The organism is Kitasatospora sp. DSM 101779 (genome assembly GCF_025655475.1).
Lineage (GTDB): Bacteria > Actinomycetota > Actinomycetes > Streptomycetales > Streptomycetaceae > Kitasatospora.
The window spans coordinates 7,825,583-7,878,920 of sequence record NZ_JAHTIK010000001.1 but is presented as its reverse complement, the minus strand read 5'-3'; the positions used below and the strand labels follow the sequence as shown (position 1 = coordinate 7,878,920).

The 53,338-nt window shown below is 72.7% G+C and carries 53 protein-coding genes and 1 pseudogene (1 of these 54 only partly in view); 21 read left to right on the top strand and 33 right to left on the bottom strand.

The features are described 5' to 3' along the window. From KSNIM_RS36070 to KSNIM_RS36060, 3 genes are all read right to left on the bottom strand, one after another. On the bottom strand, nt 1–1,472 hold a 1,472-nt coding region (locus tag KSNIM_RS36070; protein ID WP_263107400.1), incomplete at its 3' end, for a hypothetical protein. A 119-nt stretch (nt 1,473–1,591) separates the two neighbouring features. Next, nucleotides 1,592–1,759, bottom strand: a complete 168-nt coding sequence (locus KSNIM_RS36065) for a thiomuracin/GE37468 family thiazolyl RiPP peptide (protein WP_263107399.1) — start codon at nt 1,757–1,759, stop codon at nt 1,592–1,594. Between the two features lie 38 nt (nt 1,760–1,797). Beyond that, nucleotides 1,798–2,862 carry an LLM class flavin-dependent oxidoreductase gene (locus tag KSNIM_RS36060; RefSeq protein ID WP_263107398.1) on the bottom strand — a complete coding sequence of 355 codons (1,065 nt, stop codon included), beginning with the start codon at nt 2,860–2,862 and terminating at the stop codon, nt 1,798–1,800. 321 nt (nt 2,863–3,183) lie between these two features. On the opposite strand from KSNIM_RS36060, the gene KSNIM_RS36055 reads away from it, so the two are divergent. Beyond that, the gene (locus KSNIM_RS36055; RefSeq protein ID WP_263107397.1) at nt 3,184–5,205 is read left to right on the top strand and encodes a radical SAM protein; all 2,022 of its coding nucleotides are present in this window, start codon (nt 3,184–3,186) and stop codon (nt 5,203–5,205) included. Nucleotides 5,206–5,248: 43 nt separating this feature from the next. Here KSNIM_RS36055 and KSNIM_RS36050 read toward each other — a convergent pair whose 3' ends face one another. From KSNIM_RS36050 to KSNIM_RS36030, 5 genes are all read right to left on the bottom strand, one after another. Then, a complete protein-coding gene (locus KSNIM_RS36050; protein WP_263107396.1) occupies nt 5,249–5,851 on the bottom strand; it encodes a response regulator transcription factor in 603 nt (200 codons plus the stop codon). Further along, complete coding sequence (locus tag KSNIM_RS36045; protein ID WP_263107395.1) at nt 5,848–6,966, bottom strand: sensor histidine kinase; 1,119 nt, start codon at nt 6,964–6,966, stop codon at nt 5,848–5,850. The genes KSNIM_RS36050 and KSNIM_RS36045 overlap by 4 nt, the downstream gene beginning before the upstream one ends. After that, nucleotides 6,963–7,700, bottom strand: a complete 738-nt coding sequence (locus KSNIM_RS36040; RefSeq protein ID WP_263108241.1) for an ABC transporter permease — start codon at nt 7,698–7,700, stop codon at nt 6,963–6,965. The genes KSNIM_RS36045 and KSNIM_RS36040 overlap by 4 nt, the downstream gene beginning before the upstream one ends. A 5-nt stretch (nt 7,701–7,705) precedes the next feature. Continuing rightward, on the bottom strand, nt 7,706–8,590 hold the full coding sequence (locus KSNIM_RS36035; RefSeq protein ID WP_263107394.1) for an ABC transporter ATP-binding protein: 885 nt from the start codon (nt 8,588–8,590) through the stop codon (nt 7,706–7,708). 166 nt (nt 8,591–8,756) lie between these two features. Continuing rightward, the gene (locus KSNIM_RS36030; RefSeq protein WP_263107393.1) at nt 8,757–9,257 is read right to left on the bottom strand and encodes an FBP domain-containing protein; all 501 of its coding nucleotides are present in this window, start codon (nt 9,255–9,257) and stop codon (nt 8,757–8,759) included. A gap of 123 nt (nt 9,258–9,380) precedes the next feature. On the opposite strand from KSNIM_RS36030, the gene KSNIM_RS36025 reads away from it, so the two are divergent. Then, a complete protein-coding gene (locus KSNIM_RS36025; RefSeq protein WP_263107392.1) occupies nt 9,381–10,319 on the top strand; it encodes an aminoglycoside phosphotransferase family protein in 939 nt (312 codons plus the stop codon). Here the strand turns inward: KSNIM_RS36025 and KSNIM_RS36020 are convergent. From KSNIM_RS36020 to KSNIM_RS36010, 3 genes are all read right to left on the bottom strand, one after another. Continuing rightward, a complete protein-coding gene (locus KSNIM_RS36020; protein ID WP_263107391.1) occupies nt 10,309–10,680 on the bottom strand; it encodes a VOC family protein in 372 nt (123 codons plus the stop codon). The genes KSNIM_RS36025 and KSNIM_RS36020 overlap by 11 nt on opposite strands. Nucleotides 10,681–10,764: 84 nt before the next feature. Then, nucleotides 10,765–12,039 (bottom strand): MFS transporter, encoded by a 1,275-nt coding sequence (locus KSNIM_RS36015; RefSeq protein ID WP_263107390.1) that lies wholly within the window; start codon nt 12,037–12,039, stop codon nt 10,765–10,767. 31 nt (nt 12,040–12,070) lie between these two features. Beyond that, complete coding sequence (locus KSNIM_RS36010; protein WP_263107389.1) at nt 12,071–12,655, bottom strand: winged helix-turn-helix domain-containing protein; 585 nt, start codon at nt 12,653–12,655, stop codon at nt 12,071–12,073. Nucleotides 12,656–12,876: 221 nt separating this feature from the next. Here KSNIM_RS36010 and KSNIM_RS36005 point away from each other — a divergent pair, with 221 nt between their 5' ends. From KSNIM_RS36005 to KSNIM_RS35995, 3 genes are all read left to right on the top strand, one after another. Next, nucleotides 12,877–14,409, top strand: coding sequence for a protein kinase domain-containing protein (locus KSNIM_RS36005; RefSeq protein WP_263107388.1), 1,533 nt, complete (start codon nt 12,877–12,879; stop codon nt 14,407–14,409). Nucleotides 14,410–14,812: 403 nt separating this feature from the next. Continuing rightward, entirely contained in the window at nt 14,813–15,157 is a 345-nt protein-coding gene (locus tag KSNIM_RS36000; protein WP_263107387.1) for a hypothetical protein, read from the top strand. A gap of 145 nt (nt 15,158–15,302) precedes the next feature. Beyond that, complete coding sequence (locus KSNIM_RS35995) at nt 15,303–15,740, top strand: DUF6234 family protein (protein WP_263107386.1); 438 nt, start codon at nt 15,303–15,305, stop codon at nt 15,738–15,740. Nucleotides 15,741–15,798: 58 nt separating this feature from the next. Here the strand turns inward: KSNIM_RS35995 and KSNIM_RS35990 are convergent, their stop codons facing one another. Beyond that, a complete protein-coding gene (locus KSNIM_RS35990) occupies nt 15,799–16,326 on the bottom strand; it encodes a hypothetical protein (protein ID WP_263107385.1) in 528 nt (175 codons plus the stop codon). A gap of 212 nt (nt 16,327–16,538) precedes the next feature. On the opposite strand from KSNIM_RS35990, the gene KSNIM_RS35985 reads away from it, so the two are divergent. Beyond that, nucleotides 16,539–17,567 carry a hypothetical protein gene (locus KSNIM_RS35985; RefSeq protein WP_263107384.1) on the top strand — a complete coding sequence of 343 codons (1,029 nt, stop codon included), beginning with the start codon at nt 16,539–16,541 and terminating at the stop codon, nt 17,565–17,567. A gap of 77 nt (nt 17,568–17,644) precedes the next feature. Here KSNIM_RS35985 and KSNIM_RS35980 read toward each other — a convergent pair whose 3' ends face one another. From KSNIM_RS35980 to KSNIM_RS35960, 5 genes and pseudogenes are all read right to left on the bottom strand, one after another. Continuing rightward, entirely contained in the window at nt 17,645–18,721 is a 1,077-nt protein-coding gene (locus KSNIM_RS35980) for a DUF4232 domain-containing protein (RefSeq protein ID WP_317634094.1), read from the bottom strand. Between the two features lie 399 nt (nt 18,722–19,120). Continuing rightward, on the bottom strand, nt 19,121–19,786 hold the full coding sequence (locus KSNIM_RS35975; RefSeq protein WP_263108239.1) for a glyoxalase: 666 nt from the start codon (nt 19,784–19,786) through the stop codon (nt 19,121–19,123). Between the two features lie 27 nt (nt 19,787–19,813). Beyond that, a pseudogene (locus tag KSNIM_RS35970) lies at nt 19,814–20,817 on the bottom strand (IS5 family transposase). Between the two features lie 73 nt (nt 20,818–20,890). Further along, nucleotides 20,891–21,553, bottom strand: coding sequence for an RNA 2',3'-cyclic phosphodiesterase (thpR, locus tag KSNIM_RS35965; RefSeq protein WP_263107383.1), 663 nt, complete (start codon nt 21,551–21,553; stop codon nt 20,891–20,893). A 127-nt stretch (nt 21,554–21,680) separates the two neighbouring features. Then, entirely contained in the window at nt 21,681–22,406 is a 726-nt protein-coding gene (locus KSNIM_RS35960) for an SDR family NAD(P)-dependent oxidoreductase (protein WP_263107382.1), read from the bottom strand. A gap of 833 nt (nt 22,407–23,239) precedes the next feature. On the opposite strand from KSNIM_RS35960, the gene KSNIM_RS35955 reads away from it, so the two are divergent. From KSNIM_RS35955 to KSNIM_RS35935, 5 genes are all read left to right on the top strand, one after another. Beyond that, the gene (locus KSNIM_RS35955) at nt 23,240–23,689 is read left to right on the top strand and encodes a hypothetical protein (RefSeq protein WP_263107381.1); all 450 of its coding nucleotides are present in this window, start codon (nt 23,240–23,242) and stop codon (nt 23,687–23,689) included. A gap of 308 nt (nt 23,690–23,997) precedes the next feature. Next, nucleotides 23,998–24,513, top strand: a complete 516-nt coding sequence (locus KSNIM_RS35950; protein WP_263107380.1) for a hypothetical protein — start codon at nt 23,998–24,000, stop codon at nt 24,511–24,513. A gap of 50 nt (nt 24,514–24,563) precedes the next feature. Next, nucleotides 24,564–25,739 carry a hypothetical protein gene (locus tag KSNIM_RS35945; RefSeq protein WP_263107379.1) on the top strand — a complete coding sequence of 392 codons (1,176 nt, stop codon included), beginning with the start codon at nt 24,564–24,566 and terminating at the stop codon, nt 25,737–25,739. A gap of 185 nt (nt 25,740–25,924) precedes the next feature. Further along, a complete protein-coding gene (locus KSNIM_RS35940; RefSeq protein WP_263107378.1) occupies nt 25,925–29,158 on the top strand; it encodes an ATP-binding protein in 3,234 nt (1,077 codons plus the stop codon). 136 nt (nt 29,159–29,294) lie between these two features. Further along, nucleotides 29,295–30,434, top strand: a complete 1,140-nt coding sequence (locus KSNIM_RS35935) for an alpha/beta hydrolase (RefSeq protein WP_263107377.1) — start codon at nt 29,295–29,297, stop codon at nt 30,432–30,434. Nucleotides 30,435–30,580: 146 nt separating this feature from the next. Here KSNIM_RS35935 and KSNIM_RS35930 read toward each other — a convergent pair whose 3' ends face one another. Together KSNIM_RS35930 and KSNIM_RS35925 are read right to left on the bottom strand one after the other, a co-directional pair. After that, a complete protein-coding gene (locus KSNIM_RS35930) occupies nt 30,581–30,988 on the bottom strand; it encodes an NUDIX hydrolase (RefSeq protein ID WP_263107376.1) in 408 nt (135 codons plus the stop codon). A gap of 143 nt (nt 30,989–31,131) precedes the next feature. Further along, entirely contained in the window at nt 31,132–31,899 is a 768-nt protein-coding gene (locus KSNIM_RS35925) for a glycoside hydrolase domain-containing protein (RefSeq protein WP_263107375.1), read from the bottom strand. A 318-nt stretch (nt 31,900–32,217) separates the two neighbouring features. On the opposite strand from KSNIM_RS35925, the gene KSNIM_RS35920 reads away from it, so the two are divergent. Beyond that, nucleotides 32,218–32,565, top strand: a complete 348-nt coding sequence (locus tag KSNIM_RS35920; RefSeq protein ID WP_263107374.1) for a hypothetical protein — start codon at nt 32,218–32,220, stop codon at nt 32,563–32,565. An 86-nt stretch (nt 32,566–32,651) separates the two neighbouring features. On the opposite strand, the gene KSNIM_RS35915 is transcribed toward KSNIM_RS35920, so the two are convergent. The 5 genes from KSNIM_RS35915 to KSNIM_RS35895 all read right to left on the bottom strand — a co-directional run bounded on the left by KSNIM_RS35915 (nt 32,652) and on the right by KSNIM_RS35895 (nt 37,234). Continuing rightward, nucleotides 32,652–33,392 carry an SDR family oxidoreductase gene (locus KSNIM_RS35915; protein WP_263107373.1) on the bottom strand — a complete coding sequence of 247 codons (741 nt, stop codon included), beginning with the start codon at nt 33,390–33,392 and terminating at the stop codon, nt 32,652–32,654. A 24-nt stretch (nt 33,393–33,416) separates the two neighbouring features. Continuing rightward, nucleotides 33,417–33,854 carry a VOC family protein gene (locus KSNIM_RS35910; protein WP_263107372.1) on the bottom strand — a complete coding sequence of 146 codons (438 nt, stop codon included), beginning with the start codon at nt 33,852–33,854 and terminating at the stop codon, nt 33,417–33,419. Nucleotides 33,855–34,745: 891 nt separating this feature from the next. Continuing rightward, nucleotides 34,746–35,498: a dienelactone hydrolase family protein gene (locus KSNIM_RS35905; RefSeq protein ID WP_263107371.1), complete on the bottom strand. Its 753-nt coding sequence runs from the start codon at nt 35,496–35,498 to the stop codon at nt 34,746–34,748. Nucleotides 35,499–35,820: 322 nt separating this feature from the next. Next, nucleotides 35,821–36,159 carry a DUF1801 domain-containing protein gene (locus tag KSNIM_RS35900; RefSeq protein WP_263107370.1) on the bottom strand — a complete coding sequence of 113 codons (339 nt, stop codon included), beginning with the start codon at nt 36,157–36,159 and terminating at the stop codon, nt 35,821–35,823. Between the two features lie 151 nt (nt 36,160–36,310). Beyond that, a complete protein-coding gene (locus KSNIM_RS35895; RefSeq protein ID WP_263107369.1) occupies nt 36,311–37,234 on the bottom strand; it encodes an NADP-dependent oxidoreductase in 924 nt (307 codons plus the stop codon). Between the two features lie 181 nt (nt 37,235–37,415). Between KSNIM_RS35895 and KSNIM_RS35890 the strand changes: the two genes are divergently transcribed. From KSNIM_RS35890 to KSNIM_RS35875, 4 genes are all read left to right on the top strand, one after another. Further along, nucleotides 37,416–38,465: a GlxA family transcriptional regulator gene (locus KSNIM_RS35890; RefSeq protein ID WP_263108238.1), complete on the top strand. Its 1,050-nt coding sequence runs from the start codon at nt 37,416–37,418 to the stop codon at nt 38,463–38,465. A gap of 756 nt (nt 38,466–39,221) precedes the next feature. Continuing rightward, nucleotides 39,222–39,389, top strand: coding sequence for a hypothetical protein (locus KSNIM_RS35885; protein WP_263107368.1), 168 nt, complete (start codon nt 39,222–39,224; stop codon nt 39,387–39,389). 198 nt (nt 39,390–39,587) lie between these two features. Beyond that, nucleotides 39,588–39,944: a PRC-barrel domain-containing protein gene (locus KSNIM_RS35880; protein ID WP_263107367.1), complete on the top strand. Its 357-nt coding sequence runs from the start codon at nt 39,588–39,590 to the stop codon at nt 39,942–39,944. Between the two features lie 179 nt (nt 39,945–40,123). Continuing rightward, nucleotides 40,124–41,197: a protein kinase family protein gene (locus tag KSNIM_RS35875; protein ID WP_263107366.1), complete on the top strand. Its 1,074-nt coding sequence runs from the start codon at nt 40,124–40,126 to the stop codon at nt 41,195–41,197. Nucleotides 41,198–41,276: 79 nt separating this feature from the next. Here the strand turns inward: KSNIM_RS35875 and KSNIM_RS35870 are convergent, their stop codons facing one another. Beyond that, entirely contained in the window at nt 41,277–42,155 is an 879-nt protein-coding gene (locus tag KSNIM_RS35870) for an SDR family oxidoreductase (protein WP_263107365.1), read from the bottom strand. Nucleotides 42,156–42,240: 85 nt separating this feature from the next. On the opposite strand from KSNIM_RS35870, the gene KSNIM_RS35865 reads away from it, so the two are divergent. After that, entirely contained in the window at nt 42,241–42,816 is a 576-nt protein-coding gene (locus tag KSNIM_RS35865; RefSeq protein WP_263107364.1) for a TetR/AcrR family transcriptional regulator, read from the top strand. A 290-nt stretch (nt 42,817–43,106) separates the two neighbouring features. On the opposite strand, the gene KSNIM_RS35860 is transcribed toward KSNIM_RS35865, so the two are convergent. After that, nucleotides 43,107–43,640 (bottom strand): hypothetical protein, encoded by a 534-nt coding sequence (locus tag KSNIM_RS35860; RefSeq protein ID WP_263107363.1) that lies wholly within the window; start codon nt 43,638–43,640, stop codon nt 43,107–43,109. Nucleotides 43,641–43,795: 155 nt separating this feature from the next. Here KSNIM_RS35860 and KSNIM_RS35855 point away from each other — a divergent pair, with 155 nt between their 5' ends. Further along, nucleotides 43,796–44,587 (top strand): hypothetical protein, encoded by a 792-nt coding sequence (locus KSNIM_RS35855; RefSeq protein ID WP_263107362.1) that lies wholly within the window; start codon nt 43,796–43,798, stop codon nt 44,585–44,587. An 8-nt stretch (nt 44,588–44,595) separates the two neighbouring features. Here the strand turns inward: KSNIM_RS35855 and KSNIM_RS35850 are convergent, their stop codons facing one another. The 5 genes from KSNIM_RS35850 to KSNIM_RS35830 all read right to left on the bottom strand — a co-directional run bounded on the left by KSNIM_RS35850 (nt 44,596) and on the right by KSNIM_RS35830 (nt 48,956). Next, on the bottom strand, nt 44,596–44,865 hold the full coding sequence (locus KSNIM_RS35850) for a hypothetical protein (RefSeq protein WP_263107361.1): 270 nt from the start codon (nt 44,863–44,865) through the stop codon (nt 44,596–44,598). A 136-nt stretch (nt 44,866–45,001) separates the two neighbouring features. Then, nucleotides 45,002–46,045: a zinc-binding alcohol dehydrogenase family protein gene (locus KSNIM_RS35845; RefSeq protein ID WP_263107360.1), complete on the bottom strand. Its 1,044-nt coding sequence runs from the start codon at nt 46,043–46,045 to the stop codon at nt 45,002–45,004. 311 nt (nt 46,046–46,356) lie between these two features. Then, the gene (locus KSNIM_RS35840) at nt 46,357–47,514 is read right to left on the bottom strand and encodes a hypothetical protein (protein ID WP_263107359.1); all 1,158 of its coding nucleotides are present in this window, start codon (nt 47,512–47,514) and stop codon (nt 46,357–46,359) included. A gap of 329 nt (nt 47,515–47,843) precedes the next feature. Further along, the gene (locus KSNIM_RS39235) at nt 47,844–48,383 is read right to left on the bottom strand and encodes a helix-turn-helix domain-containing protein (protein ID WP_317634093.1); all 540 of its coding nucleotides are present in this window, start codon (nt 48,381–48,383) and stop codon (nt 47,844–47,846) included. Nucleotides 48,384–48,692: 309 nt separating this feature from the next. Further along, nucleotides 48,693–48,956 (bottom strand): hypothetical protein, encoded by a 264-nt coding sequence (locus tag KSNIM_RS35830; protein WP_263107358.1) that lies wholly within the window; start codon nt 48,954–48,956, stop codon nt 48,693–48,695. Nucleotides 48,957–49,080: 124 nt separating this feature from the next. Here KSNIM_RS35830 and KSNIM_RS35825 point away from each other — a divergent pair, with 124 nt between their 5' ends. Together KSNIM_RS35825 and KSNIM_RS35820 are read left to right on the top strand one after the other, a co-directional pair. Then, entirely contained in the window at nt 49,081–49,545 is a 465-nt protein-coding gene (locus KSNIM_RS35825) for an SRPBCC family protein (RefSeq protein WP_263107357.1), read from the top strand. A 540-nt stretch (nt 49,546–50,085) separates the two neighbouring features. Beyond that, nucleotides 50,086–50,694 carry a GNAT family N-acetyltransferase gene (locus tag KSNIM_RS35820; protein ID WP_263107356.1) on the top strand — a complete coding sequence of 203 codons (609 nt, stop codon included), beginning with the start codon at nt 50,086–50,088 and terminating at the stop codon, nt 50,692–50,694. A 231-nt stretch (nt 50,695–50,925) separates the two neighbouring features. Here the strand turns inward: KSNIM_RS35820 and KSNIM_RS35815 are convergent, their stop codons facing one another. Then, complete coding sequence (locus KSNIM_RS35815; RefSeq protein WP_263107355.1) at nt 50,926–51,327, bottom strand: hypothetical protein; 402 nt, start codon at nt 51,325–51,327, stop codon at nt 50,926–50,928. Between the two features lie 565 nt (nt 51,328–51,892). Between KSNIM_RS35815 and KSNIM_RS35810 the strand changes: the two genes are divergently transcribed. Beyond that, nucleotides 51,893–52,450: a hypothetical protein gene (locus KSNIM_RS35810; protein ID WP_263107354.1), complete on the top strand. Its 558-nt coding sequence runs from the start codon at nt 51,893–51,895 to the stop codon at nt 52,448–52,450. Between the two features lie 96 nt (nt 52,451–52,546). Here KSNIM_RS35810 and KSNIM_RS35805 read toward each other — a convergent pair whose 3' ends face one another. Next, on the bottom strand, nt 52,547–53,338 hold the 3' portion of the coding sequence (locus KSNIM_RS35805) for a LysR family transcriptional regulator (RefSeq protein ID WP_263107353.1). It continues 60 nt past the right edge of the window; 792 of the gene's 852 nt are visible here — the last part of the coding sequence; its start codon lies off the right edge, out of view — the gene reads right to left on this strand; its stop codon occupies nt 52,547–52,549.

Genomic DNA, 53,338 nt, shown 5'->3' with positions numbered 1-53,338 from the left:
GCTCCGGCCGCCGCGACCACCGCGGCGCGCACCGCCCCGGACCAGTCGGGCCCGGACGCCGCGGTCCGCGCCGGGAAGACCGCCGCGGCCTCGACCTCGACCGGCTCACCGGTCAGCACGTCCACGCCCTGCAGCCGGTCGCCCCTGCGGGGGTCGGACATCACGGCCGCGTAGCGCTCGAACGCGCGCCGCACGGCCCGTTGGCGGGATTCGACGACGCTCTCGCCGTAGCCGTGCACCGGGAAGGGGCCGCCGGCCAGGCCGACCGGGTCGGAGACCACCACCTCGCTGACGAACAGCGGCAGCTGTTCGTAGTCGCGCTCGGTGATCTCCGCGAACACACCGGTCCGGGCGTCGACGCACTCCACGGCGCGCCGGCCGAGCTCCTCGTCGTCGACGGGCGGTGCGGCGGACAGGACGGCCGGTCGGGCCGGGTCGTCGGGGACGGCGGGGAGCGCCAGCGGGTGCGGCAGGAAGGCGTGGGTCGCTGTCTCCAGGGTCTCCAGGTCGAACCGGACGAGCCGGTCGGCCGCCCCGCCCCGGTCGATGCCGGTCAGGTGGCGGAACGCCGCGAAGCAGAGCTGGTTGGCGACCAGGGCCACGGTCGGGCCGCGCAGGAACTCGCTCGGTGCGAGCTCCAGATGGTCGCGCAGGTCCGCGCCGGCGAGGTCCGGTGCGAGCGCGCACAGCCGCCGCCAGGCCGACTCCCAGGCCGTGGCGTCGCCGTCCTTGCCGATCACCGGGCCGATCCACGCCTCGTCACCGACCGCGACCGCCTGCGCGAACGAGGCGTCGGCGGCGCGGGCGGCCCTCGGCAGTCGCAGGGCGCGCCCGATCATCGGCCGGTCGGCGACGTGCAGCACCAGGTCCGCGCCGGCCACCAGCCGGTCGTCGTCGGCGGCCTCCAGGTAGGCCACGTGCTGGTCCGGGTCGAGCGCCCGGGCGGCGGTCAGGTGCTCGGCGACGCGGCCGCGGTCGAACGGGGACTCGGCGAACGGTGCGACGGACGCGGTGCGCAGGCCGGAGCGCAGCTGCGAGTTGGTCAGTGCCTGCAGCAGCGGGCCCGCACCCGACAGCACGACGGCGGCCTCGCGGTAGCGTTCGAAGCGCAGTTCCGGTGAGTCGACGAAGTACTCGACGAAGGCGATGTTGGCGGCGTAGGTCCTGGCCAGGTCGGCGGTGAGGGTGTGCGGGCGGTCGTCGAGGACGTCCTTGACGTAGCCCTTGCCCAGCAGCAGCAGGGTCAGTTTGGCGAGCGCGGCGCGGCTCTGCTCGGGCACGGTCGCGCACAGCTCACCGAGGGTCCTGGTGCCGTCCAGCAGCGGTGCGATCCGCTGGATCCACTCGTAGGTGGACGCGCCCTTGAGCATCGATCCGCCGAGGTTGCTGCGGATGTACGCGCCCTCGGGCACCCGCATGACGTACACGTCCCCGCGCAGCCGCGGCCGGATCCGCGCCACATGTGCTTCCATGACCACCGCTTCTTCTGGCCGAACTGATGACAGGTCAGGGGGAGGACCGAGAGCCACCCGGTCCCCGTTCACGAACGCGCACCGGCTAGAGCACGAGTGCCGGAAGGGTCAGCACCCGGTCAGGTGCAGGAACAGCACGGGCAGCAGCAGCAACAGCTGCTGGCGCCGCCGGAAGCCGACAGCTCGGTCAGGCCGTAGCCGGCCGTCACGGACGCGGGCACCACCTCGCCCAGGTCGACGAGTTCGAAGGCGCTGTCGTCCAGCACCAGGTCCTCGAATCCCTCCATGTCTTCACACCCCCCCTCGTGGTCCGGGTGACGGGTCGTCACAGTGATTTCACTTCGGGCAGCACCTCGGTGCAGAAGAGCTCCAAGGTCTGCCCAGCCTCGGCGAGCGGCATCGCACCGAAGTCGATCTGCCACAGGATCTGGTCGACGCCGCCGATGTGGTCGTTGAAGGCGCGGATCCGGTCGACGACCGTGGACGGAGAACCGACGATCGCGCCGCCCTCGGTGAAGAGCTGGGCGGGCTTCAGGCCGCGCAGCATCCAGCCGAACCCGGAGTAGCCGCGGTACGCGGTGGACTCCCTGCGGTCCCAGGCGTTCACGGCCAGTGCCCACACGTCCAGGTAGCGCCGCAGGTGGGTCTCGGCGATCCGCTCCGCGTGCGCGTCGGTGTCGGCGACGACCAGCGGCAGGCTGGCCGCGACCCGGGGGCGGAGCCCGGTGCCGCCGTGCGCGGCGTGGAACGCGTCGCGGTAGAGGGTCAGCTGGTCGCGGAACTCGTGCGGCGAGATGAGCGGGGTGATCAGCAGCCCCAGCCCTTCGGTGCCCAGCCAGGTGAAGCTCTCCGGCGTGCGCACCGCCGCGCCCCAGGCCGGCGGGTGCGGCTGCTGGGTGGGCCGGGGCAGACCGGTCACGTCGCGGTAGGAGAAGAACGGGGTGTCCTCGCTGACCTTCTCCTCGGTCCACAGGCGCAGCACGGCCCGTACGGTCTCGCGGAACCGGTCGGTGCTCTCCTCCATGGCCAGGCCCAGCGCGTCGAACTCGTCGGGCAGGTAGGCCCGGGCGAATCCGACGTCCAGCCGGCCGCCGCTGATGGCGTCCACCTGCGCGGCCTCCGCGGCCAGTTGGATCGGGTGGTGGAAGACCGGCAGGACGCAGCCGGTCATCAGCCTGACCGAACTCGTCCGGGCGGCCACCGCGGAGAGGAATCCGAGCGGGCTCGGGCAGTAACCGCCGTAGTAGTGGAGATAGTGCTCGGTCATCTTGATGGAATCCAGGCCACCGAGCTCCGCTCGGACCGACAATTCCAGCGCGTCGCTGAAATAGGTCTGCGGAGATTTCGTCTCGGGCGTGCAGTCAGGGAGGAAGGAAAGCCCGAAGCGCACCGGTACCACTCCTTGAACCGGATATCCGGGGGTGTCCCGGGATATCCGCGAGATCGACGTCTGCGGTGGTCATCCACCCGGGCCGGGGCCAGTTGGTCTGCAGCCGTGGCCAGTTGGCATGGGGCCGGGGGATCCGGGCCGACGCTACATCGACCCACGGAAGTCGTCAATATCCAACATCCGACCCGGCCGCGCAGGAAAGGATTTCAGCCCGGGGCCGGTATCCTCCGGGATACTTACGATACAAAGCGCGGGTTATTGACGATGTCACCTTGCGCTGCGACGGTGTGCATCAGTTGCCGACTGCACGGATTGGGAGCCATGACCTCCACCTCGCCGGCCGGGGCGGCCGCGAAGAAGAAGACCGTCCAGCTCGTCGAGTTCACCGCGATGCACGGCGTCCGGTACAGCGTCACCCTCGGCTATCTGAAGGCCACCTCGGTCGCCGACCCGGTGCTCGACGAGGCCTGCGAGTTCCGGATCAACGTGCGCGAGCAGAGCGGCGGCGAGCGGGCCGTGACCGAGCTGCTGGACTCCTGGGACGAGCCGTTCGCCGTCGCGTTGACCGTGTTCTTCTGGAACCGCGCCCAGTCCCTGGAACTGGCCCGCCGGGTGAAGGAGCGCTGGCCGGACTGCCGCGTCGTCCTCGGCGGGAACGACGTCAGCCACCAGCAGGACCCGCTGTTCGCCGAGGCGCCGTGGGTGGACGTGCTGGTCCACGGCGAGGGCGAGCTGCGGTTCCGCGACCTGGTCCGCTGCTTCCTGGCCGGGGGCGACCTGGCCGGCGTCCCCGGCATCAGCTACTGGTCCGACGGTGCGGTCGTCACCACCGCGGACGCGGACCGGATCACCGATCTCGAGCAGGTCGTCTCGCCGATCCTGACCCCGGTCTACTCCGACGAGGAGATCGCCGGCTCGTCGATGATCGTCTACGAGACCAACCGCGGCTGCCCCTACAAGTGCGCCTTCTGCTACTGGGGCGGCGCCACGAACTCCAAGGTACGCCAGTTCGACCTGGACCGGATCTTCGGCGAACTGGACCGGCTCGTCCGGCTGATGCCGACGGACGCCACCCTGTTCATCGCGGACGCCAACTTCGGCATCGTCGCCCGGGACCGGCAGATCGCCGAACGCCTCGTGGAGCTCACCCGACGCTACGACAAGCGGCTGATCATCAGCACCAACTGGGCCAAGAACGGCAACGACCGCATCGTGGAGATCGCCGGCATGCTCCACGCGGCCGAACTCACCGGCGCGATCACGCTGTCCGCGCAGTCCTTCGACCCGGACGTGCTGAAGATCGCCAACCGCGCCAACATCCGCACCGACCACTACCGCCGGCTGCTGTCCCGGTTCCGCGCGCTGGACGTGCCCACCTACACCGACCTGATCTGGGGCCTGCCCGGTGAGACCTACGACTCCTACCTCGCCGGGGTCGAGGAGGTGCTGACCGCGGGCGGCTCGCCGGTGATCTATCCGCTGCTGCTGCTCAACAACACCGAGTACTCGCGGGAGTCGTTCCAGGACGAGCACAAACTGACGGCGCGACGGATGCCGGCCGACGTCACCAACCCCGAACTCGTGGCCGAGGTCGTCGTCGCCCACGGCGACATGACCGCCGAGGAGTGGGTGCGCGGCATGGCGTTCCGCGTCTCCATGACGCTGTTCCAGAAGATCCTGCTGCGCTGCGCGCTGCGCGTCCTGCACGCCACGACCGGCGTGCGCATGGTCGAGCTGTGCGAGCAGCTGTGGTCGTTCCTGCTGGAGGACTGCGCCGACCCGTTCCTGCGCGCCGTCGCCCGCAACGTCGCCGCCGCCCACCGGGAGCCGGCCGACCTCGACGCGGCGCTGCTGCGCACGGTGATCGGCGACCGGGTCGTGGTGCCCGAGGAGGTGCACTTCCAGGCCCTGCTGTGCCGCGCCGTCGGCACCGAACGCACCACGAGGGACCTGCTGACGGCGGCGGTCGGTTGGCTGTGCGACCGGCTGGCCGCTTCCGGGCACGAGATCGACCGCGTCCTGGTCGACGGTGCGCTGACCCTGGACATCGCGGCGACGACGATCCTGCGCGCCAGCCTGCGGGCCGAGCTGGACGAGGCGGAGTTCGCGGTGCCGCGCAGGGCCTGGGAGCTGCTGGTGGAGGCCGGCGACGTACCCTCCGGCCTGGACGCCGGCGGCCGGGGCGCCACCGTGCGGGGCACCGTGTGGGCGCCGCCGCGCTGGGTCCACTACCCGATCAGCGTCTACGCGCTCTCCATCTGGCACGGCACCGGCCGACCCCTGCACGACCTCCTGTTCGCCCTGTCCACCGGACCGGCCCGGAAGCCGCTCCTCCCCGCCTGAGCCCCCGGGGAGTCGGGGTGCGGGGGCGGGGCGCCCTCCTCCGCTACAGCCAGCCGCGCGACCTCGCCGTCCTGGCCGCCTCCGTGCGGTTGCGCGCGCCCAGCTTGGCCATCGCGGTGGACAGGTAGTTGCGCACGGTGCCCTCGGCCAGGAACAGCCGGGCCGCGATCTCCACGTTGCTCGCCCCGTCCGCGACCGCGCGCAGCAGTTCACGCTCCCGGTCGGTCAGCGGATCGGCCGCGTCCCACGCTGCCACCGCGAGTTCCGGCGCGACCACGCGCTCCCCCGCGTGGACGCGGCGCAGCGCCGCCGCGAGTTCGCCGATCGGCGCGTCCTTGAGCACGTAGCCGGCCACCCCGGCGTCGACCGCGCGACGCAGGTAGCCGCTGCGGGCGAAGGTGGTCACGATCAGCACCCGGGTCGGGTCGCCCGTCCGGTTCAGCTCCGCGGCCAGGTCGAGGCCGGTGCGGCCGGGCATCTCGATGTCGGTCACCAGTACGTCGGGGCGGTGCTCCCGTACGGCGGCCAGTGCGTCGTCGCCGTCGGTCGCCGTCGCCACCACGGCGATGTCGGGCTGCAGGTCCAGCAGGGCGGCGAAGGCGCCCAGCACCATGCCCTGGTCCTCGGCCAGCACCACCCGGATCACCGGGCCGCCGCCCCGAGCGGGACGGTGATGGTCAGCGTCGTACCGGCCGAGCCGCTGCGCTGAACCGCACCGCCGACCTTCGCGATCCGCTCCCGCAGCCCGGTCAGCCCGGTGCCCTCCGGCGCCGAGCCGCCGATCCCGTCGTCCGCGATCACCAGCCGTACCCTCCTCTCGTCCGCGTCCAGTCCGATCCGGCAGTGCGAGGCCCGCGCGTGGCGGGCCACGTTGGTCACCGCCTCGCGCAGCGCCAGCCCGAGTTCGTGCTCGACCGCCGCGACCAGCAGCAGCCCGTCGTCACAGTCCACGCCGAGGCTCACCCCCGTCCCCGCCAGCGCCCGTCGCGCCGCCTCCAGTTCGCTGCGTACGGTGGTCCGCCGCCAGCCGGTGACCGTGCTGCGCACCGCGGCCAGCGCCTCGCGGGCATTGCGTTCGATCTCCTCGGCCTCGGCGCGCGCCCGGTCCGGATCGACGGGCACCAGCTCTTTGGTCAGCTGAGCGCGCATCACCACGGCGGTCAGCGAGTGCCCGAGCAGGTCGTGCAGGTCACGTGCGATCCGCTCACGCTCCGCGAGGGTCGCCAGCAGCTCGACCTGCGAGCTGCGCAGCCGCTGGTTCTCCCACTCCTGCCACCGGTCGCGCTGCCTCAGTTCGAGCAGACCGATCACCCAGATCAGCACGGACGCCGACACGAAGCCCCACAGCCGGTAGGGCATCGGCACCCGCGAGACCGCGGCGGCGGCGCCGTTCAGGACGGTCAGGGCCGCGAACCACGGCCGCGCCCCGCGCCAGGACAGGGTGTCGCCCACGACGGCCGCCGCGTAGACGAACAGCACGCTCGCGTTGGTGTTGAACGGGGTGGCCAGTGCGCCGATCGCCGCCAGCGGCACGATCGCCGTCCGGACGTGGCCCGCGGCCGGACCGCGCAGCAGCTTCAGCGCGTACAGCGCGGCCGTGGCGGCGCACACCGCGATCGCCAGCGGCCACTCCCACCACGCCGGGCGGGGCGAGAAGTACGGCTGCGCGGGCACGAACAGCAGATAGCCGAGGTGGACCCAGTCCCAGGTCCGCAGCCTTGCGGTGGCCGACCCGGAGGCGGCCGCCCGTGGGACGGTCACGTCCGGGCGTGGCGGTGGGCCAGCATCGCCAGTCCGAGCGTCGCCGCCGTCGTCACCAGCAGGGCGAGGATGTGGATCAGCATGCTGCCCCGGCCCAGTTGGGCGAGCCCGAGCTGGGCGAGGTGGTAGGTCGGCAGGAACCTGGCGATCTGACGCACCGTCTGCGGCAGGAACTGGATCGGGATCCACAGCCCCGACAGTACCGCCAGCGGGAAGAGCAGCGCATTGAGCAGTGCGATCGTCGCGTTGGTGCGGAACCGCAGCCCGACCGCCACGCTGGCCAGCGTGAACGGCACGGTACCCAGCAGCAGGACCAGCGCCACCCGTACCAGCTGCCCGGCCGAGGCGTGCAGGGTGCCGAAGGCCTCGGCGGCCGCCCCCATCAGCGCAAGCACCCCCACCCCGTACAGCAGCGCGGCCGTGGCCTTCGCGGCGAGACTGATCCCGATCGGCACGGCGGAGACCCGCTTCATCCGCAGCCAGCCGAGGTCGCGGTCCTGCGCGACGCCGATCCCCGGCTGCAGCGCCGCCACCGTGATCACCCCGTAGGTGCCGAAGGTGGCCACCATCGCCGTGCCGGCCGGGACGCCCCCGGTGACCTTGTGGCCGTAGAGCAGGTTGAACAGCACGAAGAACCCGACCGGCATGAGGATGCTGAAGAACAGCGAGGTGGGCTCGCGCACGATCGCCCGCAGCTCGTCCCGCAGCTCCACTCCGAAGACCCGTGCCGTCATCGCGCTCACCGTGCCGCCTCCGCCCTGTCCGTCAGCGCGAGCACGGCTTCCTCCAGGCCCGCGTCCTGCACCCGCAACTCCGACAGCCGCTCGTCGCGGTCCAGCAGCGCCCGCAGCAGCTCCTCGGGAGCGCGGGTCTGGATCCGCACCAGGTCGTGGTCCGCGGCGACCGAGAGCACTCCCGGCAGTAGCTCGAGTTCGCGTCGGTCGAGGCGGGTGCGGACGGTGACGGTGCGGTCCGGCAGCCGGGCCACCAGCTCCTCCGGCGGCGCGTCGGCCAGGATCCCGCCCCGGTCGAGCACCACCACGCGGTCCGCGACCGCGGCCGACTCCTCGATCAGGTGCGTGGTCACCAGTACCGCGGTGCCCCGCGCCCGGCGCCGCGCCAGGATCTGCCAGAAGTGCCGCCTGGCCGAGGTGTCGAGGCCCACGGTCGGCTCGTCGAGCACCAGCAGGGCCGGGTCGGTGACCAGGGCCATCGCCAGCTGTACCCGCTGCTTCTGACCGCCCGACAGCTTGGGGACGCGCCTGCGCCGCAGCTCGGCCAGGCCGAGCTCCGCGAGCACCGGCCCGGCCGCCGAGGCCCGCAGCCCGCCACGGACGGCGGCGCCGGTCACCAGCTCGTCGACGGTCAGCGTGTTCGGGAAGCCGAGCGTCTGCTGCGCCACCCCGAGCCGCCGCCGGGTCGCCGCGCGACGCGGATCACCGCCGAGCACCCGCACCGACCCCTGCTGCGGGGCGAGCAGCCCGACCGTGAGGGCCACCAGCGTCGACTTCCCGGCGCCGTTCGGCCCGAGCAGCGCGACGCACTCCCCCGGGTCGACCCGCAGGTCCACACCGTCCAGCGCGAGGCTCTCGCCGTACCGGTGGCGCAGCCCTTCGGCAGTCATCACCGCCCGTGTCGTCCGCTGTGTCGTCCCCATGGCCGCCAGCCTCGCGCCGGACGACCCGCGCCCGGTAGTGATGCCGTGTCACCGGCCCCGAATGACAAATGTCAACGGGGAAGCGCGGAGCCGGACGGCTCCGCACCGCCCACGGCCGACGGCGCCTGCGGGATCAGTGGGCCAGCACCTTCGCCAGGAAGTCGTCCAGGCGCTCCGTCAGCCGGGCGATCTGATCCTCCAGCGGCAGCGACTCGTCCGGCCGGGTCACCAGAGCGGACTTCCTCAGCCCGCGCACGTACAGCGGGCAGGCCAGGTCGGCGCAGACGTAGGTGCCGACCGTGTTGCCCTCCCGGCCCGCCTCGCCGGCCCGGCGGGCGGCCAGCAGCGCCACGCCGGAGCCGGCGTGCGAAGTGATGCACAGCGAGCACACGTTGGTGCGCGTCAGGCTGCGGCGCGGGCCCGTCGGCACCCGCAGGGTGATGCCGACGGGCCCGTCCGCCCGGTCGGCGACCAGGTAGGCGCGGTCCGGTGCGCCGCCGTCCCGCCACCCCAGGAAGTCCAGGTCCGGCCAGGGCAGGCCGGCCAGCCCGCGGGGCAGCGGCAGTCGACGGGCCTCGCCCCTGGAGCAGTTGACGAAGGATCCGCGGACCTCGGAGTCGCTCAGCGCACGCATGGGCCGCACGCTAACAACCCGCCGGCGGGGGCGTCGCCCCAATTCCCGGCCGCGACGGCCGGCGACGGGCCTGTCGGGAAATGCGATTGACGCTCGGGGCGTCCGGCGGTCGGATGACGTGCCATGAGCACAGGGCACATGCATCCCGCCATGCACCCCGTCGACGAGGACCTCGTGCGGCGACTGATCGCCGGGCAGTTCCCCCGGTGGGCGGGGCTGGCGGTGGAGCGGTTCCCGTCCGGCGGCACGGTCAACGCCATGTACCGGCTGGGCGACGACATGGTGGTACGGCTTCCGCTGGTGGCGGGCGGGGCCGACGCCGTGTCACATGAGCGGAGGTGGCTGCCCTCACTCGCGCCCCTCCTGCCCACACCCGTCCCCGAGGTACTCGGAGCTGGGCGGCCCGCCGAGGGATATCCGTGGCCGTGGGCGGTGTACCGGTGGCTCCCGGGAGTGAATCCCGAGGTGGGGGCGCTCGGCCAACCCGTCCTGCTGGCCGGGGACCTGGCCGGGTTCGTGGCCGCGATGCGGAGCGTCACCCTGCCGGGCGCCCCGCAGGCCCACCGCGGCGGACCGGTCGCCTCCCTCGACGCGGCGACCCGGGCGGCGATCGAGGAACTGCGCGGGATCCCGCAGGAGGGCGTCGACTGCGATGCCGCGACCGCGGTCTGGGAGGAGACGCTGCGGGCCCCGGGCTGGGACGGCCCGCCGGTGTGGCTGCATGCCGATCTCATGCCGGGGAACCTGCTGGTGGACGGTGGCAGGCTGGTCTCGGTCATAGACTTCGGATGCCTGGGGGTGGGCGATCCGGCGTGCGATCTGTTCCCGGCCTGGAATCTGCTGCCGGCCGACGCACGGGAGGTCTTCCGCGCGGCGCTGGGTGTGGACGACGCGACCTGGATCCGGGGCCGGGGGCGGACGCTCTCGCAGGCGCTGATCGCATTGCCCTACTACCGGACGACGAACCCGGCGATGGCGCACAACGCCCGGCACGTGATCCGGACGGTGCTCGGGGAGGCCGAGGCTGGATGCCGTCGATCACCGACGCCCGCTAGCCGATGAGGGTCTGTTTGGGGCGGACCACGCAGAACTCGTTGCCCTCGGGATCGGCCAGCACGGTCCATGACTCGTTGCCGCTCTGCCCGACGTCCACCCTGCGGGCGCCGAGCGCGAGGATGCGCTCGATCTCGGCCTCCCGGTCCGCCGCGGTGGACGTCAGATCCAGGTGAAGGCGGTTCTTGACGACCTTGCGGTCGGTCACCGGCATGAAGCAGATGCCCACGGGCCCGCTCTCGGCCGGTCCGACGACGACCTCACCCGCCCGTTCGGACAGGATCCGCCACCCCAGCACCTCGGCCCAGAACCGGGCCAGGGTGGGCAGGTCGTGGGCGTCGACGACGATGTGGTGCAGCGACAAGGGCATGCCGTCCAGTGTGCCCCGTGACCGTCGGCCCCGACGGCGTGTCCGTGCACCGGCCCGTCCGGCTCCCGCGCCGCGGTGCCGACGTCACGCCTCGCCCGTGCTGTCCATCCGGCGCCAGGAGGGGAAGGCCAGCGGACAGAGCGTGATCAGCAGGTACACCCCGCCGAGGGCCACGAGGGCCGCCGTCAGACCGACCCGGTCCACCAGGTAGCCGCAGGCGAGGCCGCCGAGCGGGGTCGCCAGCAGCACTCCCGCCGCCAGGACGCCCGTCACCCGGCTGCGCAGGGTGCCGGGCACGCGCTCGTACAGCACGGTCGAGACGATCGTGTTGAGGATCCCGGAGGCGACACCGGCGACCGCCAGCGTGATGCCCAGGGACAGCAGCCCGGGGGCGAACGCGGCGACCAGCATGCGCGGGCCTCCGCTGACGAGGAGACAGCCGGCGTACAGCGGCCAGCGGGGAAGCCGGGTCCCCAGCGCCCCGTGCAGCAGCGAGCCGGCGAGCGCGCCGGCCGCGAAGAGGCCGGCGAGCAGGCCGAGGTCGACGGATCCACCGAGGTCGCGCTCGGCGTGCACGGGCAGCAGGACCGACCGCCAGCCCTGGTCCAGACCGTTGGTGACCATGAGCACCAAGGTGATGCCGAGCAGCAGCCGCTGACGGAGCAGGAAGGCGAGGCCCTCGCGCAGTTCCGCGCGGTACCCGCGCAGGCTCGCCGGCGCCCCGTCCCGCCGGGGGGCGGCGGCGGGGACGTGCCGGACGCCGAGGGCGACCAGGAGCGCCGAGACGCCGAAGGTCGCCGTGTCCAGGAGCAGGACCGGCCCGGCTCCGAACAGTGCGATCAGTATGCCGGCGGCCGAGGCTCCCAGTAGCCGGGCTCCTCTGGACGCACTGGTGTAGAGGCTCATGGCGCGGGCGAGCGGGACGCCGGCGTGGTCGGCGAGATCGGGCGTGAGCACTTGGCGCGCGGTCTCTCCCGGCGCCTGGAACAGCCCGTTGACCGCCATGAGCACGCACAGCTGCCAGAACCGCAGGCTTCCGGCCCATTGCAGGAGCGGGATCAGCCCGATGGCCGTGCCGCACACCAGGTCCGACAGCACCGACGCGCGCAGGCGTCCGATCCGGTCGATCACCGGTCCGCCGGCGAGCGCCGACACCGCCAGCGGCAGCATCTGGCAGAAGGCCACCAGGCCTGCCCGGGAGGCGCTGCCGGTGGTCTGCAGGACGAACCACGGCACCCCGATGCCGGCGAGGGCGTTGCCGGTGATCGAGATGAGGTTCGCGCCCAGCAGCGCGCCCAGTGGCCGCCGGTCCGGGACGGCTCGGGCCTCGTCGGCCCGCGAGGGGACGGCGACGGTCATGGGCTCTCCTCCTCGGGTGATCGTCGGGGCGTCAGCTCTTCGGCAGCGGGAAGGCGTGCAGGTGGATGCGGACCGGGACGGCCCCGTCCTCGTCGGCAGCGACCCGGTCGCGGAAACTCTGCACGAGTTCGTGGGCCCGGCCGGCGAGTTCCCGCGCGAGTTCCGGCGTCAGGCGCAGGTTGAAGTCGCTCATGTCCCAGCTGCGACGCCACTCCTCGGGCCAGTCCCCGCTACTGGCGAGCCAGCCGCCCAGCTCCCGCGCGTGGACGGCGGCCACCTCCTTCAGGAACACGTCCATGGCGCCGCGCACATCGGGGTCGGGGTTCTCCAGGAAGTCCTCCAGCCTGTCGAACCGGTGGCCGCGGTGCTCGGCCCGCCACCAGCGTTCACGGGCGGTGCCCCGGTCCGGGTCCTCCGTGATGAAGCCGTGCACGCCGAGCTGCCGCAGGTGGTAGCTGACCGAGGCGGACGACTCGCCGAGCCGGGCGGCGAGCTTCGTCGCCGTCGCCGGGCCGCCCTCGCGCAGCGCGGCGAGCAGGCGCATCCGCAGCGGGTGCGCCAGACCGCGCAGGGAGCGGGCATCGAGGCTGCGCACGGCGGGCTGATGTTCCGTCATGGTCGGCAGCCTAACGATTGCCACCATTTCTTTGCAACGAAGTCTTTGCATTGCCTGTGGACCGTCCGGCACCACCCTGCGCGGCACGACCGAGCGCCACCGGGCACCGCGACCGAGCGCCACCGGACGACGCGGCGGAGCGCGGTGGGACGACGCCCCGCACGGGCCCTCCACCGCAACGATCGCCTCCGCCCGCGCAACGGGGCCGAGGCTTGCGGGAGATGGCTGTGCGGGCGACCCCGGCGTGCTTACGTGGACCCATGACGCACCCGAGAACGGTCGAGGAAGTCGGGAGCCGGTACCGGCTGGAAGAAGAGCTGGGCGCAGGTGGCCAGGGAGAGGCCTGGCTGGCGTACGACGCGAGACTGCGCCGCCGCGTCGTACTCAAACGGCTCGTGGTTCCGGCGGGATCGCCGGCCGAGCGGAGCGGGATCCACCTCGCGCGGGCCGAACGGGAGGCGCGGGCAGCCGGCAGTCTGAACCATCCCAACATCGTCACCGTGTTCGATCAGTTCGCCGACCACAACGGCCTGCCGTGGATGGTGATGGAGTACGTGGAGGGGGGTTCCCTTCAGGACGCCATCGAGTCGGGTCCGCTCCCCGTCGTGGAAGCGGCGCGGATCGGTGCCCAGGTCGCCGCCGCCCTGGCCGCCGCACATGCGGCCGGCGTGGTCCACCGGGACATCAAGCCGGCCAACATCCTCCTGGCGGCCGACCGGGTGGTGGTCGCGGACTTCGGGATCGCCTCGGTGCCGAACGAGGCCACGCTCACGGCCACCGGGACGGCGCCCGGGACACCGCACTTCATGGCCCCGGAGCAGGTCCACGACGGATCGTCCTCACCGGCGTCGGACATGTGGTCGCTCGGGGTCACGCTGTACCGCGCCGTGGAGGGGAGGCTCCCGTTCCAGGGAGACTCCCTCCTGCAGGTGATCCTGGCGGTCAGCCGCGGCGCGCCGGAACCGATGCGCCGGGCCGGCGCCCTGACCGCGGTGATCGGTCAGCTCCTGCGGCTGGAACCGGGCGAGCGTCCCGCGGCAGCCGTCGCAGCCGCCTCCTTGCGAGACGTCCTGAAGGAGCTGGAGGCGACCGGTTCGGGGGCGGCCGACATCGACGAGTTGCTCCGTCGGGCCACCCGCGAACGCGACGGCGGCGACGTGCACCGCGCCGAGGACACCTACTGGTCGGCCCTCGACCTGGCGATCCGGCAGCATGCCCGGCAGCAGGAGGGCTGGGCCTGGGACGGCCTCGGCTCCTGCCGCTCGCGCGCCGACGATCCGGACATGGCCATGCGGTTCTTCACCCGGGCCGCCCGCATCGCCGACGAGACCGACGACACGCTCCTGCGGGCCTGGAGCCTGCACAACTTCGGCGCCCATCGGCGCAGGAAGGGTGAGCCGGCCGCGGCCAAGGACTACTTCGAGCGGGCCCTGGCGATGGCTGAGACCCCTCGCTGCGCGGCAGCCGCGGGCTGGACCCACCATCAGCTGGCCGAGCTGGCGGCCGAGGACGGGGACCGCCGCCGGGAGAAGGAGCACTACGCGGCCGCCGCGCGCGTCGCCCTGGATTCCGACGAGGACGAACTGGCCGGTTGGAGCCTGTACAACCTGGCACGGTGCGAGGAGCACGCGGCCGAAGTCCCGCAAGCACGGGAGCACTACCGGCACGCCCTGGAGATCGGCACCCGAATCTCGAACCGGTGGATGGTCGAGCACTCCGAGAACGCTCTCGGGCGCACGGCCGGTCCGGACTGAGGCGCACCGCCGCCACGTACGGGCGGTGCCACGCGGCGGGTCGGCGAAGGGACGGGCTGCGCCGCGCTGCGGTGGACCGCCCGCGCCCGGACACCACACGGCCCGGCCGTCAGGGGGGAGGACGGCCGGGCCGGGCACCAGGGGACGGGACGGACACCGCCTCGCCAGAACGACCATACGGCCGACTGCCTCCCGCGGCGGGAAGGCGCGCCCATGTTCCCGACGGATGCCTCCGTTGCATGGTGGACAGCACCGCCACACCCCCCTACCGGCGGGTAGGACGTCGGTCCGACGGCGGGGTCAGACTCGTCCCGGAGTACGAGGAGACGCCGACCGGACAGTTGCCAGGCTTGTCCATGTGCATACGCACTCCGACCGTTTCCCCTTCTTCTCGAGGACTTTGATGAACCGTCCGCACAGGATCACCCGCCTCACCGCCTCCTTCATCGGCGTGGTGGCCGCCGGCACCACCCTCATGGCCGTCCCCGCGGCCGAGGCCGCCCCCGGCGGCCCGACCGGCTGCACCGCCTACGTCAGCCACGAGAACGAGCACAACGCCGTCGGCATGTGTACCCGTGGCAACGGCACCTGGTACGTCAAGGCCAAGTGCGCCGGACCGGGCCGCGTCAACGGCCCCTACCTCGGTTCGGAGGGCAAGCGCTCGCGGGGCATGGAGCAGGCCTCCGTGCTGAGCTGCGGCAGCAACGGCTGGCCGATCGAAATGACCGTCACCAGGATCAACCCCTGACGGCGGAGACCGCTGGCGCGCCGCCGGCCGGGCGGCCGTGACGTCACAGGAGCCGCCAGCCGACCCGGGAGGTGAGCGTACCGACGCGTGCACCTGAGTACGGGTACTCAGGTGCACGCGTCGGCACGTGGTGTGGGCTACCGCCATGACGACAACTCCATCCGTGCCGACGGCGCCGCAGCGACTGCCCTGGGCGGGCGATCTCCTTGCCGCACTCGCCGGCCTGGTGCTGACAGCCGTGGTCCTCGGGTGGGCGCTGCTGGCCGCGGGCATGGAGGGGTGGGCCGCGCAGTACGACGGCGAGACCGCGAGCACCGGCGCCGAGGCCGTCGTCGTCGGGGTGACCGCGTTCGTCGCCGGCACGGTGGCCTACGGTCTGCGCCGGAAGGCGCCGATCACGGCCGTCACGCAGGGGCTCGTCGCACTGCTCGCGGCCCTGCTCACGGCGGCCCTCGTCTCCCCCACCACGCCCGACCGGCAGCCCGCACCCCGTCCCACCCCGACCGAACAGGTCCAACCGTACGGACACGGCCCCTGCCGCAGCGGCGGCACCGACGACGAGTGCAAATATTCCGGCGGCTGACCACCCCGCCGCCGGACGGACACGGGCGATCACCGCATCGGAACGCTCACGGGAAGGCTCACGGAAAGTACAGCGCCGCCTTCTCCAGGACGTGCCCCGTGAACATCCCGCCCCACACGACCCCGCCCCGGTACATGGCGACCCGGGCGGTCCCAGGTGCCGCCGTCTCCACCGTGACCGGTCGGCCGATCAGGGAGGTCCCGAGGAGCCGGGCGTCCGCGGCGGCCCACTGTGCCGCGGACGGGTGGACGGTGCTGCTGACCAGCGCCGGCAGGACCATCGCCGCGTTGCGGGCGCCGGGCAGCCCGCTGCGGATGTTCTTGGCACGGTCCATCGCCCATTCCGTGAACTCGGCCAGCGAGGCGCTGTCGATCTCGGGGACGGCGGCGGCGAGGACGAACAGCTCGGTCTTGGTGCCGAACCATCGCACCTTGCGGTCCGACCGGCCGCCGACCACGACACCGTGGTCACGCCAGGTGGCCGCGGTCACCTGGCAGCCGTCGGCCCTCAGCCGCTCACCGAGCCCCTCCAGGTACGTGCTGGCTGCGTCGACCGGCGACGCTCCGTTCGCCTGTTGCTGCGTCATGACGCCGATCCTCCACCACCGGTACGACAGGCGGAAGACCGAAGGCGTATCAGGCCGCCGCGAAGGAACCACCGCGACGACGCGTTCCACCGTACTCATGTGATGGAGCATCACCACGCCGGACATCGAAGGGCAATTCCCTCCCGGGTAGGAGACACCCTCCTCCCCTCGACCGACGACCGGTCCCGGCGGGGCGGCCTAGCGTGGACGGTATGGCAGATCAGCCGCGTCAGACCGGTTCGCCGGCGCCGGCGCCGGCCCGGGCGAGCGGTGCCGACGTACGGAACGCTCCCCGCTGGACGGTCCGCACGGCGCCGGCCGCGCTTGCCGCAGCCACCTGCTACGGCCTTCTGCAGGCTTGGTGGGCGCTCGGCCACGCCCCGTCCTTCGGCCGATTCGGGACCGACCTGCTGGTCTTCCCGGCCTGGGGCGCCGCGGTGCTGTGCACCGCCGCAGCGGTGCTCTCCGGAGCGCTGCACACGGCGGGCCGGCCCCGGCCGCTGCTGCTCGCGGCCACCGCCACGGTGGCCGGCGCGCTGCTGCTCGGCTGCCCGTTCCTGCTGCTGGACGTGGTCGGCGTCCTGCTGCCGGGCCTGCACATCCCCTTCTCGCTCACCGGATTCCTCAGCCGGGGCGGCTGCCTGGCCGTGTCGCTGCTGCTGGCCGCCGCCGCTCTGGGCCACCGTCGCCGGTGGTGGGGCGACTGCCCGCGTTGCAGCCGCACCGGCGGTCCCGTCCACCCCGATCCGCCGGCCCGGGCGCCGCGCTGGGCCTGGTGGGCCGCGTACGGCGCGGTCGCGTCCTGCTGGCTGCGGATTCTCGCCCAGTACGCCCTCGGGTTCGCCGGCCCGGGTCGGCTGAGCTCCCCGCAGGCCGCGTCCCTCGCGCTGTTCGAGGTGGGCTTCGTCCTGGCCGGCACCGTGCTGCCGTTGTCGTTGGTGCACCGGTGGGGACGGGTGTTCCCCCGCTGGATGCCGCTGTTGGGCCGGCGGAGCGTCCCACGCCCGTTGCTGCTCGGGCCGGCGTGCGCGATCTCGGTCGGACTGCTGGTGTACTTCGGCGTCGGCATCGGCCAGTTGGTGGGCGAGACGATCCACCCGGTGGCCCACGACGGCGCGCTGCCGCTGCCCTTCCTCTGGGTGGCGATGCCCGCCTACTGGCTGTGGGGCCTCGGCCTGGGCGTGGCCGCGCTGTCCTACCACCGCCGCACCCGCCGGCCGTGCCGCGTCTGCGGCCGCTGACCCGGCCGCCCCACCACGGCGTGCTCGGGCGGGCGCGGCCGGACGGGGACCGCGTCGGCACCGGCACCTGCAGCGGGTCAGGGCCGAGTGCCCCGGATGGTCGGCACGCCCGGGATGCCTGTGGCAGCCGTGCCCCGGGTCCCGTCCTTCGTCCAGGCACCGACGGCCAGCCGGCCCGTGGTGCCGAGGTCGAGTTCCGGGATCACCATGACCGGATCGGCACCTGCTGTCGCCCGGACCCGCAGATACGGCGCGTTCACCGTATCGGCCGTTCCGGCCTCCACGGTGTTGCGCCAGACCAACCCGGCGTAGGCGCGTTCGCCCGGCCCCAGCGTGATCGGCCGGGGCGGTTCGTCGGTGCCGGTGCCGGTGGAGATGGCGCTGCCGCCGTGCAGGAGCCGCACATTGCCGACGGGCCGGTGTTCCTCGTCGATGACCTGGAGTTCCGGATAGCCGTTCAGTTCGACGGTTCCCGAGCCGCAGTTCTCCAGGTGGAGGCCGAGCGCGCGCAGTCCCATGGCGGCATCGCCCTCGTCGGCGTACACCCGCGTCCCGGACGACGGACAGGCCCCGGTCTCGGCCGAGGCCTCCTTGCTCGGAACACTGCGCACCTTGGTGATCCGCACCCGCCCGGCGCCCACGGAGGCGGACGCACCCGTTCCAGTGGGAACGGCGCCGACCATGTGCTGTTCGGTCAGGAGGGGCGAGGGTTCATCCGCCGCGACGGTGCCCGCCACGGTCCGACCGGGCGCAACGTCGGGCACCGTCCGCCTGCTGACGGACATCACCTGCCCCGACGGTGAGAGGTGGGTGAAGGTGACCGTGTACGTGAAGGGTTCGCTTCCCCGGTTGGTGACCTCGAATTCGGTGCAGAGGGGGCCGGAACCCGTGATCCTGACGCCGTCCAGCTCTCGCTCGGCCGGACCGCCGACCGACGCCGAAGCCGAAGAAGAAGCAGAGGCCGAACTGCCCGTCGGCACACCGCAGGCGGACGTGGCACCCGGCCCGGAGGCCCGAGGTCCGGTGGCGGCCTGAGAGCCGCACGCGGCGAGCAGCAGGACCGCGGCGGCAAGGAGGACCGGAGAGGTGATTCGGGAACGATGCACCCACCGAGCTGACCATGACCGGGCGTCAAGGACCGTGACGGCACTCACACTTCCGGCAACGGCCCTGTCACAGAGGATCGATGTCCTGGATCCAGGACCGGATGAGGGCAGTCGGGCGTCTCGATGATCCGGCCGACGCCCGTGCAGTGGACGGTGACGTCGGGGTGGACGCCTCGGATCACCACGCTGAAGTGCCCCCCTTCCTCGCAGACGACCGGCCGGCTCGGGGTGACGACCTGGAAGTGACGCACGGCCGGGCCCGCGGGCGGTCCGGCCGGCGCCCGGGCCGGAGGGCTGCACGGCGCCGGCCTCCCCGCCGGGTTCCGCGGAGGCGGGACCGGCGGGCGGCAGGAAGCCAGAGCGGGGAAGTGCCTGCGACGGCCCAGGGGCAGGTACGCCCCGGGGCCGGGCCGGGATGAGCCGGGATGGGCCGGTGGGGGCCGGGAGTCAGGACGCCGTCGGGACGTGCGGCGCGGCGGCCTCCCAGGCGAACCCGTCCGGGTCGGTGAAGGTGTCGGCGGCGCCGCCGAGGACGATGCGGTGCGAGCCGGTGCCGTCGACCGGGACGCCGAGGTCCTTGGCAAGGGCACGGCGCTTGTACAACGCCAGTTTGACGGGGCTGGACTGACCGGGGGCGAACTCGGTGTACTTGCCACCGAAGCTCTTGGCCACGGAGAGGCCCCGGCCGACGTAGAACTGCTTGGTGGCCTTCACGTCCTCGACACCGAGCAGAAGGACGACCTCGTCGATCTCGCGGGTGGCGGGGCCGCTGTCCTTCTTCGCCGAGGTCGCGATCTTCCAGATCGTCCCGTCCGGGGCCTGGACGACGCCGCCATAGCCCCACAGCGACTTCGCGGCGGGCTTCAGTACCGTGGCGCCGGCATTCACGGCGGCGCCGACGAAGCCGTCGACAGTGGCCGGCCCGGACACCGTGAGCGCCAGGGTGAAGCCCCGGAACCCGGTCGACTGCGCCTCGGACGCCCGCAGGTGGATGAACGTGTCCACGCCGAACTCACGGTAGAAGCGGCGGGCGGTCTCGAGGTCGGCCACCTCGACGGTGACGGATTCGAGGGCGGTGTCGGCTGCGGTGGAAGTAGTGGTTGCCATGACCATCACGCTAGGGAGCGTATTTGGTCGTGATCAAGGGGCGGTCTTGGTGAGGCTCTTGATCCAGATCATCGATGCACGGAGGTGGAGGCCGGCGAGGTAGCTCTCGGGTGTCTTGTCGAACCGGGTGGCGATGCCCCGCCAGGCCTTCAGCCTGTTGATCAGGCGCTCGACGGTGTTCCGCTCCTTGTAGAGCTCGGCGTCGTGGGCAACGGGCCGGCCGCCCCTGCTGCCCTTCTTCTTTCGATGGGCGGCCTGGTCCCGCTTCTCCGGGATGACGGCCTTGATGTGCCGTTCGCGCAGGTGAACACGGTTGCCGCGGGACGAGTACGCCTTGTCGCCGGCGACCGCGTCGGGCCGGGTACGGGGGCGGCCGACGGGCCCGCGAACCCGGACCTTCGCCAGCACGGGGATGAACTGCGGACTGTCGGCGGCCTGCCCCTCGCTCAGGACGAATGCCAGCGGGCGACACTTGCGCTCGCCGGCGATGTGGACTTTGCTGGTCTGCCCGCCTCTGGACCGTCCGAGCAGGGCTGCCTTCAGGCGGATCTTGCGTCTGCGTCGGACACGTCGCCGCTCGTCCCGTCCCGGGTCGTCTGCGGTGTCCTGCCCGTCTTGTTCCTTCGGGCCGCCCCCTTTTGCCGGGCCTTCTCCGCCTCCTCGGCCGCCTTCTCCAGGTCGGCGAGCGTGTCGGGGTCGAGGTGCATCCCGGCGGCGTCGTGGTGGGCCCGGACGGTGGTGGAATCCACGCTGACCAGCGACAAGTCCACCTCACCCCGCTTGGCGGCCTCCGCGATCGCGCCCTCCAGCAGGGCCTCGAAGACCCCGGCGTCCCTCCACTGCCGGAAGCGGTTGTGGACCGTCGACCAGGCCCCGAACTCGCTCGGCATCTCCCGCCACTGGCCGCCCGTCCGAAACCGCCAGATCACGCCCTCGAACTGCCGGCGCAGCCGCTCGGGGTACGGGCCGTACTCACCGATCGGCAGGTACGGCCCGATGAACTCCCATTCGGCGTCAGTCAGTTGCACTCGCGTCACACAGCATGATCTATCGGATCGGGCGCGACCACGAGGGCGAAACCCGCATATTGATCACAACCCGATACGGGCCCTAGGTGGTGCGCGGCCGCCGAGGCTTCTCCAATCCTGACCGTTCTTGCGGCTCTGCGGGATCGCCGTTGCCCCCGGCCCGGACGGCGGCGCCGAATCGCCATGCCTCGATGTCGCGGTAACGGATCGGCCCGAGCCCACGGCCGATGGTGCCGCCGACCAGGTGGAGACGCTCGGCCCGCCACGGCCGGCCCACGAACCCGGCGAGCCCGGCCGCGGCCCGCGGCACGCTGGTGGGATCGTCGCGACGGGACCGCGCCAGTGTCAGATGGGGGTGCAGCGGGCGCTCCCTGAAATCGATGCCGCAGGATCGGACCAGCTCCCGGACGTCGGAGGCGAGCAGGTGCAGTCCCTCCAGGTCGCCGTCGATCCCGCTCCACAGCAGCCGTTCGTCGAAGTGGCCGCCCCCGCGCAGGCCCAGCTGCAGCGCGGGGTGCGACGCCGCCCGGCCGGCCAGCGCCGACCGCAGCAACGGCACTGTCGTGGCTGGCAGTTCACCGAGGAAGGCCAGGGTGATGTGCCAGTCCTCGATCCGGTTCCACCGCAGCCGCGGATACAGGGCGTAGGCGGGCTGCAGGGCCCGGGCCAGCTCCTCCTTGGCCTCGTCGGGCGGAGCCAGCGCGACGAAGACGCGCAGGGTCGAGGGCTCAGGGGGAACGTCCACCAGGGATTTCTAGCACCTCACCGACTTTCCCGGCAGGCGGGCAGACCGCCGCCCGCCCGGCAGCCCGGCCGCCGGGGTTGGTGCGGCATCCGCCTCGACCCCGGTGTCACCGCTCGCACACCGCCGTTCACAGAGCGGTGCCGGTCTCCTCGGCCAGTGCCGCGAGCAGACGGTCCTGGAACGCCTCGTCGTGGACGGCGGGGTGCGGCGGCCTGAGCTCGCGGTGGTACCAGTACCCGCCGGTGGTCAGGGCCTCGGGTTCGTCGCTGGTGGCCAGCCATTCCTGGGTCAGGTGCCCGAGTTCGAGATCGTCCGGGGCTCCCGGGCCGCCCATCCTGGTCGGCACCCATCCCGGGTCGACGGCGTTGCTCCGCACGCCGGGGCGCAGCCGGGCCACCGCGGCGGCGAGCGCGGTGACGAACGGCTTGCTGTCCGCGTAGGAGCCCGCGCTCCCGCCGAGCCAGTCGACTCCCTGCACCGTCGGTTGCCCGCCGAAGTGCGAGCCGCTGCTCAGGTACACCAGTCGGCGCGGTGCCGGCAGCAGGGCCGTGAGCAGGTACGGGGCGATGATGTTGACCGGCATGACGGCCGGGCCGCGCCATACGCCTGCGTTGTGGATGACCGCGTCGAGCGGGTCGGCGTCGTTCAGCTCGGCGGCGATCCGCCGTACGGCGTCACGGTCCGTGAGGTCGCCGGTGACGGCGTCCGCTCCGCGGTCGAGCAACGGCCGCAGGGCAGTTGCCCGCCCGGGGCTGCGGGCATGCACGACGACCCGGTGGCCGGCCGACTGCAGTGCCTCCGCGGCGGCCCGGCCCAGGCCCTCCGTGGACCCGGTCACCAGAATGCGGCTCACCAGGACACCTCCCTGTGCTCGCGCTCTGCTGCCTCCTGCACCGTTCGTCCCCATTCTGCGCGGGTGCGGATCAATCGGCGGGGCACCGGGCCGTACGGCCTGCCTGCCTGCCCCGGTTCGAGACCGGCGCGGCGCGGCGCCGAACGAACCGTTGGTGCGCCTGGCCCCGCCCGCTTTCGCGCGAGCTGATCGCCCTGATGCCGGGCCGTCCGGGCAAGCGACCAAAGCCGACCATCCGGCGTCTGCGGGTGGCGACCATCCGGCCGCCATGACCCGTTGTCACCGGCACCCATCGACGGGGCGCTCCGCTGAGTGATCGGCTCCGCCGCCGGGCCGCGCTGTGTTCCGTGTCGGGCCGGGGGCTCGCGGATCGCGGCGGCCGGGGCCGGGCGTGGCCGTGACCCATCGTCATCGCCCGCCACGGCGGCCCGGATCCGCAGCGTCACCGCACGAGCCAACAGACGCCACCAGCTCCGAACGTGCCGGTACCGCGGACCTCCGGAGCGGGCCCGGAGCCGAGATGCCGCACCGGAAGGAGCGCGGGACGATCGAAGGGACGGGGCCTGAACGCGAGCCGCACCCCGGCGGGCGGCACCGCGCGGTCCTCCTGGACCGCCGTCCGACGCCCCGCACCGAGACCCCACCCGCCCGACACCCCACCCGCCGACCTCCCGACCCGACCGGAGGCCCTCCACCGGACGCCGTCCACCGCGTCCGGCCAACGGCAGGCGGCCGGGCCGGTGCGGCGGAACCGCGTCGTCTCCGCCGTACGCACACCGGACCCGATCCACCGGACCTCCGCACGAGCCCTCCCACGAAAGGGCGGGAACGCCATGAACGCCTTCGAGAGCCACATCGCGGGCGCAGACCGCGCGGCCGCCGCACGTCTCACCGGCACCACCTCCCCCTACACGGCGGACGATGACCGACCGCGCCCGCGGGAGCAGCCCTGCACCGTCCGGCGTCCCGAGGTCTCCGTCCTCGGCAGCCGGTCCGTGGTCCCCAGGGACAAGGTGGCGCGTCCCCCGCCCAACCGCTTCACCCACACGCTCGACGCCGACCAGCCCTCCTGGTACGACCACCACCGGCCCGAGGGGCCGCCCGACGGCATCCTGCCCATCGGAACGGCCCTCGTCCTGCTGGTCGAGGCTGACCCGTACTGCGGTGTCGTCGCCCCCAGCGGCCTCCACGTCGCCGTCCACCGCGCCCGTCTCCAGGTCCTCCCCCACCCTCCCCAACCCCCGCCGCCCGGAGCGGGAGCGAGCTGGGACGACGATGCCTGACGCGCGGGGCGTTGCTGTCGGGACGCCACCCGCCCCGGCCACGCGCCTCGGCCACGCGCCTCGGCCCGCGCCGAGCCGCGCGGATCTGCCGGTCGGTGCCCGATCTGCCGGCCGGTCAGGACGACGCCGGACAGCGGCAGTCCGGGTGCACCGGTTCGGCCGGGCGGCCGGTCGCCGCCTCACGGTCACCGCTTGATCCACATGCCTGCACCGTTCGTGCGGCGTTACGTTGGAACCGGACCCCCACGGACAACCTCCCACCGGCTCGCGGCCTCCGCGGAGCGTCGCGAGGAGTCACAGGACGCACGATGCCCACACGTTTCGGCTGGACCGGATGCCACAACTGCCTCTCGCTCTTCTACAGCGGCTGGCCACCCCCGAACGATCCGCCTCCGTACGACCCCGCCCCCAACGGCTCCTGCACCGCCGATCCCCTGCCCGGCACGCCACCCGAGTTCATCGGCCGTCACATTCCGAACAGCGACTGGGCGTTCGAGATGACCGAGGATCCCTCGACCCGGGGGGACGGCACCGTCGTCAGCGGCTGGACGGAAGGGTTCAACCACTGCACCCGGTGCGAGGCCATGTTCACCACGGAGGCCGGCGGCAACCACTGCACGGCCTCGGGTACGCACACCGCCGGCACCGCCTACCAACTTCCCACCAGCTGGGGTCCCTTCGAGCATTTCAAGTCCGGTTGGAAGGTCTGCGGCAAGTGCGGCGTCCTGTTCTTCGCCGGTGACGGCGACTTCGACGGCGCCTGTCCGGCCGACACCACCCACCACGCGGTCAGTGTGGAGTTCGGGGTCGAATTCTGGCTGTAGGCCGGGCGCGCGAACACGCCCGCCGCAGCCCACCGTCTGGGAGAACGATCATGGGTGACTTCGCCGTGAACACGTCCGTCAGCGGAAGCCAGTCGCAGCCCTGCGCCGACGCGCTGCTCGGCAGCGAGTTGTTCGCGGCCGTGTGGGCGGACGGCGCCGATGCCGGCATCAAGGGCAGGCACGTCAACACCGCCGGCACGCCGCTCGGGTCGGAGTTCCTCGTCAGCGACACACCGCCCGGCAACAACACAGACCGGCAGCGGCCCTTCGTGGACTCCATCGGCGGGGCGACCTTCGCGGCCTGGATCGAGCAGCCGTTCAACCTGCCCCCGCCGACTCCGCACGTGGTCCTGCGACGTCTCGCCGGTTCCCACCCGGGAGGACCGCCGGTGCGGGTCAGCACCGAGGACATCGACGCCTCGTGGCCGCCGACGGTCACCCGCATGATCGACCGCGGCTGCCTGGTCACCTGGACGGGAGGCAGCCCAGAGCAACGGGTCCGCGCCCAGCGGTTCGGCCCCGACGGGCAGAGGCAGGGCTCCGAGATCGCCGTCAGCACCAGCGAGGCCTTCCACACCGGTGCCGCCGCGACGGTGCTGAGCACCGGGGACTTCGTGGTCGCCTGGACCGACGGCGAGGCGGTGGGCGGCGGCGGGCTGAGGTACCGGGTCTTCGGGTCCGACGGCACACCCCGGACGGACGAGATCCACGCCGACGTCACGGGATTCGGGCGACTGGGCCGGAGCGTGCTGACGGCCCTCGACAACGGACGGTTCGTCGCCGCGCACATCAACGCCACGGTGCCGAGCGACCTCGGCGTCCCCCAGACCACCGCCGTGGCCAGCATCCTCGACCCGGCGGGCGACGGTGACGTCATCGCCAGGGCGTTCGCGGGTTCACCGAAGCACTTCCACCGGACCTCGCCCTCGCTGACGGCACTGCCGGGCGGACGCTTCGTCCTCGCCTGGGTGGAGAAGAGCGCGGACACCAACGACACCGTGCCGACCGTGATGGCACAGCTGTGCTCGGACAGCGAGCTCGAGATCGGTCCCAAGGTCCAGGTGAGCTCCGGCACCGCAAAGAACCGGCTCGACCTGAGCGCAGCCGCCGTCTTCGGCAACGGCTCTCCGCAGAAGGTCTTCCTGTCCTGGACGAATCTGGCGGCCGACGGCGACACCTCCGTCCGCGGCTCCGTTCTCACCGCCGACGCCGCCGGGCTGTCCTGACGGACGGTTGTCGATGCCAGTGAGGGAAGACCCCGATGAACCAGGTCATCCGGCATCCCGAGGGGAGGTTCAGGGCGCCGAGCGAGCCGCGCTTCGTCCGGGGAAGGCGCTTCCTGTCCTGGCTGAGATTCCGCGTGTTCCGACGGTGGCGGATGCGGCGTGTCCGCAAGGAGACCCGGCAGCGGGTGGCCATTCCTCGGCAATGGCGCGGGAGGTGGACGCCCGGGAACTACCTCAAGGCCCTGTCGTTGATCGGAACGTTGCTGCTCCTGGGCTGGCTGGCCCTGGCCGTGAGCGTGATCATCGGCGGAAGGGCCGGGTTCGTCGAGAACACCTGCCGCAGCACCGGCCAGTCCTGCAGCGTGGTCATCAGCTTCACCACCCCCTTCCTGGTGCTCTCGCTGAGCACGACCGTATTCCTGGGCGTGCGGCGCTGGAAGACGATCCGGCCGATCGGGCGGACCGCGCGGAGGAACCCGCGGCAGTTGGTGCCCACGGCCGGCACGATCGTCGACGAGGTCGTCGGCCGGCAGGAGCTCTGCTCGGTCATCGCGCAGGCCCTGCGGGACCGGCGCCGACGCCGGCCGTACGTGCTGGTCGGCGGCGTCGGCAGCGGGAAGACGGCCGTACTCGTACAGCTGACCCAGGTGCTGGCGGAGAACGGCGCCGTTCCCGTCCCCCTTCACCTGCGGCGTATCGACCTCGACGGGTCCGACCTGAACTTCGGCGAGCTGGCCAAGAGGCGGTTCTGCGACGAGGTGGACCCGGGCGTCATCTCCAGGGCCCAGGCCGAACGGGTGTGGCGGCAGCTCTGCATGGACGACAAGGCCGTGGTCATCGCGGACGGACTCGAGGAGGCGTTCTGCGAGGACGAGGACCAGGCGAACCGGGACAGTCTGATCCGTCGCGCGATCGGCCGGGCGCAGAAGCAGAAGCTCCCCCTGGTGATCGCCTCGCGTCCGCACTCGGCGCTCGAAGGGACCCAGGCTGCCGTCATCGACCTCGAACCGCTCAGCGAGGAGGCCGCACTCGGCTACTTGGCGCACCGCAAACCCGGCGTGGACAGCCGCAGGCTGGACTGGATCGTCGAGACGGCCGCGGTCGCGGAGTCGCCCCTCTACCTGCAGATCGCCCGCCAGCTGCGGGAGCACCAGCTCATGGAGCACTTCGAGAGCAGCAAGAAGTGGGACCACGTCAACACCCGCGGCGGCGACCGGACCTGCATCCGGCTGAGCCTCCTGGACTCCTGGATGAAGGCGCTGGTCCGCGGCCATCTCCAGGCCCGCTTCGACATCGCGTACGAGCAGCGGAAGAGAACGGTGTCGGTGATCTCGGCGCTGGCCTGCATCGGGCTGATCAACGACCGACTGGAGGTCAGGTTCGACGAGCTGATCAGCTGGGCGGACGGGAACGGCGGACAGCCGCGAACGGCGGTGATCCCCTATCGGGCGATCCTCCGCGCGCTGCGCGAGCGCGTCGGGGATCTGCCGGGGGACGCCGAGGAGTCCTGCTGGCGCACCGCCCTGTCCCGGTACGCGGCACGGGGTGAGCAACTCGGGCTGGTGGAGGCGCAGAGCCGGAAGGTGCGGTTCCCGCACAGCATTCTGCAGGCCTATCTGGGGTCCGCCTTCCTCGACGTCGTCCAGCAGGACGGCGCGGGGCTCCTGGAGAGGGCGCTCGAGGAACCCGGCCGCGAGCTCCTCATCGCCCTGGTCCTGCGCTCCCGCCGCAAGGGCGAGACCCTGAAGCGCGCCACGGTCGACCTGCTGCTCGAAGCGGGCCGGCAACGCCGGGACGACAAGGCCCTCGACCTGTTCGCCGCAGCGTTGGAGATCGACACCTGTCAGGCCGACGATTCGGCCCATGTCCTTCTCGCCGGAACCATCCTGCAACGGTGGCCGGAGATCGTCGACGGCGACCCGAGGACGCTCGACGAGGCGAAGCTGCGGCTGGTGCACGCGTTCGGCGAAGTGGCACGCCGGCTCGACCGCTCGAACAGGGAAGATCCCGAGAAGTGGCCCAAGCCGGCCTACGGCGACCTGATGAGGGTCACCTGGGTCGAGCCCAGCTATCCCGTCAGGCTGGCCATCGCCCAGGAGATCGGCGCGGGCGGCGACAACGCGTTCGACGCACTGCGCAGGCTCTTCCCGTGGCCCCGGCGGAAGGAAGGGGCCGCGGCCGAGATCTACGACCCCTGGGAGCAGTACAGGACGGCCATGGAGATCCAGCGGAACAGGGAGAGCGCCGAACGCGAGAAGCGGATCGGCTCTCCCGACACCCCGGACAGCGCCGAGCGGGGCGCCCGGACGGCCGTAGAGATCTGGCGCGAGTTCGTCACCAGGGCGTGGCTGGTTCCGATGATCGTGGGCTCGGTGGGCAGCGACCGGTGCGACCAGGCACGGGAACGCATGGACCTCTGGCTGCAGCACCTCGCCCCCAACCCCGCGACCGGGCGCGCCGACCTGCCCATCTCCCTGGAGATCGCCCTCGCCCAGGGCTTCAAGGGTGCGGCGAACCGCCGGAGCCGGCACCCCGCGACCTCCGACGAGGCCCGGGAGTACCTGATCGAACAGGCGGAGCACATGCTGACGCACGCGCGCTACTGGTACTCCCAGGTCACCCTCATCCACGCGCTGTGCCTGTGGGAGCTCCCGGACAGCACCGACGAGGTCCTGGAGGGAGGCGACAGCGGCCGGCGGTCCGGCTCCGACCCGCTGCAGGCCGTGGAGCGCTGGCTCGGCATGGCGGGCAGTGAGCAGGCCCCCGGCGACAGGCCCGCGGACGAGCTCACGGTGCGGGGAGGGACCCGGCTGCACCCCTTCGTCGCCGAGGCCGGGGACCTCGCGGCGCTCGCCCTGGAGACCCGGCGTCCCGAGCGGTTCATCTGGATCGACGAGAAGGGGACCATGGCCAACATCGGCTCCCAGCCGGCCGATCCCGCGGTCTACCGCAAGCACAACCTCTGGATTCCGCCGTCGGTGGGGTGGAGCACCCTGCATCCGCGCGCCCAACAGCTCCTCGCCGACATCCTGTTGCTGCTCAACCTCACGGAACGCGACGGGCAGCTGGTCGACAGCCGGCTGGAGCGCACCAACCGCACGACGCTCCCGCCCTGCCTGACGAAGGACCGTACGGCGCTGCGTCCCGAGCGCACGGTGGGCATGGCCGGGACGGCCGAACCGGGGACGAGCTGCCTGCGCAGCTGCCAGTTCGAGCTGTGCCCGTACCCCGCGAAGGGGGCGCAGCCGGGCGCGGAGCTGCGCGAACCCTTCTGCCGGCAACAGCAGGCCCTCCTGAGGAGGCGCACGCTCCGACGCAGGAGGGCGGGCTGGCAGGGCATGACCGACCGTGAGCTCGGCCGCTTCTGGACGGCCATGGCGGAACGGACCCGGACACCCTCGGCCGTCGAGGAACGCTAGGCGGTCACCGTGCCCCACACGACCCGCGCACGGACCGCTGCCGACGGGCGTACGTCACCGGACCGGCCCGTGGGACACCCGCCGCACCGCCCGCACACGGGCCACTTCTGCACCCATCCGATGAAAGGGGCCTCCCATGGCCGTCATCACGACCGATCACGCAGTCCCGCACACCTCCACCGTCCCGGCGAACGCCGGCCAGAAGGTCGAACTCTTCGTGCGCGAGCACGACGGCACGCCGCCCGGACCCCCGGCGAACCGCAGGGCCGTCCTCATGCTGCACGGCAGGAGCGTCCCGGTGCTGGCCGGCTACGACCTCCAGCACACCTCGTACGGGTGGGCCGAGGCCGTCGCCAAGGCCGGCTACGACGTCTTCATGATGGACCTGCAGGGCTCGGGCCGGTCGCCGCGTCCCCGGATGGAGGACCCCTGCAACGTCAATCCCGCGCAGCAGGCCGCCGTCACTCCCCCGTTGATGGGCCCGCGCCCGGCGAGCTACCCGTACGTCCTGACCAACTCCCAGAGCGACCAGGACGAGCTCGGCACCGTCGTCGAGTACATCCGCACTCTGCACGGCGTCTCGAAGGTCGCCTTCATCGGCTGGTCGGCCGCCGCGTTCGCCATGGGCCCGTACGCCGTCAAGAATCCTGGGAAGGTGGACAGCCTGTTCCTCCTCGCCCCGATCTTCCCGCCGGCCGGCCCGTCGAACCCGCCGGCCCTGCCGGCACCCGGCTTCCCCACCCACGTACTGACCCGCACCCCCCTCGACACGGCCTGGACGAAGGAACTGAAGTGTGCGGGCCAGCGCGAGCCCGGCATGCTCGACGTCGTCTGGGACGCGCTGATGGACAATGATCCGATCGGCCGCACCTGGGGCAAGATCCTGGCCTCCGGCGAGCCCGCGGGCGCCAGCCGGTACCGGAACTTCGTGTCCTGGGGCTGGAACAGCACCACCGCCGCGCAGGGCGGCGTCCTCGGCGGGAGCGTGCCCGTGCTGATCGTGCACGGCGAGCACGACCAGACGGCCAACACCACGCCGCCCAATCCCGCCAATCCCGCCCTCGACTTCCACGTTCCAGCCCTCTACGACGCCATCACGGGAGCCCACAAGATCCTCGTCACGGTGAAGTGCGCGGGCCACTCGATGCCCTGGGAGGTGCAGCACAGCAACCTGCACAACATGTCGAAGCACTGGCTCAAGCACCACGCGGTCGACGGCAAGACCGAGGGCGTCTTCGAGATGGACCTGAACGGCACCATCAGCCCGGCCCCGTAGTCCCCTGCCCCGACCCTCCCCCTGCACGCTCGAACGGCACGCCTGGCCGGTGGGACGCAGCTTCGGTCCGGTCCCACCGGCCCGGACCCGGGTGACGGACCGGACCGGCTCTTCAGCACAGTCGGCCGGTCAGCGCAGTCGGCCGGTCAGCACAGTCGGCCGGCGGCATGAAGCAGGTCGAACACCATCCGGTCCACCGCCGAGACCCGCGCACGGTCGGCGTAGCCGAACCAGTCCGACTCTGCGATCTCGCTCGAAGCGGTCAGCGGACCGGTGTGCTCGGCGGTGTAGCAGATCATCCGGAACTCGGTGCTTCCGTCGGAATCCCTCCGCGTCTCGAAGGTACCGACGTGCACCATGGTGGCCGTGTCGATCCGGGACCGGAGTTCCTCGTCGATCTCGCGCGCCAGGGTCTCGGCATCGGACTCCCCCGGCTCCCGCTTCCCGCCGGGGAAGTAGAAGACGTCCAGACCGCGGACGCGTGTCACGAGCACCCGCCCGTCACGCACCAGAACCCAGGCCACCTTCTCCGGAACGATGTTGGCAATCTCCATGCCCGGACGCTACCCACATGCCAGGACGCTACCCGCCCACCGCCGCACCGACACGGCTGGGCTGCCTCGTTCCCGCACCGTCCTCCGTCCGCGCCGAGGCGCCGTGGCCGGGCGGGACTTCAGTGCCGGGGCCGGGCAGGACTTCAGTGGGCGCCGTGGCGCGACCCGCTGTGCGCGAGGTGTGGCGCGTGTCCCGGGGTTCCGTCGGGGGCCGGTCGGTCGGGGTGGGACGGGTCGAAGCAGGTCGCCGAGTCGACGTCGACCTCCTGGAGGCGCTTGGGCGTCCCGGAGTCGATCCAGTTGAGGTTGACGGCGCCGCTGAGGCTCAGCCGGTACTGCCAGACCAGCGCGGCGGCGAATCCGGACTGGGCCGGGTCACGCGGGGTCTCGGTGGCGAGGTTGATCTGGCTCGGCCCCACGTCGACGGCGTGGAAGACCCAGGTCGGGACGGTGCCCACCTCGGTGGCGATCTGGCTGGCGGTCTTGGAGAACGAGCAGTACACGCCCGGGTTGTAACCGGTGTCGGCCGAGACGGAGTTGATCCAGGAGGCGACGTAGGCGAGATGGTTCGCGGCGAGTCGTCCGCCGACCTCGATGTCGAGGTAGACGACCGCACCGGGCTCCAGGCCGGCACTGTGACCCAGATCTTCGGTGGTCCGGGCGTCCACGACGCCCTGGGCGGCGGTGAGCTTGTGGGATCCCGGGCCACCCGGGGCCTGCTGGCCGACGAAGACGGGGGCCAGGCCCCAGCCCATGCCGATCAGGGTCGGTATGGCCGGCATCCACGCCGTGTTGGGGTGGCTCGGGGCCGGGGCGAGGTACGCGGCGGCGAAGGCGAGCGGTGTGTTGTCCCGGAGGGACTGCATGACCGCGTTGCCGGGGTAGGTGGAACGATCGAATCCGAGATGCATGACCAACAACTCGATTGCAAGGAGGTGCAGAGACTTCACGGATCGGCCGCGGACGGCATGCGGACGAGAGCGGGACTCCGGCGGCCGGTTGCTGCCGCGTGAGCGGATCACCCGTCTGCGGCGCGGGCATCACCGCGCCCGCTCCGGGTGTCCCGGGCTCATGCGTGTGCCCGTGGTCGTACTCGATTTTAAACTCGTTCGTCCCGAAAGTCACTGCCGGGCCTGACGGTTCGACACACAACCGGGCTGCACACCAAAGCAGCTTCACAGCGTGTCACGGCCTACCGGCGCCCGGGGCGGCCGCGCCCGTGACCGTGCGTGTCGCGCGCGGGGTGCCCGGAGCTGACCGAGTACGCAAGGCTCGTCTTCTCGAACGCCGACACCACCGCGAAGGCCGACACGATCCGCGGACGCGCCGACGCCAGCGGCCTCGCCGTCGCGATCGTCGACGTCGTCGAGCAGAGCGGCCCTCCGGACCTCCGTGGCCGGGTGATGCTGGGCGCGGTCCTCGGCGCCCACGCCGGGCTCGGTACCGACCAGGCGGCCGACCGCTCGGCGGCGGCCGTCACGGGCGCGGGCGGTGCCGTCGCCGCGGCCCCCACCGGCCTCGTCACCGAGATGGTCGACCGGGTCGGAATCACCGACTACCTCGCCACCGTGCCCTGACCGCACGTCGCGAACACCGTCCGGGCCGTGCCACCGGTCCGACCGGCTCCGCCGTCAGGTCGGCGCCGCTGCCGGCAGCATGGCCGTCAGGAGACCAACTGCTGTCCGCCGTCGATGTCGTAGGTCGCACCGGTCAGGGCCGTATTGACCATGAGGTGCACGGCCAACGCGGCGACGTCCGCCGGTCCGACGACACGGCCGATCGGCAGCGTCGCGCGCAGCTCGGCGCGGCGTTCCTCGATCCGGTCGCCCAGCAGCGAGGCCGACAGCGGCGTGTCGACGAAGCCGGCCGCGATCAGGTTGACGCGTATCGGCGCCAGTTCGAGTGCGAGGGCCGCGGTGAACGCGGGCAGTGCGTTGGTGGCCGCGGAGGCGACCCCGAGACCGCGGGCGACGCGCCGTGCGCCGGTGCCGCCCATGAACACCAGGCTGCCCCCGGGTCTCACCCGGCCGACGGCGTTGCGCGCGACCTCCAGCTGCAGCACCGCGTGATCGCTGAGCGCGTCCCGTACCTGTGCGGCGCTCATCGCGAGCAGCGGCCCGTAACTCGGCCCGCCGGCCGTCACCATGACGTGGTCGACCGGCGCAGGCAGGTCGTGGAAGAACGTCGCCAGGGCCTCGGGCGCGGTTGCGTCGAAGGCCGCGGTGCGCCGCGCGCCGACCTCCCTGCCGGCACGCTCCAACCGGCCGGGATCGCGGCCGACGAGAACGACCTCGGCACCCTCGGTCCTGGCGCGCCTGGCCGTCTCCAACCCGATGCCGGCACTGCCGCCGATGACGACGACGGTCCGGCCGAGCAGTTCGGGCTCGTGAGTCCGGGTGGTCACTGCCGATCTCCTTCCGTTATCCCGTCAGCGGCCCGGCAGGCGCGTCCTGATCTCCTGGAGCAGCCAACCGTTGCCGTCCGGATCACTGAACGACGCGAAGGAGCCGTAGTCCGCGTGCCCGGGGGCCGGGCCGTCCAGGCGCCCCCGTGTTCCGGCGTGGCGGAAGACGCCCGTGATGTCGTGGAACACCTCGCTCACGTCCACTCCGCGCTCGACGAGATCCGCCCGGGCCGCCTCGATGTCGTGGACGGTGAGCTGCAGGCCCTGGGTGGAGCCGGCCGGGGCAGCGGTCACGCCCTTGCCGAAGATGATCGAGCACAGAGACCCCGGCGGGGTGAACTGGACCACCTGGTAGCCCTCTTCGACCGCAAGGTCGGCGTCCAGCCGCCACCCCAGCGACCCGTAGAACCGTTTGGCCCGGTCGACGTCGGAGACCGGCAGCACCACCACTTCAAGTCGCATCTCGCCGGCCCTCACCGGCGGAGTTCCGGTGGACCTTGCCGACCCCTCCACGCTGCCCATCTCCGCCTCCAGCGGTCGGTGGCACGGTTGCAGGGCGACGGGGCTTACCGTCCGGAACCCACGCTTCCCGGGTGCTGAAGAGCCGCTCCGCAGTCGCCGGAACAGCTGCCCCCAGCCGGAAGGCACGCCCCAGGCCATGAAAACCTCCCGCACCGGTGCCTGCAAGCCGGGGTGAAGCGCTGGCATCGATGGGCGGTCGGCATCCGGGAGGCCCTCATGATCACCGGCGGCGCCTCACCCTGGCCCTCCAGCCACCGCCGCGGCCAAGCCCACCCCCTGCCCGGAACACTGCAGTCCGGTCGTCACCACCAGGACCCACTGACCGCACCCGCCGCCGGGTCGGTTCACGGGCGGACACGGGGCGCGGGCGGACGACGCCGCTGACGTACTGTCCGGCCCGGCCCCGCGGCGCCGCCGTCGGCGGGACGGAGGAGCAGCGAGACGGTCCGGGGGTTTCGTCACGGGGCCGGGGAGTCCGCCGAGCAGACTCGTCAACCCCAACTCACCCTGGTAGCCCGATCGAAAGTCCCCTGCCCGATCCGGATGCCGATCCCCGGCATGACCCGGGACCAGGGGATCGACTCGTCCTCCGTGCCGCGGGCGTGCCTGACCATCCCCTCCGGGCGGAACTCCACCCGGCAGCCGTCCGGCCGGTGGGGGTCTCCCACCACCCAGCGCCCGTCGACGAGTTCCAGCGGTCCATAGGTCCTTCGTGCCTGCCCCATGGGCCCGTGGGACCACGGGGCCGTACCGGATCGTAAGCATCGCCCTCGAAGTACCCCGGCCAAGGAGCTGTGTTCCGTCGGACGCCAGTGTCCGGCCACTCCGCCGTCACGCCCGCCCGGGGTGGTGTCGGCCGAGGTGGCGGGTGAAGAACCGCAACGTGCTGTCGAGTTCGTGGGCCGGGACCTCGGCGTGCTTGCCGGGGTTGGCGTGCAGGCTCTTCTCCGCCGAGCCGAAGGCGTCGAACAGTGCCAGGGCGGCCGCCCGCGGCACCCGTTCGTCGTCCCACTGGAGGAGGAACTCGACCGGGCACGTGATCCTCGCGGCGTCGCCGGCGGAGGCCAGGGCCCCGCCGAGGCCCAGGACAGCGGCACGGACGCGGGGTTCGGCCGCGACGAACGGGACCCCGAGCCCGCAGCCCAGGGAGACCCCCCAGTAGCCGACCGGTCCGGCGCCGACGTGCGCGACCTGCTGGACCGCGTCCACGACCGACCGCCACTCAGGGACGGTCCGGCGGGCCACGAACGCCTGGAAGTCGGCGATCAGCCGGGCGAGGTCCTCCCCCGCCTCGGCACGGGCCTGGTTCTCGGCCGCGATCCGGTTGAACTCCTCGTCCACCGGCCGGTCTCCGTGTCCCGGCACGTCGACCGCGACGACGGCGTAGCCGCACTCGGCGGTGAGGCGGCGAGCCAGGGCCTCGATGTCGGGGTCCTTCTTGTGCCGGCCGCCGCCGTGCCCCAGCACGATCAGGGGGCGGGCGGCTGCGGCGCCTTCCGGGGTCCACAGCACACCGGGGATGTCGCCCAGGTCGAAGAGCTGTTCACGGACGCCGTGGGACGACGATTCGATGGTGAAGCGCATGAACGTGCCAAGCCTTTCGGGATGCCTTCTGCGGGCGTCCCTGGGCCATGCGGGGGAGGGAGGCCCGACCTGTCACAGCGTTGATCGGTCTCACCTCCTCGAGTTCGCGGTAGCGCACGGCGGCACAGAAGGTATCACGAAGACATTCGACCGCAGACCGTTCGGATGCCACCGGTCCGAGCGGATCTGACGGTCCAACGGGAACCCCGTCACGGGAGGGGCGGCGGCGGTTCGTGGCGCCGGTACGAGCTGTCCGCCCCTGCCCGGTCACCGGCTCGGACGGCTCCGACGGGGGTCAGGGCCGCTTCGGCGGCGGGTTCGCTCATGCTTCCAGTGCTGCGCGAACGAGGTCGCGCAGCTCGTCGTCGGTGATGCCCTCCGCGTTCTCGGGCCGCAGCCGAGTGGTGCCCCGCCCGCTGACGAGCGCGGGGTGTCGGGCGGTGAAGCCCCCGTCGCGGTCCTTCCCCCGGCCGTACATCGGGACGCCGCGCCGCCACGCGCCGACGTGTCGCCTGCGATGGCCGAGCCGGTAGGTCGGCATCCCGTACGACGGCGTCGGGCTCGTCCCCGGGAACGCCTCCAGGATCAGGCCGCTCACCCGGACGAACAGCGGGCGGTGCTCCGGGGTGATCGCCTCGACGTACTCCTGCACGGCGTGCATGCGGCCCATTCTCGTCGCGCGCCCCACCCGGGGCGCCGCCGCGCCGGCGGGTCCACCGCCCACCACGGCGACGCCACCGGGTGAACTCGCTCGCGCGGCCGGGGGACCGGCACCTCGCCGGGCCCGAGCGCGCCGGCTGGCCGGCCCCGGCTCAGTCGACCGTGAGGACGATCTTGCCGGTGGTGCGGCCCTGCTCGCCGATCTCGTGCGCCTTCGCGGCCTCGGCCAGCGGCAGGACGGTCTCGACGACGGGCTTGAGCGCGCCGCGCTCCACCAGGGCGGCGATCTCGCGCAGGCCCAGGTGGTCCGGCTCCACCAAGACCCATGCCGCCCGCACCCCGTCGCGCGTGGCGGGGACGTCGTCCGGGCCGGGCAGGGTGATCAGCCGGCCGCCGTTCCGGAGGACCGTCAGGGAGCGCTCGGCGGTCTCGCCGCCGAGGCCGTCCAGCACCACGTCGATGTCGGACACCACGTCCTCGAACCGGACCGCGCGGTAGTCGACCATCTCGTCCGCGCCGAGCTCCCGCACCAGGTCGTGCTTGCCGGCGCTGGCCGTGCCGATGACGTAGGCGCCGCGGGCCTTGGCGATCTGCACGGCGAAGTGGCCGACGCCGCCGGCCGCCGCGTGCACCAGCACCCGTTCCCCGAGGCGGACGTCGGCCGCGTCGACCAGGGACTGCCAGGCGGTCAGCGCGGCGAGCGGCAGTGCCGCAGCCTCCACGTGCGTCAGGCCGGCGGGCTTGGGGGCGAGGTGCCGGGCGGGTGCGACCACGTACTCGGCGTAGCCGCCGGCCTGGCGCGGGAACAGCGGCATCCCGAAGACCTCGTCGCCCGGCCGGAAGATCCCGACGCCGGGGCCGACGGCCTCGACCGTGCCGGACACGTCCCAGCCGACCGCCGGCACCGCGCCCCACTCGATGAGGGCGCCGCCGGCGCGGACCTTCCAGTCCACCGGGTTCACTCCGGCCGCGTGCACCCGCACCAGGACTTCGTTCAGCCCGGGCTCGGGACGCTCGACCTCGCGCTCGACCAGATTCTCGGGCCCGCCCCACTGCTCCACGACCACTGCACGCATGTTCTCCGCCTCGTTCTTCGTTCCGCTCGTCGGTCACTCGCCGGTTCGAGCGTCGTTCCGATCCCTGTGCGCCGGTGTCCCCCGGCGACGCAGTCCACGATCCGGCAGGACGGCCCGGCATGGTGTTGGCCGTTCGGCCACTATGTGACAGGATCTGGCCATGAGTGGAACGCGGACGGCGATGACGGAGAGCGAGCGGGACGGGACGCCGGGTTCGCCGGTCCGACGGCACCGGATCGCCGTGCTCGCGCTGCCCGGGGTCCCGCCCTTCGAGCTCGGCATCCCGTCCCGGGTCTTCGGCAGCGCCGAGGACGCCGAGGGGCGTCCGCTGTACGAGGTCACGGTCTGCACCGCCGACGGCGCACCCGTCCTCAGCGACGCCGGCTTCACCGTGCAGCCGGCCGCCGGGCCCGAGGCGATGGCCGCCGCGGACACCGTGATCGTCCCGCCCACGCACGCCATGCCCGAACTGGGCCACGGCGGCCCGCTGCCGCCCGCCGTCGCCGCGGCCATCGCCGGGATCCGGCCAGGCACGCGGCTGGTGTCGATCTGCACCGGCTCCTACGTGCTCGCCGCGGCCGGCCTGCTGGACGGCCGGCCGGCCACCACGCACTGGAACCTGGCCCCGGACTTCCGCCGGGCCTTCCCCGACGTCAGGGTCGACGAGGAGGTCCTCTTCGTCGACGACGGGGACGTACTGACCTCCGCCGGGGTCGCCGCCGGCGTCGACCTGTGCCTGCACGTGATCCGCCGCGACCACGGCGCGGCGGTCGCCAACCGGGCCGCCCGCATGTGCGTGGTGCCGCCGTGGCGGGACGGCGGGCAGGCGCAGTACATCGACCGCCCCGTCCCCGAGCCCACCGTCGCCAGCACCACCGCCACCCGAGCCTGGGCGCTGGAGCACCTCGGCGAGCCGCTGCCCCTCGACCGGCTCGCCGAGCACGCGCGGATGAGTCTGCGCTCCTTCACCCGGCGCTTCCGCGACGAGGTCGGCATGACCCCGGTGCAGTGGCTGACCGTCCAGCGCCTGGAGATGGCCAAGCACCTGCTGGAGACCACGGACCTGCCGATCGACCTGGTCGCCCACCGGGCCGGCCTCGGCTCCGGGAACTCCCTGCGCACCCACATGCGTACGGCCTTCGGGGTCTCACCCGCCGCCTACCGACGCACCTTCAGCCCCCACGACACCGTCACAGCCCCCGCCCGGGCCTCCGCCGACCCGGTGACCTAGGGTCCGTCCGGCTGGCGGGCGCAGAGCGCGTCGTCAACGGCTGGGAACCGACAAGGGGCGCGTGGGGGCACCTCCCGGCCGTCGCCGCGATGCAGGACAGCGGCATGCCGGCACACCGGGCCTCGGCACGGGCGCACAGCCGTGGACGGTCCCGGGGCAGCGGTGGGGCGCGCCCCGGGACCCGCGGGGCGGTCGGCCACTGCTCGGCCGGCCGCCCGTTCGGCGCGACGGTCGCGGCGGTGTGCCGATGCTAGGGGCGGCTCAGACCGCTGTCACCGGACCGCGCGATGCAAACCTCCGATGCGTCGCCCTCGCCCGTCCGCGGGGCCGCCCGGCCCGGGCACAAGGGCCCGGGGAGTGTCGTCAAAGGGCGGTCGGGTGGTTGATTCAGGGGTGCGTGGGGCACCTCCCGGCCGAAGTCTGGGTGAGAACTGCGCAGTCCGGGAGCGGGCACCGTAGTGGCACGGGCCGAGCCGGGATTCGCACGGCGGACCACATCCGCATGGCGCAGTTCCCCGCGCCCCTCTGGCTGCCCGATCGCCGTTCACGTCACGCCGTAGCCCGGGCCCGGGGGCGAGCGGCAGCGTCGACGGTCCCCCGGTCACCGGCGCCGCCGTGCATCGACGGGCGCCGGCTGGGCACGAGCCTCGAGCAGGGCCTGAACCGCGGGCCTGCTGCCGGGACCGCCGCCCCGACCGCCGTCGTGGGCGGCGCGGTCCCGCGCACCGTCATCTCGTCGGCGGGAGGCGAACCTCCATGGCATGGATCCTCTTCCTGGTGATCGTCGCGATCGTGCTCGGTCTCATCGGCGTGGCCGCGGACGGCCTGTTGTACCTCCTGTTCATCGGCATCCTCGTCCTGCTGGTCGCCCTCGCCCTCGGCGGCGCGCGCGTCCGCAGGAACGGCCGCCGACCCACCCGGTAGCCCTGCACACCGCGGCCGATGCCGATCGGCTGCCCGGGGACCCCGGCCGGGAGTCGGTGGAACGGTCTGCCTGCGCCGGTTACCGACGGCCGGGACGGGCAGACGTTCCCCGTCGGACGGCCGCCCGGCCTGGGCGGCGGGCGACGGGCGACGGGCGACGGGCGACGGGCGACGGGGAACGGTGGACTGGAGGGCGCAATGATCCAGCTGGCAGACATCCGCGAGTGGCGTCAGCACGATGTCGTCGACCAGGACGCCAAGAAGATCGGCATCCTGGAGTCGGTCTACGTCGACACGGCGACCGACCAGCCCTCCTTCGCCACGGTCACCGTGGGCCTGCCGACCCGCCACCGGCTCGTGTTCGTACCGCTCGACGGCGCCGTCGCCGGGCCGGGCTACCTCAAGGTCGCCCACCCCAAGGCCCTGGTGAAGGACGCGCCGGCCATCGACACCGACGGGGTCCTGCCCGCCGACCGGGAACCGGAGGTCTTCGCCCACTATCACCTCGACTACCAGCCCGGGGCCGGCGGCGAACGCCGTCTCGCCCGACGGTGACCGGGCGACCGACGTCGGCCACACCGACGCAGGCCGCACCAGGGAATCCCGCCCACGGCACCGGGCCAGGTGCGGTCGAGGTCCGTCGACGGCTGTCCTGATGGCCCGTCATGTCCGGGTAGGGTCGATCGCGTTCGAGTGATCGTCGAAGCCCCGGTCGGGGCACCGAGGAGCCGTCGATGTGCCGCTGCGAGTCCCCGTACGCCGAGCGCCTCGCTGCCCGTGGGACGGTGGCCACCCGCCTGTCGTTGCTGAGTGACCGGCGACTCGGTGACGTCCTGGCGTCCGCCTCTCCGGTCGGGTCCGGGATCGGTGGCAGGTCCGCGGAACTGGACGTCGACGGGACACGGGTCTTCGTCAAGCGGGTGCCGTTGACGGACGTCGAGATCCGGCCGGAGAACGTCCGGTCGACGGCGAACCTCTTCGGTCTGCCGCTGTTCTACCAGTACGGGGTGGGCTCGGCCGGCTTCGGTGCCTGGCGGGAGCTGGCCGTCCACATCATGACCACCAACTGGGTCCTGGGGAGGCGGTACGAAGGCTTTCCGCTGCTGTACCACTGGCGTGTGCTGCCGGATTCCCCGCCCGAGGGCTTCGTCGACGCGTTCGGGGGCATCGACGGAGCGGTCGCCCACTGGGAGGACTCCGGGGCCGTCCGCGAGCGGCTGGAGGCCATCGGCCGGTCCTCCCACAGCCTGGTGCTCTTCCTGGAGCACGTACCGCAGACACTCGGTGCGTGGTTGCACGAGAGGCAGGCGGCACCGGCCGTCGAGGGATCCCCGTACCCGTGGGTGGAGGATGTGCTGGTGCGGGGAGCGGCCTTCATGAGTTCGCGCGGGCTCGTGCACTTCGACGCGCACTTCGGCAATCTCCTGACCGACGGCCGGCTGATCTACTTCGCCGACTTCGGCCTGGCCCTGAGCTCGGGTTTCGAGCTCTCGGCGGCCGAGGAGCGCTTCCTCGCGGAGCATCTCGCGTACGACCGCCACTACGCCGCGACCCATCTCCTCCGTCACCACCTCGTCGGCCCCGTCGGGGGCGGCGTCGACATGGGCGTGTTCCTGCAGCGGTGGATCGCGGGTCGAAGGCCCGGCGGTGTGCTGCCGGAGATCGCGGCGATCATCGAACGGCACGCCCGGGCCGCGGCCGTCCTGGACGGCTTCCACCGCCGGCTGCTCACGGAGAGCAAACGGACGCCCTTCCCGGCCGCCGCACTCGACCGCGCCGTGGCCGCGACCGGGGGGACACGCCGCTGAGGCGGCCCGGTTCGGGCTGCCCCGCCGTCCCCGTGGCAGTGCGGGGACGGCGGGACGGTGCGGGCGACGGCGGGCGTGCTCAGGCGAAGTAGTGGCCCTTTTCCAGGTCCTCGACGAGGCCCGGCCCGGTGGGGCGCCAGCCGAGCAGTTCGCGGGTCAGCGCACTGGAGGCCGGCTGGTCGACGGCCAGGATCCGGCCCAGGAAGCCGAAGTCCTCGGCAGCGGCGGAGGCGGTCGGCAGGCCGAGGTGGCGGCCGATCACCTCCGCGATCTCGCGGACCGGCACGCCCTCGTCGGCGACGGCGTGCAGCACGGAGCCGGCCGGGGTCTGCTCGAGCGCGAGGCGGTACAGGCGCGCCGCGTCCCGTACGTGCACGGCGGGCCAGCGGGCGGCCCCGTCGCCGACGTAGCCGGACACTCCCCGTTCCCGGGCGACGGCGACCAGGTGGGCGACGAAGCCGTGGTCGCCGTCGCCGTGCACGGTCCGGGGCAGCCGCACGACGGACGGTCGGACGCCGCGGGTTGCCGAGTCGAGCGCCGCCCGGGCGTTCGCGTCCCGGCCGGCGGCGGGTGAGCCCGGGGCGGAGGTGTCGTGCTCGGTCGCGGTCCGCCCGGGTACCGCGGCGGTGCCGGCGGTGACGACCAGCGGCTTGCCGGTGCCCTCCAGCGCGGCGGCCAGCGTCTCGACGGCGCGGGCGTCGGCCTGTACGGAGGCCTCGAAGCGGCTGAAGTCGTGGATGAACGCGAGGTGGACGACCCCGTCGCAGCCGGCCGCGCCGGCCGTCAGCGCGTCCAGGTCGTCCAGGTCGCCGCGGAGCACCTCGGCTCCGGCGGCGGTGACGGCGGCGGCCGAGGAGTCGGACCGGGCCAGCCCGAGCACCCGGTGACCTGCGCCGATGAGCTCGGGGACGACGGCGGAGCCGACCCATCCGGACGCGCCCGTGACGAATACCCGCATGGCAGTGCCTCCCAAAAGTGATGACAGGTTCTGTCATCACACCGTACATGCGATGACAGGTCCTGTCATCGCGTAGGATCGCGGCATGGGTCGATGGGAGCCGAACGCACGGGGCCGGCTGGCGCAGGCGGCACTGGAGCTCTACACCGAGCAGGGGTACGAGCAGACCACCGTCGTGGAGATCACCGCACGGGCCGGCCTGACCGAGCGCACCTTCTACCGGCACTTCGCCGACAAGCGTGAAGTCCTGTTCTTCGGCACGGAGATGGCGAAGGAACTGCTGGCACGGTCCGTCGCCGAGGCGCCGGCCGACGCGTCGGCCATGGACGCGGTCGGTGCCGCCCTCGAAGCCCTGGGGGCCGAGTTCCAGGCGAACGCCGAACGCGTCAGACTGCGGAACGCCGTCGTGTCGGCACACGCGGAACTCCGGGAACGCGAACTGATCAAGCTCGCGGGGCTGGCCGAGGCGATGGCGGACGCGCTGCGGGACCGCGGCACGCCCGACCCCGCCGCCGGTCTGGCCGCCGAGACGGGGATCGCCGTGCTCAAGGTCGCCTTCGCCCGCTGGATCGACGACCCGGGCCGGCCGGACCTGCCGGGCATCCTGCGGGCCTCGACCGCCGAACTGAGGAACGTGCTCGCGGACCGCACACCCGCCTGAACGCGCTCCGAGCGCTGCGTGACGCACGGCGTCCTGGGGAGTGTCTTCCAAGGGCAGCCGGCTGGGTGATCCAGGGGGCGGGGACCTTCGCAGTCCGGGGGCGGGCACCCCAGTGAGATGAGCCCAGCCGGGATTCGCACGGCGGTCCGCATCCGAATCGCGCAGTTCCCCCCAGTCTTCGGCCCGGGGTGCCCCCGCGCCCCCCACGGCTGCCCGATCGCCTTTGATGACACGCCGTAGGGCGTCGCCTCACACCGGCCGGAGGCCGTGGGTCCGCAGCCCTTTCCCACTCAGGACGCGTGGGGCAGGTGCAGGTTGACGGTCTTCAGGTAGACCGTGTCGGACGCCCGGTCGAAGCAGAGCGTCGCATGGTCCGCCCGTACCAGGGTCGCCGTGCGCGACTCGGAGCCGACCCAGGAGGCGCCGCTCGGGGCGAACGCCGCCAGTGCGGGCGGGATCTCGTCCCAGTGCTTGGTCGCCTCGGCCGCGGTACGCACCGGCGGCAGCGACGCCGGGTTCGTCGGGTACCCCTCGAGCAGTCGGGCCACGCCGCCCGGGGCCAGGGTCAGGAACGCCTGGAGGAAGAAGTCCGAGGGTCCGGGAACCCGGGAGCCCGTACCCGTCGACTCCTCCGTCCAGTGCGCGGCCGCCACCGGGCCGAGCTTCTCCAGGCACGTGCGCAGTCCTGCCGGTTCGAGGCCGTTCTGGACCTCCCGCTCGGCCGCCTCGGCCCCCGCATCCTCGGACCGCGCGGCCCACGCCAGCCCGGTGACGAGTGCCCCGACCACCCCGACGCCCGTACCGATGAACGCCCGACGACGCATGACTCCCCCTCAGTCGATCGACCCGGGCATTGGACCACGGTCGATCAACTGCCGCCCACGCCGGGCGGAACGACCTGCCGGACTCCGGGCCGCCTCCGCCGCGGGCGGCGAAAAGATCACGCCCGCCGTGCGCCCGGTCGGTAGTGTCCGGCTCCATGTCCGAAACCTTCGCCCCCCGCCACCACATCGTCAATGCCGTCGTGCAGAGCGCCGGCCGCTCGACCCTGCCCTTCCAACAGGCGAACGCCGGCCGGAACCACGGGACGGCGTTCCGGTACAACCACCTGATCGGGAGCACACCCGACGGCGAGACCGTCAGGCAGTACCTGGTGACCGCCGGAGCACTGACGCGGTACGACCTCGCGCAGTGGACGCTCCGCGCCGAGCTGTGCGAACCGGCGATGAGCGCGGAGCAGCTCCTCATGACCGACTTCGCCGCCGGCTGGACCCACCTCGACCGTCTCGGGGTGGCGGTGATGCCGACCGCCGGGCTCGACGCCCACGCCGAGCGCAAGGGCTGGCGGTGGACCACCGACGAGATCACCGAGGGCCTCGCGGCCTCCGCACAGGACGTCGCCGCGATCGGGGACGGCCCGGTGCCGGCCTACCTCCTGGGCCATGACGTCGGTGCGGACGCGGGCGAGCGGCTGCAAGCCGTCGTCGGCGGCGCGATCGCACGGGACGCGGACGGTGTCGTCCGCTGGGACGGTCCGCTGCCCGACGGGTGCGCCGGGGGACCGGTCTTCATCGGCCTCTCGCTCGGGGACGACCGGTTCCGGCTGCTGTGCGTCGGCCTCGCCCTGCCCGGCGAGGGCGCGAACGAGATCGTCACCTTCGACCGCATCCGCACCGCGGTCGACGGCCTCGCCCCGGTCGACGGCCACACCTCGGTCGACGGCCCCGCCGAGGCCACGCTGCGCCGTTGGTGGCAACGGCGCCGCCGGTGAAACGGGCCTCACTCCGGCGGTCGGGACAGCCGCTCCACCATGGCGAGGACGTCCACCGGCCTGGTCGGGACCTCGTCGCGCGTGAGCGCCTCGGCCGCGGAGGCGACCTCGTCCGCCGTGACGGACAGGTCACCGGCCTCGTCCGCGAGGATCACCCAGTCGCCGACCTCCATCGACCGGCTGCACCGTTCGACGAGTTCCAGCAGCCGCTGGTAGCAGTCGGCGAGTCGTCGGGCCGCAGGGGTGAGGTCGGGCTCCGCGCCGTCGTCGCTCGTCATGCCGCCCACCCTAGGCCGCGGCGGCGGGCCCGTGGTGGTGGCGCACCCGGGTCACACGCCCGTTCCCGAGCCCACCGGCCGGGTCTGACGCCCCTGCAGATCGCAGCCGGAACCGTGCCGAGCGCGAGGCGCGGGGTCATCGGCGGAAGCCCGTGAGGGTGGTCTTGCCGATGGCACTGCCGGACTCCTGCAGGCGATGGGCCTCCCGCAGGTTCGCGGCGTCGAGGGGACCGAGGTCACGGGTGGCCGTCGTGGTGAGCGCGCCGTCGTCCACCAGGCGGGCCACCCGCGCCAGGATCCGGTGCTGCCTGTCCTGGTCGGGGGTCCGGTACAGGGCGCGGGTGAACATGAACTCCCAGTGGAAGGCGATGCTCTTCGGCTTGAGGACCCCGACCGGCAGGGCGTCGTGGTCGTCGACGGCCACGATCGCACCGAACGGCTTCAGGGCCTCCGCGTAGGCGGGCAGGTTGCGGTCCGTGGCGGCCGTGCTGAAGACGAAGTCCACGCCGTCGGGCGCCACGTCGGCGAGCTGCGGTACGAGCGGCCGGTGGTGGTCGACGAGGTGGTGCACGCCCATCCGGCGCGCGAACTCGGCGCTCTCCGGGCGGGAGGCGGTACCGATCACGGTCAGCCCGGTCAACGCCCGCGCCAGCTGGGCGACGACCGATCCGACGCCGCCGGCGGCGGCCGTCACCAGCAGGGCGCCGGGACGGTCGGGGGCGGCGGCGGACAGCCCCAGCCGCTCGAACAGGCCCTCCCAGGCGGTCAGCGAGGTCAGCGGCAAGGCGGCGGCCCCGGCGAAGGAGAGGGAGGCGGGCTTGGGTCCGACGATCCGCTCGTCGACCGCGTGGTACTCGGCGTTCGTCCCCGGGCGGTCGATCGCCCCGGCGTAACTGACCTCGTCGCCGACCCGGAAGAGCTCCACCTCGGCGCCGACCGCCACCACCGTGCCGGCGGCGTCCCAGCCGAGGACCTTCCACTCCCCCGCCGGGTCGACGTTCTGCCGCACCTTGTAGTCGACGGGGTTGACGGCGACGGCCTCCACCCGGACGAGGAGGTCCCGCGGCCCCGGCTGCGGCACCGGCAGCTCCACGTCCTGCAGGCAGTCCGGGTCGTCCACGGGCAGGCTCGTGCGGTAGGCCACGGCGCGCATCGTCGGGGGGACGGCGTTCTCACTCATCTGGGGCGTCACTCATCTCGGGCGTCCCCCGGTACGGGAAGCGGTGCCACGGACCCGGATCGCCCGCCACCCGGGCCCCGGCCACGGCGGGCACTCCCGACAGTACGCACCAGGCGGCGGCCGGCGGCGGTTCGACGGGGCCGGTGCGACGGAAAGGCCTCTGAGACACCGTCACGCCCGCTCAGAGGGCCCAGGCGCGGAGACCCCGAAGGCGGTCCGGGCACGCGGCAGGAGCGGCCGTACCGGTATGCGGTGGGCCGGGCACGGCCCGGCCCGCACGCGGCGGTGTACAGACCCCTTCCACGCTCGGCTCAGCTCCGCCAGCGCAGGACGGCGCCCACTCCGCCGACCGGCCCCCCGGCGCCGTCCGGCACCGTGATCGCCTCGGCGTGCGAGGCGATGGCGCAGCGCAGCAGCGCGTCGCCGGCCTGCGCGCGTTCGGGACGGGGGACGCCCATGCTGCGTACGGCGCCGCGGTCCGTGCCGATGTGCTCGGGTTCGGGCCCGATCCACACCTCGCGGCCGGTGTCCGGACCGTCCTGGCCGAGCAGCAGGGTGGCGAGCTGGTGCTGCCGGGCGGCGGCCGTGACGGCGGGGACGCCCTCGGCCGCGGCGCCCGCCGCGATCTCGGTGCCCGTGCCGTCCGTGCGGCGTTCGCCGGGGCGGCCGGTGCCGTTGCGGAACCGCTCGAGGATCTCGTCCGCGTGGTGCCGGCAGAACTCCTGCCACGCCTCGTCGAGCCGCCGTTCGAAGGTCTCGGTGTGGATGCCGCCGGCGCGGCCGCCGCCGTCGACCTCCACGGTGAGGGGCTGCAGGTGCTTGGGCAGCCGCTCGTGGACGGCCCGCCGCTCGCGCGCGTCGCCGGTGAGGACGACCAGGTGGGCGTTGCAGTCCGAGCGGGCCTCGACGAGGTGGCCGGCGATCGTGTCCGCGGACCGGTCCCAGGCGTCCTGCTCGCGGTGCCGGTAGTGCCATTCGTAGCGGTCCGTGGGCGGGGCGCGGTGGCCCCTGCCCTGCCAGGTGGCGCCGTCCACCGTGCCGAGCGGTTCGGCCCGGCCGAGGCGCCGCATCTCCAGGTCCGCCCCGGTGCGGTCGATCGCGGCGACCAGACAGTCTGCGTCCGCGGCCTCCAGACGGCCCAGCAGCGGGGCAAGGTGCGGCAGCGGCCCCCAGGCGGTCTCGACGACCGGGGGTGCGCCGGTCAGCGGGACGTCGAGCACGACCTCCCCGCCGGCGGCGAACAGGGCCCGGCCCGGCGGCGAGCCCGAGGCCGGCTCGCCCGCGAGGTGCTCCGCGACGGCGCGGCAGCTGTGGGGGTCGGCCCCCCGGTCGGCGAGCTCCCGCACGGCTGTCCGCTGCAGCAGCACCTGCCGCTGCTGGGCGTCCTCGGTGGTGCGGGAGGTGTCCAGGCAGACCGTGGCCCAGGGGCCGGGCCTGCCGATCAGCGGTGCGAGGAAGCCGAGGTCCATGGCGTTCTCCGTGTCGGTGGGAGCGGTGACGTGGTGCGGGTTGGCGGTGGGCCCGCCGGACGGCTCGTCCCGGGCGGGTCGTCGCGGAGCGGGTCGTCGGGCCGGCTCGGCGTCGTGCCGCCGCGACCCGGTTCTGCCCGCCGGAGCGGATTCGGCCCGGGACTCCGTCCTTCCGTGGGTCGTCGAGCCGGGGTCCGTGGGGCCGCCGACCCGGGCGGGCCGGAGTCATGGCGTGCTCCCGCCGAGGGTCCGTGCTGCGTCCCTGCCCTGCGGCTGCCCAGCCGACCGGCCGGAAAACGGCGGCCTCGGCTGCACCTGTATCGGCCGTCTCAGACCGGGAGACGGAGCGTGGTGCGGGGGGCGGACCGGTACATCTCGCGGTAGAGAGCGGCGAACCGGCCGATGTGGCCGAAGCCCCAGCGTGCGGCGATCTCGCTCACGGTGCTGGTCACCGGGTCGGCCGCGAGCAGGTCCCGGTGGGCCCCGTCCAGGCGGACCCGCCGCAGGTGGGTCAGGGGTGTGGTGTCCAGGTGGCGGCGGAACGCGTACTGCAGGGCGCGCGGAGTCACGAAGGCGGCCGCGGCGAGGTCGGCGAGGACGATGTGGTCGGCCGCGTGGGTCTCCATGAACGCGACCGCCAGGCGCACCGTGTCGGGGGCGGCGGCGTCCCCCTCACCCGTGTGCTGCCTGCCGGTGTCCTGATCCGTGGTGTCGGGGAGGGCGGCGAGCGCGATCTGCACCAGCACCCGCGTCGGGCGGGCCGGCGACAGCGGGGCAGGGACCTCCGTCCGGCGGAGGCAGACGGCAACACCGTCGACGACGGCCCTCCACAGGTCGGTCGTCACCGTGTCCACGACGCCGGCAGCCACCCGGACCTCCCGTGGCGGATCGCCGTCGCTCAGACCGGCCAGCCTCAGCCATGCCCTGTACGCCGTGTCCGCGGGCTGTCGCGACACGGCAGCGTCCGGTGCCTGTGTCGTCGGTGTCCGTGCCGTCGGTGCCGGGGACGTGGGAGCGGGCGGCGGACGGCCCTGAGGCGTGGGCTCGGAACGGGTGGCACCGGGCATCACGGACCACCTCCTCGTCGGCGGCAGGGGGGCGGCCGCCCGCTACCGGGAGGGTCGGCGCGGCACCCTCTCCCTTTAGAGGCTGCGCCACAGGGCGGAAGCGAAACGACATCAGCCCCACCAATGACCGACCGGACCCGCCGCCGGCGGGGTGTCGGGCTCGGCCCGACCGCGGTCCACGTCCCTGTCGAGGGCCACCAGCACGCCCAGTGCGGTGGCTGCCGCCGAGGTCGCCGCCGTCACCGCGCGGTGGGCGGCCTGCCGGTCACCGGCCTCCCAAGCCTGCACGGCGCCGACCGCGAGGTCCCGCAGCTCGGTCAGCTTCGCCAGAGCGGCCTCCGGCAGGACATCGGTGTCGGACGGGACATCGGTCATCGGGCCATCATCGGCGGAACGCCGGGCGAGGGCCGTGCACGACACGCACGCCGGCCCGTTAGAACCCGGACCGGTCGGGCAGACGCCCCGCGGACCTGTTGGACGAGAAGACTGGAGGCCCGGCATGAGCATGGTTCAAGAGTCCGTCGAGGTGGAGGTTCCGCTGCACACCGCGTACAACCAGTGGACGCAGTTCGAGGACTTCCCACGCTTCATGGAGGGTGTGGAGGAGGTCACCCAGATCGATGAGCGGCACAACCACTGGCGCACCAAGGTCGCCGGGGTGAGCCGCGAGTTCGACACCGAGATCGTCGACCAGCTGCCCGACGAGAAGATCGCCTGGCGCACCGTGGGCGGGGACGTGCAGCAGATGGGCGTGGTCACGTTCGAGCGCCTCGACAGCGAGCACACGAGGGTGCGGCTGGCGATGGACTTCGAGCCGGACGGCATCGCCGAGAAGGCCGCCGACATGATGGGCATGGTCGACCGCCGGGTCAAGGGCGACCTGCGGCGCTTCAAGTCGTTCGTCGAGGACCAGGGCATGGAGAGCGGCGGGTGGCGCGGCCGGATCTCACCCGGCAGCTCCTGACCCGCAGGGCGACGAGGGCCGCCGCGGTGTTCCGCGGCGGCCCTCCGGCGTGCGCCGGGTGCCGGTCGGTCCTCGCGGCGGTTCCTGTGCATGTGCCAGGTGGTGAGCCGGGTGCGGCCGTCGTCGAGGCGGTTACGTGAACGGTGACCGCCCGGCGGGGAGAGGACGAGGACATGCGGTCCGCGGCTGCGGGCCTCCGTCCTGGCCTGCGCCCGTTTCTCCACGTTCCCCGGCGCGATCGCCACCGTTCTCGCCGAACCGTGGGCGGCGGCGCAGCAGCAGCTCCTCGCCACCGAGCTGCGGCCGGTCGCCGACCACCTCGACCAGTGGGTACCCCGGGCCTTCGGCAGCTGACCACGCCCGGGTGGAGAAGGCCACGCGGACCGCACGGGCCCCGGTCACCCGGTGCAGCCTGAAAGCCCGGCGCCGGTCCGGCACGATGCCCGGCCGGACGCGGCCGGACGCGGCCGAACGCCTGAAGCGAATCAGGCAGCGGTGCGGCGTGCGCGAGGTCGGGCAGGGCCTGGCTACTGTGGAGTGGTGCCCTTCGCATACCGGCCCGTACCGGCCCGCGTCGCGGAACCGGCCGACGTCGACGCCGTCGTCGACATCCTGACCGCCGCGTTCTTCGAGGACCCGTTGTGGGGCCCGGTCTTCCCGGACCGCACCCGCCGCGCCGAGCAGGCCGCCGCGATGTGGCGGCTGTACGTAACCTCCGCACTCCGGTACCCCTGGCTGTTCGTGACCGAAGGCCTGGAAGCCATGGCGCTGTGGATCCCGCCCGGCGGGACGGAGCTGACCGACGCCGAGACGGCCGGGCTCGACGACTTCCTCACGGAGGTCGCGGGGCCGCAGGTGTCGGCGGACATCGTGCGGATCTGCGACCAGTTGGAGGAGGCGCACCCCGACGAACCGCACTTCTACCTCACCCTGCTCGCCACGCATCCGGATCACCGGGGCCGAGGACTGGGCATGGGCCTGGTCGCGGAGGTCCTGAACCGTGTCGACGCGCTCGGCGCGCCGGCCTACCTGGAGTCGACCAACCCGGCCAACCTCCCCCGGTACGAGCGGGCCGGCTTCGTCCCCCGGGACCGGATCACCACCGACGCCGGGCCGGTCGTCACCACCATGTGGCGCCCGGCGCGCTGAGCCGCACTTCCACTGCCGGCTTCGAAGGTCCTCACGATCCGGTCACAGCGGGCTCACCAGGAGATCCGGCTCCAGACCGAGGACAACCTCACCTCCGTCACCGCCCCCCTCCGGCCGGCGCCCTCCTCCACGGACGGACAGGTCGACGTCAGGTACTCGTAGCAGGCGCCGGTCTTGAGACATGGCGCTGACCTCGCCCGACGCGGGTCCGGCGGACCACCGGTGGCTGCGCTACTCGGCGTCCTTGAGGCGATCCTCCGGCCAGACCTCGAACCCCTGTGACACACCTGCCGGCGGCCCTGACCGATAGCACCCCCGAATCAGCGCCATGACCTTGCGAACCGCATCGGGTCGCCCGCCGAGTTCCACCCTCACCGAGCCGGTTCCCGGGGCCGCAGGGGCGACCGGCTGTGCAGCAGCGTCTTCGATCGGTGCGGCCGTATCGACCTGCCATCGCTCGCGATTCACCGCCTCGGACGGCGCCGCGTAATCGCCGGCCGTCACCGGGTCCGGGGCAGTGGTCAGCCTGAACGACTGCCCCACAGCGTCGGCGACTGCCTGAGCTGCGGACGGGCTGCCGGATATGGACATATGGACGATCGCGCTTGGCGCCCGGGTGTGCTCGCCACTCATGGCCTGCCTCCGTGGTCCGCTTCTCCCAGGGTCTGCCGAGTCGTGTCGGCTCGCATCCGGGTGGCTGGCCTGCCGGCCCGGGAACGCCGCGCCGGCAGCTCGCCGCGGCCCTGATGTCGGAACGCGAACACGTACCGTCAGCCGGAGTCGCGGGTGCCCGTGACTGCCACCCCGCGCGAGCACAGATCCACCGCGGCGCCGCCCCTGCTGCTGATCATCACCACGAACGTCCCGGGATCGGCGCTGGTCCTCCACCTCGACTGCGAGATCGGTCCAGGCGGCGGGTCTTCGGCGCAACCGCCCGCCCAGTCGCCCGTCGAGCACGCGCGATCGGCCGTGCGGCGGGCACGAGGTTCGCGGGCGCTCAGGCCGTCCGCGTTCTCCGGGCCGCTGATGCATGTCCCCACGCCGTGAGCGCGTCGAAGGCACGGTTCCGCTGGAAGGCGGTCCGCGCCGGTGGCCACCGGGCTTCGGGCTCGGTCGGCCGACTCGCCTCGGTGAGGAGCGAGGGCTGGGTGCTCCACCGGAGGGGAAGGCTCAGCTGGTCCACCTTCTGGGACACCGGGTGATTCTTCTCGACGGATCCTTCGCTGCCGGACTTCACGAAGAGCAATACGCGCGCCTGCATTTCATCATCGCGAGTTACGTAGGCGCGCTCAAGTCACGGCATGCCAGGTTCGCCCACATCAGCATACTGCTCGACTATCTTAAGGATCTCAGGTTCGTCTCACCGTTCCTCAATCCGTACTACCGGGCCACGACGTATACCGGCGACCAAATCGGATACCTGTGTGCGGGACGCCTGGAGGCACCTCTCTCTGTGCTGGCCAGGCTTATGGTGGGCAACGAAATGTCTGCACAGGTCTCTGCGTCGGGAATCCTGAGGCAGGGCGTTCTGGTCGAACATCGGTGGATGGCGCGGTACTCCCAGTTGCTCTCGGAAACACCACATCTGGTGAATCGCTATATCAATGTGATCGCCTTCGCGTCCTGGGCGAATCCTCAGGACTACGAGAGGTTCCTCATCAGCTTGGACCACGACTCGCAACAGCGTCTCCAGATGTTGCTGCATGCATCACCCCATGCAGACAGGGCACCGCGAACCACCACCGTGCGCGGTTGACAGGCCCGCTGGACGCCGGAGCGATTCAGGTCGACGCCGGCCGTCCCCAAGGCTCCTCGCCGTCGCGCCGATACAGCGGTACCGGGTTGCCCGCGCTCAGTGGCGGTAGGCGGCTGTCGCGATCTCGATGAAGGATCGGATCAGCGGGTTGGGGTCGCCTTCGTTCCACACCGCCACCACCCGGCTCGGCGCCATGTCGGTCAGCGGTACCACCGCGAACTCCGCGGGCAGCTGGTGTCCGAGCGGGGCCAGGCCGACCGTGCCGTTCCACAGCACGGCGTGCAGGCATTCCTGGACGTCGCGCACCACCGGGCCCTCGCGCGGCGTGTTGCCGTTCCAGTAGGACTGCCAGACGGGGTCGGTGCCCTGCGGGAACTGGAACCAGCGGCGGTCGCTCAGCTCGGCGACCCGCAGCCGGTCGCGGCGGGCGAATGGATCGTCGGCGCGCAGGACCACGCCGACCGGATCGGTTCGCAGCGCACGCACCGTCAGGGCCGTCTCGTCGAACGGAGCCCGGGTCAGCGCGACGTCGACCAGTCCGGCGCGCAGCCCGCAGGTCGGGTCGGTCAGATCGGTGTTGCGGATGCGGATGTCGACGCCGGGGTGGGTTCGGCGGTAGGCGGCGGCCAGCCTGGACACTCCCGGGTCGGCGCCGTCGCCCAGGATGCCGACGGTGATGGTCGCGGCGCCGGCGGCCGCACTCACGCGTGCACGGACACGGTCGGCCTGGTCGAGCAGGGCCCGCGCCTCGTCGAGCAGCACCGCGCCCACCGGAGTGAGCGTGACGCCGGTGGGCGAGCGGGCGAACAGCAGGGCCCCGACATCGGCCTCCAACTGCTTGATCGCCCGGCTCAGCGGCGGCTGACTCATGTGCAGTCGGGTGGCCGC

What these genes read in the sequence shown, in the direction of transcription:
- KSNIM_RS36065 (WP_263107399.1), bottom strand. Translation starts at nt 1,759, where the DNA reads ATGGAGGGATTCGAGGACCTGGTGCTGGACGACAGCGCCTTCGAACTC.
- KSNIM_RS36055 (WP_263107397.1), top strand. Translation starts at nt 3,184, where the DNA reads ATGACCTCCACCTCGCCGGCCGGGGCGGCCGCGAAGAAGAAGACCGTC.
- KSNIM_RS36040 (WP_263108241.1), bottom strand. Translation starts at nt 7,700, where the DNA reads ATGACGGCACGGGTCTTCGGAGTGGAGCTGCGGGACGAGCTGCGGGCG.
- KSNIM_RS36035 (WP_263107394.1), bottom strand. Translation starts at nt 8,590, where the DNA reads ATGACTGCCGAAGGGCTGCGCCACCGGTACGGCGAGAGCCTCGCGCTG.
- KSNIM_RS36030 (WP_263107393.1), bottom strand. Translation starts at nt 9,257, where the DNA reads ATGCGTGCGCTGAGCGACTCCGAGGTCCGCGGATCCTTCGTCAACTGC.
- KSNIM_RS36025 (WP_263107392.1), top strand. Translation starts at nt 9,381, where the DNA reads ATGAGCACAGGGCACATGCATCCCGCCATGCACCCCGTCGACGAGGAC.
- KSNIM_RS36020 (WP_263107391.1), bottom strand. Translation starts at nt 10,680, where the DNA reads ATGCCCTTGTCGCTGCACCACATCGTCGTCGACGCCCACGACCTGCCC.
- KSNIM_RS36015 (WP_263107390.1), bottom strand. Translation starts at nt 12,039, where the DNA reads ATGACCGTCGCCGTCCCCTCGCGGGCCGACGAGGCCCGAGCCGTCCCG.
- KSNIM_RS36010 (WP_263107389.1), bottom strand. Translation starts at nt 12,655, where the DNA reads ATGACGGAACATCAGCCCGCCGTGCGCAGCCTCGATGCCCGCTCCCTG.
- KSNIM_RS36005 (WP_263107388.1), top strand. Translation starts at nt 12,877, where the DNA reads ATGGCTGTGCGGGCGACCCCGGCGTGCTTACGTGGACCCATGACGCAC.
- KSNIM_RS36000 (WP_263107387.1), top strand. Translation starts at nt 14,813, where the DNA reads ATGAACCGTCCGCACAGGATCACCCGCCTCACCGCCTCCTTCATCGGC.
- KSNIM_RS35995 (WP_263107386.1), top strand. Translation starts at nt 15,303, where the DNA reads ATGACGACAACTCCATCCGTGCCGACGGCGCCGCAGCGACTGCCCTGG.
- KSNIM_RS35990 (WP_263107385.1), bottom strand. Translation starts at nt 16,326, where the DNA reads ATGACGCAGCAACAGGCGAACGGAGCGTCGCCGGTCGACGCAGCCAGC.
- KSNIM_RS35985 (WP_263107384.1), top strand. Translation starts at nt 16,539, where the DNA reads ATGGCAGATCAGCCGCGTCAGACCGGTTCGCCGGCGCCGGCGCCGGCC.
- KSNIM_RS35975 (WP_263108239.1), bottom strand. Translation starts at nt 19,786, where the DNA reads ATGGTCATGGCAACCACTACTTCCACCGCAGCCGACACCGCCCTCGAA.
- KSNIM_RS35955 (WP_263107381.1), top strand. Translation starts at nt 23,240, where the DNA reads ATGAACGCCTTCGAGAGCCACATCGCGGGCGCAGACCGCGCGGCCGCC.
- KSNIM_RS35950 (WP_263107380.1), top strand. Translation starts at nt 23,998, where the DNA reads ATGCCCACACGTTTCGGCTGGACCGGATGCCACAACTGCCTCTCGCTC.
- KSNIM_RS35945 (WP_263107379.1), top strand. Translation starts at nt 24,564, where the DNA reads ATGGGTGACTTCGCCGTGAACACGTCCGTCAGCGGAAGCCAGTCGCAG.
- KSNIM_RS35935 (WP_263107377.1), top strand. Translation starts at nt 29,295, where the DNA reads ATGGCCGTCATCACGACCGATCACGCAGTCCCGCACACCTCCACCGTC.
- KSNIM_RS35930 (WP_263107376.1), bottom strand. Translation starts at nt 30,988, where the DNA reads ATGGAGATTGCCAACATCGTTCCGGAGAAGGTGGCCTGGGTTCTGGTG.
- KSNIM_RS35925 (WP_263107375.1), bottom strand. Translation starts at nt 31,899, where the DNA reads ATGCATCTCGGATTCGATCGTTCCACCTACCCCGGCAACGCGGTCATG.
- KSNIM_RS35910 (WP_263107372.1), bottom strand. Translation starts at nt 33,854, where the DNA reads ATGCGACTTGAAGTGGTGGTGCTGCCGGTCTCCGACGTCGACCGGGCC.
- KSNIM_RS35905 (WP_263107371.1), bottom strand. Translation starts at nt 35,498, where the DNA reads ATGCGCTTCACCATCGAATCGTCGTCCCACGGCGTCCGTGAACAGCTC.
- KSNIM_RS35900 (WP_263107370.1), bottom strand. Translation starts at nt 36,159, where the DNA reads ATGCACGCCGTGCAGGAGTACGTCGAGGCGATCACCCCGGAGCACCGC.
- KSNIM_RS35895 (WP_263107369.1), bottom strand. Translation starts at nt 37,234, where the DNA reads ATGCGTGCAGTGGTCGTGGAGCAGTGGGGCGGGCCCGAGAATCTGGTC.
- KSNIM_RS35890 (WP_263108238.1), top strand. Translation starts at nt 37,416, where the DNA reads ATGACGGAGAGCGAGCGGGACGGGACGCCGGGTTCGCCGGTCCGACGG.
- KSNIM_RS35885 (WP_263107368.1), top strand. Translation starts at nt 39,222, where the DNA reads ATGGCATGGATCCTCTTCCTGGTGATCGTCGCGATCGTGCTCGGTCTC.
- KSNIM_RS35880 (WP_263107367.1), top strand. Translation starts at nt 39,588, where the DNA reads ATGATCCAGCTGGCAGACATCCGCGAGTGGCGTCAGCACGATGTCGTC.
- KSNIM_RS35875 (WP_263107366.1), top strand. Translation starts at nt 40,124, where the DNA reads ATGTGCCGCTGCGAGTCCCCGTACGCCGAGCGCCTCGCTGCCCGTGGG.
- KSNIM_RS35870 (WP_263107365.1), bottom strand. Translation starts at nt 42,155, where the DNA reads ATGCGGGTATTCGTCACGGGCGCGTCCGGATGGGTCGGCTCCGCCGTC.
- KSNIM_RS35865 (WP_263107364.1), top strand. Translation starts at nt 42,241, where the DNA reads ATGGGTCGATGGGAGCCGAACGCACGGGGCCGGCTGGCGCAGGCGGCA.
- KSNIM_RS35860 (WP_263107363.1), bottom strand. Translation starts at nt 43,640, where the DNA reads ATGCGTCGTCGGGCGTTCATCGGTACGGGCGTCGGGGTGGTCGGGGCA.
- KSNIM_RS35855 (WP_263107362.1), top strand. Translation starts at nt 43,796, where the DNA reads ATGTCCGAAACCTTCGCCCCCCGCCACCACATCGTCAATGCCGTCGTG.
- KSNIM_RS35850 (WP_263107361.1), bottom strand. Translation starts at nt 44,865, where the DNA reads ATGACGAGCGACGACGGCGCGGAGCCCGACCTCACCCCTGCGGCCCGA.
- KSNIM_RS35845 (WP_263107360.1), bottom strand. Translation starts at nt 46,045, where the DNA reads ATGAGTGAGAACGCCGTCCCCCCGACGATGCGCGCCGTGGCCTACCGC.
- KSNIM_RS35840 (WP_263107359.1), bottom strand. Translation starts at nt 47,514, where the DNA reads ATGGACCTCGGCTTCCTCGCACCGCTGATCGGCAGGCCCGGCCCCTGG.
- KSNIM_RS35830 (WP_263107358.1), bottom strand. Translation starts at nt 48,956, where the DNA reads ATGACCGATGTCCCGTCCGACACCGATGTCCTGCCGGAGGCCGCTCTG.
- KSNIM_RS35825 (WP_263107357.1), top strand. Translation starts at nt 49,081, where the DNA reads ATGAGCATGGTTCAAGAGTCCGTCGAGGTGGAGGTTCCGCTGCACACC.
- KSNIM_RS35815 (WP_263107355.1), bottom strand. Translation starts at nt 51,327, where the DNA reads ATGAGTGGCGAGCACACCCGGGCGCCAAGCGCGATCGTCCATATGTCC.